Origin of the sequence: Pelomonas cellulosilytica (assembly GCF_021353265.1) — a bacterium.
In the GTDB taxonomy this organism is placed as follows: domain Bacteria; phylum Pseudomonadota; class Gammaproteobacteria; order Burkholderiales; family Burkholderiaceae_C; genus Pelomonas; species Pelomonas cellulosilytica.
Genome location: NZ_JAJTWU010000014.1, coordinates 1 through 57,671, shown reverse-complemented (window position 1 = coordinate 57,671; position 57,671 = coordinate 1). Strand labels below are relative to the sequence as shown.

Genomic DNA, 57,671 nt, shown 5'->3' with positions numbered 1-57,671 from the left:
GCTCCCACAGGTGCTCGGGTTGAGACGTTCCCGGAATGGGGATGATGTCCTCGCCCTGATGCAGCAACCAGGCCAGCGCCAGCGTGGCCGGCGCGCAGTTCAGTGTGTAGGCTTCGTCCTCGAAGGCGCTGAGCAGATTCAGGTTGGCCACGTAGTTCTCGCGCGAGAAGCGCGGCATCGCTCGGCTGATGTCCTTGGGCTCCAGCCGGCTGATGTCGCGCAGGTCGCCACCGAGGAAGCCGCGCGCCAACGGGCTGAAGGCGACAAAGGCCACGCCCAGCTCGCGGCAGGCTTGGAGCACGGCAATCTCCGGGTTGCGGGTCCAGAGCGAATACTCCGACTGCAGGGCCGCGATGGGATGAACGGCGTGCGCGGCGCAGCGTCGTCGCCGAGACCTCCGACAGGCCCAGCGCCCGGACCTTGCCCGCTGTCACCAGTTCAGCCATGGCGCCGACGCTGTCCTCGATCGGGACAGCGAAATCCAGGCGGTGCAGGTAGAGCACGTCGATGATCTCGGTACGCAGCCGTTTCAGGCTGGCTTCGACGCTGGGCGCGACTGCGCGAGTACTTCGACGATCAGTTGCTGGTGCAGGTTGGCCGCAAGATGGAGCTGACGCCGCGTGCGGAGGCGCTGCAGGAATCGGTGCGGGACGTGCTCGTGCGGGTCGACAGCTCCATCGCTGCGCAGCCGGCGTTCGACCCGGCTACATCGGACCGTGAGTTCCGCATCCTGGCTTCGGACTACACCCTGTCGACGCTGGCCCCGCATCTGATGGCGATTGCGTAGGCACAGTCCCGCACGCTGAGATTTCGCTTCATGCCGCAGGTCGAGAAGCCACAGCGTGCCATCGAGCGCAACGAGGCTGACATGCTCGTCTACCCCCGCGAGTACTGTTCGTTGGATCACCCGATCGAACGGCTGTGGGAAGAGGAGTTCGTCTGCATCGTCTCCGCCAGCAGCTCACACGCCCGGCAACCCCTGACTTTCGAGCGTTATGTCGAGGCCGGCCATGTGGTCATGCAGCCGCCTGACAGCGCGCCCAGCTTCGAGTCCTGGTTCCTGCAGCGCTACGGCGTATCGCGCAAGGTCGAGGTCACGACGTACAACTTCAACTCCGTGGCCATGCTGGTGGCCAATACGGAACGCATCGCCACCATGCACAGGCGCCATGCGCGGCTGGCGCAGCTGCAGCAGGAACTGATCTTGCTGCCGCCGCGCATCGACATGCCCAAGATGGAGCAGTCGTTGCAGTGGCACAAGTACCGCACACAGGACCAGGGTCTGGTCTGGCTGCGACGGCTCATGCACAGCGGGGTGCAGAGGATGGATGCGCAAAGTTGAGGGGGGCGGACACCTCACCGAGGCGACTCCTGACTTTGTCGGCACCGGATGCCCGGCTGCTGAAGGCCGACTGCGATGGCGCATGGCTGAGCGTCGGCCGTAGTTCAGGCGTGGCCTCTTTGACTCCTGGTGCAGTCCACCTGACCGCTGCGGCGCAACCCACCCGGGACGCGCTCAACCTGGAGCATGCCCGTGGAGCGGACAGCTCGAAGTCCTGTGGTTCCTCCCGGTGCGCATGCGAGCTGCCAAAAAGAGTCTGACAGTCGTGGGGCGAGTCCCAGGCCGCGAAGGTGACCCTTCCGACTCCCCGATGTTCACGGCCTGGGCCAACGCGGGGCAGTTCATCACGGGGGCGCGGCTGCAAGGCTCCAAGCAGGTCAGATGAGCACGCGGACTCCCTCGTCCTGCGCTTGATGTCAGCATGGCTGCATGGCCGCGGCTGTCGTCCCCGTGACCTCGAACGCATGTGCGCTGTTGGCCAACTGCCCGCCACCCGCAGGCCATGCACGGCACTTTGTCGCGCTACACGCACCTGCCGGCGATGTCGCACGTCCACCTCGTCGCCAGGGGTGTGAGCGGGGTGAATCGTGCGCCGGAAGAGCCACCCACTGGAGGCCCACGTGCCAGCCAGGGGCTTCGCTTCGACATCGCTCGCGTTCAGAGAATCCGTCGCTACGAGGCGCGCTCCCATATCGCCAATGCGCCGCGCTTCGTGATCGTCAAGGTGAACTGACGCTGCGTCAGCGTGTCGATCTTCGACCTGCGCCTGAAACCGCGCTGCAGCCGAGTGAGTACAACGGGCTCACCCTTCAATTGGGTCTCACATACGACGCATCGATAATTCCGACTGCAGCGGCAGCGCTTCATACTGCCGCCCTTCGCAACCACCACGAGCCCAGATGACGTCGACTGAAGCCCGCGAGGAACGTACCTCGAGCGTGGCACTGAAGATCCTGGCCGGCACTTGTGTGCTGGGCCTGCTGTACGTGGGGCGGGGGGTGTTGGTGCCGATCACGCTGGCGGCCATGCTGGGCTTCATGATGGCACCGCTCGTAAAGAAGCTCCGCGGGCTGGGGCTGGCCCAGGCGCCAGCGGCAATACTGACGCTCGCCGTCGCCGCCCTGGCGACGGCGAGCGTGGCAACGGCCATCCTGTTGCAGCTGGGCACCATAGCCGACAGCATGCCGCGCTACGAGGCTCATGTACGGGCAAAGATCGCCACCATGCGTGAGGCCACGCTGGGCAGGCTGGCCGAGGCGCAAGGGCACGCCGACCGCCTGATCGGCGACCTGGCCCCGCCGAGCGAGCCAGCCCACAGCAGTGAAGCGGGGAACGCCGGCGCGCCCTTGGCCCTGCTTATGCGTTTCGTCTCGTCGCTCTGGGCGCCTCTGGGCACCGCCGGCGTGGTGCTGCTGGTCCTGATCTTCGTGCTGCTGGAGCAGGACTCTCTGCGCGATCGGCTGATCCGCCTGACGGGCGGCCAGGACGTCCGGGCAGCCACGAATGCGTTCAACGACGCCGGGCAGCGGCTGTCACGCTTTTTCGCCTCGCAGTTCTCCGTGAACCTGGGCGTGGCCGTCGTGATCGGGCTGCTGCTGGCTGCGGTGGGCGTGCCTCAGGCGGCCGTCTGGGCCACGCTGGCCGGGCTGCTGCGCTTCATTCCCTATGTCGGCTTTCCGGTAGCGGCGGTGTGCGCCAGCACCTTCGCCGCGGCGGTCGTGCCCGGTTGGGAGTTGATGGGCGCCACGCTGGTGGTGTTCCTGGTGGTCGAACTGGTCGTGGCGCATGTCGTTGAACCCAAGCTTTACGGCCACGCGACCGGACTCTCGCCGTTCTCGGTGGTGGTGGCGGCCATCTTCTGGGGGGCGCTCTGGGGCCCCGTGGGGCTGCTGCTGTCGACCCCGCTGATGCTGTGCCTGGTGGTCGCCGGCCGCCATGTACCGGCGCTGGCCTTCCTGGACATCCTGTTCGGTGACACGCCCGCGCTGACGATGTCGCAGCGCTTCTACCAGCGCTGCATCAGCGGCGATTCGGTGGAGATCGTGGCCGATGCCCGCGCCTTCCTGAAGCGCAAATCGCTGGCTGCCTACTGCGACAAGATCGTCATTCCCGCATTCGAGATGGCAACGGCAGACCAGGCGCAGGGGCTGATCAGCGACGAGCAGCGTCGCCGGTGCGAGCAGGTCGTGGCGCGCATCTTCAGCGAGTTGGCGCACGAGCCGCGCCGCACACGCGCCGCGCGCGGAGCCTTGCTCGACGCGACGAGCCTCGGCATCGCGTTGCGCCAGGGCCGGGTGCAGCGGGAGGGACGCTGGCAGGGGCGGCTGGACGTGCCGGCGGGCTCGGTGTCACTGTGCATCAGCATGGCTGACGAACAGTCCCAGTTGATCGCCGAACTGCTGGTGCGGGTCCTGCGCGCCGAGGGCTTGGACGCTCGACACGTCACGATCGCCGAACTGGCCGACCCACCCGCGGAAGCCAGAGCCGACATCGTGGGCACCGCCTTTGTCGTCGGCACTGCCGCGCACCACCTGGTCAGCCAGGACAGCCAACTGCTCAACGAGACGCTCGTGGCGCTTTCGCAGTCCAACATCGTTCTGGTGATGCCGGCTCTGCAGCGCCAGGAACAGATCGACCCGATCACCACAAGCTTGGTGCATAGCACCGCCTACTCCTTCGAAGAGGCTCTCGCGCTGCTAGAGCCCCGACGTACAGCATCTGATCGAGCTCGCGCACTCGGGCCATCAGGATCCTGACCTGGACGGCTGTGAACTTGCCGATCCTGGCAGCACCGTTCACAACTTCTGCCGGCAGCCACATAGGTTGCAGAAGGAAGGCGGCACCGGCTAACAAGGCGCTCGGGACAATGCAGGCAAGGAAGAACATCGCCTGCGGCCTCCACCCAGGTGAGCTTCCGAAGGATGGGGTCGCGACGGCGCCTGTGGAACCGGGCTCTGCAGGTGCGCTGATGCCGCGCTCTGAGGCCACGCTGATTGAGGTCCTCCTTCCGGGTTGATCTGGCATGAGGCCTGCGGCGCGCATGTTGCCGGTGCCCGTTCAGCCAAAACGACGACAGGCCAGTTTCCGGCAATCAATCTCTCCTAAGGTGCGCTCCTTTTAGGAACTCTGGGATTGACCTTGCCTGTACTGCACGTGTGTCGGCCGATCGAGGCACTGAGCGTCTTGTCGATGCATCGTCGGCCCGTGATACGCGCTGCGGCGCGCTGCCGCCGATGAACGCGCCGACCGTGCATGGCCGTGCCGACGCGGCGGTCAACGGCCGCGTGCCGCGCCGTGACTTCAGGCTGGACTGGCTGCTGCTGCGGCGCATCTACCACATTGCGCGGCCTTATTGGGTCCGCCATGGCGCGTGGCGATCCTGGCTGGTGCTGATCTTCAGCTGTGGGCTGATCGTGGCCGGTGTCGCGCTGGGCGGCTGGGTCACCTACCTGTCCCGCGACATGACGAACGCGCTGGTGGGCAAGCAGGAGAACCCGTTCTGGACGGTGTTCGCACTGCTGGCCGCCGTGACTTTCGGGCGCGACCTGCTGAACATTCCGACCAACTACCTGGCCTCGCGGCTGAACGTGCACTGGCGCAACTGGCTGACGGACTACATCACCGAACGCTACCTGCAGTTCCGCGCCTACTACGTGATCGGGGGAGACCCCGCGCTGGACAACCCGGACCAGCGCATCCAGGAAGAGGTGCCTGCCTTCGTCATGACGTTGATCGGCATTCCCGGGAACATCATCGGCTCCATCGGCGCGTTGAGCGTCCAGTCTGGCGTGCTGATGAGCCTGTCCATGCCGCTGTTTTGGGCCACCATCGGCTTCTCGGTGGTGCAGTTCCTCGTGACGATTTGGCTGCAGCGCCCCATCGTCAAGCAGAGCTACGACATCACGCTGGCCGAGGCGGACCTGCGCTACGGCCTGCTGCACGTTCGCAACAACGCCGAGGTGGTGGCCTTCTATCGTGGCGAGGGCGCCGAGCTCGGCAACCTGCGCCAACGCATGCGCATCGTCGTCGAGAAGCTGCTGATCAACGTGCGCTACAACAACGTGGTCGCCGGGGGGCAGGCGGTGCTCAGTGCCGTGTGGATGGTGCTGCCGCTGCTGCTGCTGGTGCCGATGTACTTCGCCGGCCAGCTGGACTACGGCGCGATCACGCAGGCGCAGATGGCGGCGGTGCAGATACAGGGCGCGTTCTCGGCGATCACGGTGTTCATTCCGGTGCTGGCGTCGCTGGCGCCGCATGCGGTGCGTCTGGCTCAGCTTGACGAACGCTGCGAGCAGCTGGGCCACCAGCAGGAGGACGGTATCCGCCGCCAGGCAGGCGACCGCATCGAGCTCGACGACGTGTCGGTGCACACGCCCGGTGGCGAGCTGTCGCTGGTGAAGGGCTTGTCGCTGACTCTGGAGCCCGGTGCCCGCCTGCTCATCATGGGCCAGACGGGCGTGGGCAAGAGTTCGCTGCTGCGCACGATGGCCGGCCTGTGGAGTGCCGGTAGCGGCCGCATCACGATGCCATCGCCGGAGCGGGCGTTGTTCCTGCCGCAGGCACCCTACATGACGTTGTCCGACCTGCGCTCGCAGATCATGTACCCGGCAGGCCGGGCGACGCTGGACGACGCCGAGTTGCAAGCGCTGCTCGAACGCGTGCAGCTGGGCGACCTCGCCGAGCGCCACGGCGGCTTCGACACGGTGCAGGACTGGGGAAGGCTGCTGTCGCTGGGCGAGCAGCAGCGCATCGCCTTCGCGCGGGTGCTGTACTGCAAGCCGGAGTTCGTGTTCCTGGACGAGGCGACCAGCGCCGTGGACGCTGCCACCGAAGACCTGCTCTACGCGCTACTGCGCCGCTCTGGCGCGACGGTCGTCAGCGTCGGACACCGCGCGCGGCTCATCGACTCGCACCAGCAGGTGCTGAGGCTGCTCAGCGGCGGCGCTTGGCGGCTGGAGACGGCTCAGCAGGCGCTGGCCGTCGAAACCCAGACCGCGTCGCCGGCCGTGGCGCCGCCGCCCGCCGTACTGGCGTCGGCCTGACCGTCATCCCCAGGTTCTTCATGTCGACCTTTCAGTTCATCGAGCAGCTCGCGCTGCCGCACATCGACGCCAGCGTCAGTCTCTTCCGCCACGCCGCGTCGGGGGCGGAGCACGTCCACCTGGCCACGCAGGAACCGGAACTGGCCTTCCTGGTGGGATTTCCCACGGTGCCCATGGCCAGCGACGGGCGTGCCCACATCCTGGAGCACCTGGTGCTGTGCGGTTCGCAGCGCTTCCCGGTACGGGACCCGTTCTTCATGATGATGCGGCGCTCGGTCGCGACGTTCATGAACGCGATGACCTACCCGGATCGCACGGTCTACCCGTTCTCGACCACCGACCCGGCCGACTTCCGCAACCTGCTCGAGGTCTACCTCGACGCCACCTTCTTCCCGACGCTGGACCGGCTCAGCTTCCTGCAGGAAGGCTGGCGTATCGAGCTGGAGCGTCCGGACGGCGGCGCAGCGTCCTACCAGGGCGTGGTGCTGAACGAGATGAAGGGGGTGTCGTCGAACCCGGCCGATGTCGCGCGCAGCGGGATCATGGCGGCACTGCTTGACGGCACGACCTACGCCTACAACTCCGGCGGCGACCCGCTGCAGATCCCGTCGCTGGACCACGACGCGCTGCGCGAGTTCCACCGCAGGCACTACCACCCGTCGCAGGCACTCTTCATGACGGCGGGGCCTCTGGACCCGAACGACGTGCAGCGGACGCTGGAGCAGCGCGTGCTGTCCCGACTGCCCGCCGCGCCAAGGCCGCGCCTGCAGCCGCAGTTGGCGGACGCCTGGACGGCGCCGCGCCACATCGTCGTGCCCGTGCCGGCGCAGGGGGAGGGTGCTGCCGCGCATGGCCTGCAGCTGGCCTGGCGGCTGCATGACAGCGCCGACGTGGACCGTACGCTGCAGCTGCGGCTGCTGGTCAGCCTGCTGATCGGCCATGCCGGCGCGCCGGTGCGCCAGGCCGTGGAGACGGCGGGCTTCGGCCATGCAGGCAGCCTGCTGGGGCTGGACGATTCGCCGCGTCAGATCGTGCTCCACCTGGGCATGGGCGGCCTGCGCGAGGCCCAGGTGCCCGCGGCGCGCGAAGTGTTCATGAACGTGCTGTCGCAGCTGGCCGAGACGGGTCTCCCGCAGGCCGCGGTGGAAGCCGGCCTGCGCGAACTGCAGTTCGGCGTGCGGCAGGACGTCAACGGCCTGAACCGACTGATCGACGCATCGCAGGCGCTGTTGCGCCAGCAGTCGCTGGCGGGCGTGTTCGGCATGACCGAAGCACTGGCGCGCCTGGAGGCGGTGGCGTTGCAGCCGGGTTTCGTGCAGCGGGCCATGCGCGAGTTGCTGGCGTGCCCGGCACACCTGAGCGCGCACCTGTCGCCCAGCACGTCCTATTTCAGCGAGCGCGAACGGGCCGAGCAGCTGGCGCTGTCGCGGCGCGTGGACGGCCTGGACGTGGCGGCGCGCGAGCAGATCCTGCGCGACAACGCAGCGCTGGCGGCGCAACAGGGCCGACCCGACGATGCCGATTGCCTGCCGCGCCTGCGCGTGGCCGACCTGGCGAGTGAGCCGCGTGCGCTGCCATCGTGGACGCCGGGCCCAGCCATCGCGCACGGCATGGCGGCCCAGGGCCTCAGCCATCTGCAGCTGTGCGTGGACCTCAGCGCGGTGCCGGCGGCGGACTGGCCATGGATGCATCTGTATGCGCATTTGCTGGCCGGCCTCGGCGCCGGCGGGCGCCGCTGGGAGGATGCGCTCCGGTGGCGCCACGAGCAGGTGCCGACCTTCGAGGTGTCGCTGGTCGCGCCGGCGCCGTTGCGCGGGCCGCAGCGGCTCACGCTGGCGCTGTCCTGCAGCATGCTGCGGGAGCGCCAGCAGGCGGCCGTGGACGTGCTGGAGGCCTGGTTGATCCGGCCCGCGCTGGACGATGACGCGCGCGTGGCCCAGCTGCTGCGCAGCGGCATCCAGGCGCGCATCACCTCGCTGCCGTTTGGCGCCGGTGCATTCGCGCAGCTGGAGCTCACCGAGGCCTTGTCGCCCACGGGGGCGTTCCGGCACGCAGTGGAGGGCCTGCCTTCCCTGGACTTCCTGGAAGAGCTGCGACAGCTGCTGTCGCACGACGACGGGGCCGGCCAGGTCTGCGCGCAACTGCGCCGGATGCATCAGCGGGTGCTGGAGGGCGCCCGCCAGGCCATCAGCGGGGCGGATGCGGCCGACAGCGCCGCGCTGCTGCAGGAGGCGGCGCAGCGGCTCGGGCCGTTCCGCGACGGCGATGCGGCCCTGGCCCCGCGGCGCCATCAGCCCCAGCAACTGCACAGAGCCTTCCATTCCGGCACGGGCATCAATGCCTGCACGATGGGCTGGGCCGTGCCGACGCTGGATCATGCCGATGCGCCAGCGCTGGCGGTGGCCGCCGAATTGCTGGTGCAGCAACAGCTGCACACCCGGGTGCGCGAACGTGGTGGCGCCTATGGTGCCGGCGCCGGCTACACGCCGGTGCCAGGCCTGTTCTTCATGAAGTCCGACAGCGACCCCCGGCTGGCCGAGACCTTCCGCGACTTCGAGGAAAGCCTCCACGAGGTATCGCACAGCGCCGCCAGTGGCGACGCGCTGGAGCAGGCCGTCATCAGTGCCATCAAGCGGCTGGACCCGCCCGCCTCGCCGGTGGCCGACATGTTCCACCGCTGGTACCTGCTCCGTGGTGGCATTCGCGATGAGGACCGGGCCGCCTACCGGCGCGGCATCCTGGCCTGCACGCCGCAGCAGGTGCAGCGGGCGGTGGCGACGTGGCTGCCGGTCGACGGCGCCAGCCGTGTGGCGGTCGCCGGACACCTTGGGCAGGACCTTGCCGGGCTGGACGTGACCGACCTGACCGAGATCGCCCGCGAGCTGGCGGCACGAGCCGGCTGAGATTGCGCAGCCCGCCGGTGCGCATGCCCGGCGGCGGTGCGGCGCGCGCCAGATTCGGGCAACCCAGGTCCTTTAACCTGCCGACGTCATCCCGAGGTATCGTCGTGCGCCCTGTCTTCCATCTCGTGCTTCCGCTGCTGTGCGCCCTGGGGGGCGCTATCGTCCAGGCCGCAGAGCCTTCAACGCCCGACGCATCGCGTCCCGCGGTCGAGGCCGCCCCACGTTCCACGCCCATGCGCCTTGACCGCGCTGGCCGCCCGGTGATCGGCGTGCAGTTCAACGGTCAGGGGCCGTTCGACATGGTGCTGGACACCGCCGCGCAATCCAGCGTCATCACGGCCGCCCTCGCCCAGGAGCTGCGGCTGCAGCCGCTGCCGGGCGAGTCGATCAGCGTGCAGGGCGTGTCCGGCAGCGCTCAGGTCGCGCTCTATCCCGTCGACGAACTCAAGACGGATCTCTTCCAGGCGCAGTTCGTCGCCTTGCCCGGCCTTCCCAATGCCGGCTCGACGTCCGCGCGCGGCATCCTCGGCGTGGAGCATTTCGCTCAGGGCAAGCTGGGCTTCGACCATCGCGAGGGCCGGCTGACCTTCTCGGCTTCCTCGCCCGTGACTGCGGGCAGTGCGGCTATCCAGGGCAGGCTCGACGAGCTGGGCCTGCTGCACGTGCCGCTGTCCATCGACGGCGTCGCGGTTGATGCGCTGGTGGACACCGGCGCCAGCACCTCGGTGGCCAACTGGGCCGTCGTCGCTGCGCTGGGCTGGCGGCGCGACGACCCGCGGCTGAAGGCTGCCGGCGGCATCCGCGGTGCCACGCAAGCCGTGAGCAGCGTGATGTCGACCCATGTCGACAGGTTCAAGATCGGGCCGGCGACCCTGTCCAATGTCCCGATCCTCGTCACGGCCCCCGCTGGCGCGCGCGAGGAGAAGCCGCACCTCATCCTGGGCATCGACCTGCTGGCCGTGCTGGGCACCTATGCGGTCGATTTCCCGCGTGCCGAACTGCAGATCGGCGTGCCTCGCTAGCCGATGCGCCTGCGGCAGTACTGCCGCCTGGGGAATGCCTGCGTGTTCCAGCGCCTACAAGTCGTAACGCAGGCAAGCTTGAGGCAACCTACTCGACATACCTTTGACATGCAGCACGAGGTGTGCTGCCGTGAAGGCTGCGGGACGCAGCCGCGCGAAACCTAGTCAGGGACAGTCTGTCGTCGGGGAATGGGCGCGGGCTGATGCCGGGAGAGCGAAGTTGCGGAACCGATCCTTCAGTTTGTCTACGCTTGCCGTCTTGGTGTGCAGCGCGTGGGCGTCCAACGTGGTGGCCCAGGCCGAGGCTGGCAAGCCGGCGACGCCGGCGCCGGTGAAGAAGCCGGACGAAACCGGCAAGGATGAGCCGGTCAAGCTGAACACCATCGAGGTGACGGGCAGCCGGCTGCGCAATGGCGACGTGACGTCCAACGTGACGGTGATCACCGCCGAGGAGATCCAGGCGCGGGGCGTTTCCAGTGTGGAGGAGTTGCTGCGCACGCTGCCGCAGAACCTCGCCACCATCGGCGACATCACCAACGAGCGCGGGCGCAGCCCCCTGTCGCAACGCAATGCGCCGGTCGGCGCGCTCGGCCAGCTGGGCGTCTCCGCGGCGAACCTCGGTGGCATGGGCGCAGGCAACACGCTGATCCTTGTCAACGGTCGCCGCATGGCCGGCGCCGCCGGCATCGAGGACGGCTTCGTCAACCTCAACGGCATCCCGCTGAGCGCCATCGAGCGCGTGGAGATCACGCAGGGCGGCTCCTCGGCCGTGTATGGCTCGGATGCGATGGCCGGCGTCATCAACTTCATCTTGAAGAAGGATTTCCGCGGCACCACGGTGACCGCCAAGTACGTGAACTCCAACAACGGTGCCGATGAGCGCCGTGCCAGCGTGGCGTCGGGCTATGCCTGGGGATCAGGCAGCGTTTCCGGCACGCTAGACTTCAGCAAGCGCATGCCTGTCATCAATGCCAAGACGGGTTATGTCACGCAGAACTATTCCGGCTACTACAACGGCGACACCAACTACGACCGCCGCTCGCTGAGCTACGGCCTGCAGCCCGGCGTCATCAGCACGCCCGAGTACAACTTCGACCCCGACACGGGCATCTCGACCACGATCGTCAAGGGCCTGACGGTGCCCAAGGGCTTCAAGGGTCGGCCGACGGTGTCGGACTTCATCACCGTGGGCGCCGATGCAATGCGCGACTACGTGCCCCGCACCGACGGTGCCGAGGTCAAGTCGGCCAGCATGTCCTTGAACCTCGAACAGGAGCTCGGACACGGCCTGCGCCTGTTCGCGAACGGTCTGCTGACCCGCGCGACGAACACGCTCGAGCGCAACTATGAAGCCGGGCTCACCGTGACGTTGGCCCCCGGGCAGTACTACAACCCGTTCGCCGCCAACGCATTCAACGACTTCAGCCCCGGCACACCGGTGTCCTACAACCCGGCTGCCGAGGTGGCCGCCGGCCAGCTGCCGGTCGGCACGCTGAGCAACGTCAACCGCTCCTGGGTGGCCACTGCAGGCCTGGCCTGGGACGTCAACTCGGAGACGCATGCCGAGCTGATCTACACGACGTCGCGCACGACGTCGTCCGGTCGCTCCGCCAACCTGGGCTCGCTGGTGGATCTGATCGATGACCCGACGTCGCCCAATGGCGTGTCCTGCTTCAACCTCCAGCTGTCCAACCCGCTGGCGAACCTGAACGGCGTCGACCCCGCGGCGTATCGCGCCGCGTTCGACCGGCAGTGCCGGGCGCTCACGAGCAGCGATCCCAACGTTGCGTTCAATCCCTTCAAGTCCACGGCGGACGGCGGCGGCTCCAGCGTCGCGGCGTTCCTCTATGACAACGACGTGGAGGATCGCGGTTCGCGCCTGGAGAACGTCGAGCTGCGCGTCACGGGGCGCCTGGCCACGCTGCCCGGCGGCAAGGTCTACTACGCCGCCGGCACCGAATACAACGACGATGGCGTGAACAGTCGCGAGGTGAAGGCCTTCACCGGTACCTCGCCGAACCGGCGCCGTCATGCCTACTTCGGCGAAGTCACGGTGCCGGTGTTCGGCAGTGGGTTCCGGCGGCCCTTCATGCATGCGCTGGCGCTCAATGTCGCCGCGCGGCGCGACATATACACCACCAGCGGCGCCATCGGCACCGTCAACAACGTGCCGCCCGACCAGGGAGGAGAGCTGATCTTCGGCAAGGGCACGTTTGCGCGCACGACGCCGGCGCTCGGCGTGATGTGGCAGCCCACCGACACGCTGACGGTGCGCGCCAAGCAGACCCAGGGCTTCAAGGCGCCACCCTACACGCAGCTGTTCCGCCAGCAGGGGACGGTGGTCGGTGAGACCATCATCTTCAATGACCCGGGCTACAAGTGCACGACGGACTGCTGGCTCGGACGCGACGCCTACAAGGTGCCGTCGAAGATCGCCCCCAACCCCGACCTGCGCCCGGAGACGTCCAAGCAGCAATCGCTGGGCATCAACTGGTCGCCCGAGGATGCGCTGCAGGGTCTCAACCTCTCCGCCACCTGGTCGCGCACCAAGATCAAGAACCAGTTCGCCCGGCCCGGCGACCTCAACCGGCTGCTGCCCCAGAAGCAGGTGCTGCTGCTGTCGCAGTTCTACCCGCGCGACGCCAACGGCAAGATCACCGAGGCGCGCAACATGACGTTCAACATCGTGGGCTCGGTCTACGAGTCGATCACCTACGAGGCCAGCTACCTGCTGCAGCTGGGGAATGGGACGCTTGAGCCGCACATCACGGTAGTGGACAACCTTAAGTCCGAGACGCAGGGCCTGCTCAACGGGGGGGCGGTGTCCAATCTCGGCAAGCTGCAGGGGCCGGACCGCTACAAGGTCGTCTCCTCGCTGGGCTGGTACCACCACGACTACAGCCTGATGCTGTGGGCCTACTACACGCCGAGCTATCTGAACGACTACGAGAGCCTGACTGCGGCGGGCGTCGTGACCAACCCGGAGTACGCCAAGCACGTCGACCACTACCTGACGCTGGACCTGAGCGGCGTCTGGAACGTCGACAAGCATGCGCGCGTGGCCGTCGCGGTGCGCAACCTGCTGGACGCCAAGCCGCCCTTCGTCGTGGTGGGTGCGCTGCCCTATGACACCGCGCGCTACAACGTCGCCGGGCGGACCGTGTCGGTGGAGCTGAGCTATTCTTTCTGAGCTCGACAGCGCCATTTGCGGCACCGCTCCGCACCGAGCCCCGTCGGGCTTGCACCGACTGGGACCTGACTGATGCGACTCCTGCTGGTCGAAGACAACGTCGACGTCGCCGAAACGCTGGTGGGCTACCTCCAGCGCCAGGGCTTCGTCGTGGACGTGGCCGCCACGCTGGCCATCGCGCGTCATGCCATGCGCGATGGCAGCTTCGATCTCATCTTGCTCGACCGCATGCTGCCCGACGGCGACGGCGTGTCGCTGATGGGCTTCGCGGAACAGATCGGCAGGCCGCAGCGCTTCATCGTGCTGACCGCGATGGCCGGCATCGACGACCGCATCGCGGGCCTGGAGGGCGGGGCGACCGACTACGTCGTCAAGCCCTTCGAGCCGCGCGAGCTGCTGGCCCGGATCCGCACGGCGCTGAGGCATCCGCTGGATGCGCCGGCGCAGGTCCGCGTGTTCGGTCCGCTGCGGCACGATGTCGACCATGGCCAGTTTTTCATCGACGACCAGCCGCTGGTGCTGCGCCGCGGCGAGGCTCTGGTGCTGGAGGCGCTGATGGCGCGGCCCGGCATGCTGGTGCAGCGCGAGGCGCTGGAGCTGCGGGTCTACGGCTACGACAAGTCGGTCAACACCAACTCGCTGGAGTCGCAGATCTCGCGGCTGCGGGGCCACCTGGCGCGGTTGACCGACCAGGTGCGCATCCAGTCCATCCGCGGCCTGGGCTACCGCCTGTCGGATCGCTGACGCCACGCGCCATCCCCGGCGCCGGCGTCTTTCCGTGGTGGGAGGCCAGCTTGCGGCAATCCAGGCATGCCATCCTGCGAAGCCTGCCTTCCCGCCCGTAACCGTTTGAGTGTTTCTTCTATGAATGTCAACGAGGTGGACGCCGTGCGTCACAGTGCCGTCGAGTTCCGCCAAGGCTATGCGCGCATCCGCGACGAGATCGCGCGCATGGTGGTGGGCCAGGCCGACGTCATCGACGGCGTGCTCACCGCCCTGATGGCCGGTGGCCATGTGCTGCTCGAGGGGGTGCCCGGCCTGGGCAAGACGATGCTGGTGAGCTCAATCAGCAAGGTGCTGAGCCTGAGCTTTGCGCGCATCCAGTTCACGCCCGACATGATGCCGGCCGACATCGTTGGCACCACCGTGCTGACCGAAACCGAAGGTGGCCGGCACGAGCTGGTGTTCCGGCAGGGGCCGGTGGTGGCCAACCTCGTGCTGGCCGACGAGATCAACCGTGCCACGCCCAAGACCCAATCGGCGCTGCTGGAGGTCATGCAGGAGCGCCAGGTCACCGTGGGCGGCCGCACGCTGGTCATGCCCCGGCCGTTCTGCGTGATGGCCACGCAGAACCCGGTGGACCAGGAGGGTACCTACCCGCTGCCCGAGGCGCAGCTGGACCGCTTCCTGTTCAAGCTGGTGGTGGGCTACCCCCGCGAGCAGGACTATCACGACATCATCGACCGCACCACCAGCGGCCATGAGATCCGGCTGCAGTCCGTCTCGGATGCGAAGGCGCTGTGCGATATGCAGGCGCTGGTGCGACTGGTGCCCGTCACGGACGCGGCCAAGACCTACGCCATCCGCCTTGTCATGGCGACGCAGCCCGGTAGCCCTTACGCACCGGATCTGGTGCAGCGCCACGTGATGCTGGGCGCCTCGCCGCGCGGTGTGCAGGGGCTCATGATGGCCGGCAAGGTCAAGGCGCTGCTGGACGGCCGCTACATGGTCAGCAGCGACGACGTGGCCGCGGTGGCCGCCGATGTGCTGCGCCACCGTGTGGTGCCCAATTTCGGCGCTCGTGCCAGCGGTGTGGACGCCGAGCAGCTCGTCGCCGCGGCGATGGCCGCCGTCAAGCTGCCGCACGCATCGGCTTGAGCGCCTGGCTGCACGCGAACAAGGCCCTGTGCCGCGCATGACGACCCCGCACGACCCGACCCTGCTGGAGCCGCTGGCCCAACTGGAGCAGCGCGGCCGGCGCCATCTGCGCGCCCTGGGACGGTGTCAGGCGGCCGACCGGGCGCTGGCCTGGGCGCTGCCGGGCGCAGTGGTCGTGCCGGTCGCCGCGCTGCTGGCCCGGGTCGGGTTCGCGCTGCCGTGGCCCGCCGTGGCGCTGGCGACCGCGCTGACGCCTGCCGCCGTGGCGGCGCTGGCCTACGCGTTCACGCGCGCCCGGCAGAAGGTGACGCGCCGGGACGCGCTTGCCGTCGTCGAGCAGCAGTTGGGGCTCAAGGACCGCCTGACCGCCAGCGCCGCACTGCTCGCCGCCCCCCGCCGCGACGGTTTCGGCGAGGCGGCCTTGCTGGAGGCTCGACCGTGGATCGAGCAGGCCCTGACGCGGCCGCTTGCCGAGGCGCCGCGGCCCCGGCTGCAGGCCTGGTCGCGACGCTGGCCGCTGCTGCCGGCCGCGGTCGCGTTGACCGTGCTGGCCTGCTGGCTGCACCAGCGCGCCGATGGCGGCCGGTCGGAGGTGGAGCTCACCCCCGTGCAGGGGCCTGGCGCCTCCGCCGGGCTGCCCGCGTTGGGTGCCCAGGCTGGTACGGGCCGTGGCGACGCAGCGCCGCCGCCCGGCGGCCGCGGCGGCGACAGCACGGGCGCCCGGCCCGGCACGCCTCGCGCGGCCGGCGAGCCGGGGGCCGAGGCGGCCTCGCCACTCGTGTCGGGCAGCGGCGCCGGCACGGGCGCAGCGCCTCAGGCCGAGGGGGCTGCACCTCGCAACGCCGCACGGCCCAGCCCGTCGGCCGCCGTCACCGCGGCGGCAGCTACGGGGGCGGATGGCGCGACACCGCCCACCGGTGCTGGCCACCCCGGCGCCCGCGATGCCGGCCGTGTTCCGCCGGCGGCGGGCGCTCGGCCCAACGCCACGCCCCCGGCGGCGGGCGGCAACGATCCGGGCGACAGCGAGTCCGCTGCTGACGCCCGCTCCCAGGCAGCGCAGGAGGCGCCGTCGCAACGTGGCGCGCAGCCGCCGGCGAGCGACCGCCCGGCGCCGCCGTCGCGACAGAAGCCGTCCCAGGACGGCAGCCGCAGCCAGGGCGGCAACGACGGCCAGGGCAACGGCAAGGACGGTGGCGAGGGGCAGAACAACGGCCGGCGCCAGGGCCAGGAAGAAGGACCCAAGTCGGGGCGCGGGTTCGCGACGCTGCTGCTGGCCCGACCCATGCGTGACCAGGTGCAGGGGCAAACCAATCCGGGGCGCGTCACCAGCGTGCTCCAGCAGGGCCGGCCGCTCGGCGGCCCGGCGGCAGCGTCGCCGGCCCAGGGCCGGGGCGAGCTGTCGGACGGCGCCGCCGTGCTGCCCACGCGCGCGTCGACGGCCCAGGACCGCGCGTTGCTGCGTGACTATTTCGCCCGCCGCGGCGAGGAGCCTGGCAGCGCGCCCCGCGCCGCCGACAACGCTGTGAAGACATCCCGATGATGCGCTGGAAGACCGCCGCAGGCGCCGCTCCCGGTGCCGCGCAGGCCGCCCCCATGGACGGCGATGCGCTGTTCGACGCCGCGTTTGTCGCGGCGCTGGAGCCCTTTGTGCTGCGCATCGCCCAGGCCCAGCGCGGCGGGCGTCTGGCGGAGCAGCGCAGCACCGCGCGAGGGCAGGGCGTGGACTTCGCCGACTACAAGCCCTACGTGGAGGGCGACGACCTTCGCAGCGTCGACTGGAACACCTACCGCCGCCTGGGCAAGGCCTTCGTGCGCGTGTACGAGGAGCGCCAGGACCTGCCGGTCTACCTGCTGGTCGACCTGTCGCGCAGCATGTTCGCCGAGACGCCGCCGCGCATCCAGGCCGCGCTGCAGACGGCGCTGGGACTGGCGGCGATCGCGCTGCACCAGCAGGACAACGTCAGCCTGCTGCCGTTCTCCGACGGCCTGCAGGCGCCGGTGCGCGCGCTGTCCGGCGGGCAGGCGCTGAGCCGCGTCATGCAGACGCTGGCGGGTTATCGCGCCGCGGGGGGCTCGGGTCTGGCGCAGGCGCTGGCGCAGGCTGCGGCGATGCCGCTGCGGCGCGGGCTGATGGTCGTCATCTCCGACTTCTTCGACCCCGCCGGGGCGGATGCCGTCACCACAGCGCTGGCACAGGTGCCGCATGCGCTGCTGCTGGTGCAGATGGTGCGCGACCATGACACCGACCCGCGCCTGCACCCCGACCTGCAGGGCGACGTGCAGATCTCGGACGGCGAGTCCAGCGACCTGCTGCCGCTGACGCTGACGCCCGAGTTGGTCGAGCGCTACCAGTCCGTACGGCGTGCCTTCCAGCAGCAGCTGGCCACGGCCGCCGCGGCCGTGCGGGGGCAGCACGTGACGCTGGATGCCGCGCAGCCCGTGCTGGCGCAGCTGACGGCGCTGTTCAGCGATGGAGGACTGTGGCTGTGATGTTCTCCCTGCTTCCCGCCTGGCTGGCCTATGCCGGCGCCGTGGCCCTGGCCGCCGGCCTGTTCCTGCTGCAGCGGCTGCGCGTGCGGCCCCGCGTCGTCGTGCTGCCGTCGGCCATGCTGTGGCGCCTGGCCGCCATCGAGGCGCCGCCGCGCACGCTGTACCAGCGCTTTCGCGGCTGGCCGGCGTACCTGCTGAGTCTGCTGCTGGTGCTGCTGCTGTGGTCCGTGGTCGTGGGCCTGCAGCGCGCGCCCGAGGCGGCGCTGGGGCGGCATGTCTTCTACCTCGACAACTCCGTGCTGTTGACGCCGGACGGCCGGCTGGACCGTGCGCGGCAGGCGCTGCTGGACGATGTTGCCCGCGTGCCAGCGGCGCAGCGCGAGGTGGTGCTGGGCGATGCGCTGGGCACCCGGCTGCTGGCACCCGGTGAGCCGCTGGGACTGCTGCAGACGCGATTGCAGGCCGTCGCCGCGGAGATCCGTCCATCGACGTTCGCTGGCTGGGCACGGCAACGGCCGTCGCCGGGCGGCGAGCCGCTGACGTTGCACTATTACGGCGCCTGGCCCGCGGCCGAGGCGGCCCGGCCGCCCGCCGGTGCGCGCCTTGCCTGGGGCTATGTTGCGCCGGCCGTGCCGAACAACCGTGGCATCGTGTCGCTGGGCGCGTGGCCGGCCCGATCGGGCACCTGGGGGCGCGTCGACGTGCTGGTGGGCACCATGGCCCAGCAGGGCGCGGCGCCGGACCTCGGCCAGTTGAGTTTCTCGCTGGATGGCCGGCCCTTCAGCGCCGATGGTGCCCGTGCCGCCGGCCCGGCCGCCTGGGTGCTGCGCGACGTGGTGGCAGACGGCCGCACGCTGCGCGTGGCCTTGCGACAGGGCGATGCCTTCGCCGCCGACGACGCTGCGGCGCTGGTGCTGCCGCGGCTGCAGCGCGTCGCGGTGGCCGTGGGCCCCGGCGTGCCGACCGCGGTCGCCGACGTGATCCGCCATGATCCGTCGCTGCAACGCGTCGACGAGCCACAGGCCCAGGTCGTCGTGCGCGCAGGTGGCGAGGGCGCCAGCGCGGCGCCGGCGCTGCGCCTGGTGCCAGCGGCCAGCCAAGCCAGCGCCTTCGCCGTGAAGGTTCCCGGCCCGACCCAGCCCGACGCCGGCGCGACGCTGGTGGCGCTGGGGTTGTCCGGTCTGGAGGCCGGCCCGCTGGCCGACCGTCTGAACCGCAGCATCGGCATCGATCTGGAGACCGGCCCGCGCCGGGAAATCGCCGCCTGGCGCGAGTTGTTCGAGGAGGGCGCGGGATTCACTCGCGACGCGGCCATGCCGTTGTTTGTGTCGCGCAGCCTTCACTGGCTGGCCACACCGGCGCCATGGGCCAGTCATGTGCGCGCCGGTCATGCAATGCGCTGGAGTTCGCCCGACGAGACGTCCACGGCGTCGAACGAGCCGGCGGCGGTCGGCGCCTTCGTGCCCGGCGCGGGGGCGGCGGTGATCGACGGCCACACGGTGACGGCGTCGTTGCTGGACGAGGGCCAGAGCCGGGCGGCCGGGCTGGCCCCGCCCGCGCCCGTGCGGGCCGAGGCCGATGAAGCCCGCCCCAACGGCACTTGGGCCTGGGACGCCGCCGAGGTGGCGCTGGTGCTCGCGCTGTTGCTACTGCTCGTTGAATGGCAGGCCTACCGCCGCGGGCGCATGCCCTAAGGGCGCTGAGTTATCACAACTGTGAGCATGTCGTTTCTGCATCCCCACGCCGGCTGGCTGCTGCTGGCGTTGCCCTTGTTCTGGTGGTGGTCGCGTGGTGCGCCGCGCGTCGGCCGCTGGTTGCGCCTGGCGGCACTGGCGTGCGTGCTGCTCGGCCTGACCGGGCCCAGCCTGCTCGTGCCCGAGGGCTCGCCGCCGCAGGTCATCGTCGTCGATCAGCAGGCCGAGCTTGCCGCGACGCAGCGCGAGCGGGCAGCCACGCTGGTTCGCCAACTGCTGGCGCAGCGACCCTCTGCCGTGCTGTTGCAGCGGGGCGGTGCGCCGCTGGCCCTGGGCCTGCCGGATGGCCGGCATGTGGTCCTCGGCGGCGCACAGGCGGCGTCGCTGTCGCAGTCGGTCGAGCACGCACTCGCGCTGCTGCCGGCGCAGGGCGGCGCCATCACCGTGGTCGGCGAGCGGCGGGCTGCTGACGCCCATTGGGAGCGCGTGGCGGAGGCGCTGCGCCGGCGCCAGGTCGTGCTGAACCTGCTGGAGCTGCCGCCGGCCGCCCGGCCACCGGTCATCGTCGCGGCGCAGGCCGCCCCGGCCCGGGCGGGCGAGGCTGTGCAGATGCACGTCGAGGTGGAGGGCGCCGGCCAGGATCTGGTGCTGAGCGCTTCCTCGGCCGGGCGCGAGCTGGCGCGTTCGGCCCCTTTTGCGCTGCAGGGGCGCCAGGGGGTGGCGTTGCGCCTGCCGGGACAGTCGCCGGGCTTCGTGCCGGTGACATTGGCCCTGCGCGCCGCGGGGGGGACAGCCGACGGGTTCGATACCGAGATCGCCGTGCAGCCCCCGCGCCGGTTGCTCTACGTGCAGGGCGTGCCGCGCCCGGATGCCGCACCGCTGCAGGCGCTGCTGGGGCGCAGCTTCGACGTGCAGGCAATGTCGGCCGCGCGGCTCGGCGCGTTTCGCGAGCTGGCCGCGCAGGACGTGGTGGTGCTGGATGACGTGCCCGCCGAGCAGATGACCGACGGCTTGCAGACGCGCCTGCTGCAGGCGGTGCGCGAGCAGGGGCTGGGCCTGTTCTTCTCCGGTGGCGAGCAGGCGTTCGCCGATGGCCGCTACGGCGACCGCCCGCTGGCCGAGGCGCTGCCGGTGCGGCTCCAGCCGCAGCAGCGCCATGAAGAGCCCACCGTTGCGGTCGCCATCGTCGTGGACACCTCGGGCTCGATGCTGGGCCGGCCGTTGCAGCTGGCCAAGCAGGTGGCGCGGCTGGCGGTGCGCCGGCTGCAGCCCACCGACAGCGTCGGTGTCGTGGAGTTTTATGGCGGTCGGCAATGGGTGGCGCCCATGCAGCCCGCACGCCACCTGCCGGATGTCGAGCGTGCCATCTCGCGCCTGCAGGCGCAGGGCGCCACGGAGATGCTGTACGCCGCGATGGAGGAGGCCTACTACGGCCTGAAGAACACGCCCGCGCGCTACAAGCACCTCGTCGTGCTGTCGGACGGCGGCGTGGAGGCTGACCGGTACCAGCAGCTCATCCGCCACATCGCGCAGGAGCGGGTGAGCGTGTCGGCGGTGCTGGTGGGCAGCGACCCGGTTGGCGAGGCCACGATGTCGCTTTGGGCGCGGCTTGGCCGCGGGCGGTTCTACGCCGTGCGCGACGAATTCAGCACCGTGGAGCTGGACTTCCGCCAGCCGCAGCAAAAGCCCGAGCCCGGCTACCACCGCGGCGCCGTGGCGCTGGACCCGCAGGCCGCGCCACCGTGGTGGCGGGACGTGAGCCACATGCCGCCCGAACTGGCCGGCTATGCGTCGACCCTGGCGCGGCCCGAGGCGGACACCTGGCTGCGCACGGCCCAGGGCGAGCCGCTGATGTCGAGCTGGCAGTACGGCGCCGGCCGCGTGACGGCCTGGATGACCGAACCGCTGGGGGCGGGCACGCAGCCCTGGCGCGCCTGGCCCGATTACGGCCAATGGCTGGCACGGGCACTGGGCGTGACCGCCGCCGCGTCGCCCCGCGTTTGCGTCACGCTGCATCGCCGTTTCGACCGCCTGGCCGTGGAGGTCCGCACGCAGGGCGAGGTGCCGCAGGCACGCCTGCTGGGCGCCGAGGCCCCGGGCACCGGCGCGCTGGCGCTGCAGGCGATGGCGCCGGGGCTGTTTGTTGCAGAGCTGCCGTTCGACGCGGCGCGCACGGCGCGCGTCGAAGGCACTGTCGGGGCGGACGTGGCCCGGGCGGTGGACCCGGCGGGCTCCGACATGCTGCCCGCAGCGCGATGGTCCGAAGCCCGCGCGCAGCCGCTGCTGCAACTGGTGCAGGACAGCGCAGGCCGCCATGTGCCCGGCGGCGCCACAGCCTCGTCGCTGGCTGACCTGCCGGCGGGCCGTGCGGGGGCTGACTGGACCGCCCGCGCGCTGTGGCCGATGCTCGCGGGCGCGGCCTTGCTGCTCTACCTGATTGATCTCCTTCACAGGCGCTGGCCCCGGCGCCGCCTTCCCGCATGACTTCAACGCGCCCCTGGCGGCCGACTCCCTTGTGCCATGCGCTGTGCCTCGCCCTGGGCGTGTCACTGGCGCCCAGCGCTGTCCACGGCGCGTCGCCTTCGGCGCGCCCGGGTCTGACAGCCGCCACAGCTGATGCGCAGGCGCGCTACGCCCAGGCCGTGCTGGACGACCGCGTGGACGACACCTACCGGGCACTGGAGGCGCAGGCCGCGCGCGCGCCGGCGCCGCAACGGGCGGCGTTGCTGTTGCTCGTCGCGCAGATGAAGTGGCGCCAAGGTCTGCTCGCCGAGGCCGACGCAGCCGTGGACCGCGCACTGGCCGCGGGGCCGGCGCCGGCCGCGTGGCGTCTCAAGGCCGAGCTGCTCGACGCTCAGGGCCAGCCGCGCCAGGCGCTGGCGTGGTTCCAGAAGGCGATGGACGCGACCTCTGACCGGCCTCAGCGTGACGCGCTCGCCCTGCGCATGGCGGTGATGCGTGCATCCGCTGGCGAGCCCGAGGCGCTGGAGCGTTTCGCGGCCCAGGCGCCTGAGGCATTGCGCTGGCGTGCTGCACTCGTGCTGGGGCTGCTCGGCCAGGCCGACCGCGCGTTGGCGCTGGGAGAGTCGGCTGGTCAGCCAGCGCGGTCCTTCGACGCCGAACTCCGCCTTGCGGACTGGGCGCTGCGCGCCGGTGACACCGCCCGGGCCCGGCACCATGCCTGGCAGGCGGTGGAGCGCGCCAGCGCCACGGTCGATCGCCGTTACGCGCTGGCCGTGTGGGTGGAAGCCTGCCGGGCGGCCGACGACCTGGCGGGCGCGGCCCAGGCGCTGGCCGCGCGGGCGCCGACGCCGGATTTCACGCAGGTGCGGGTGGACCTGTTGCTGGAGTTGGGGCGGCCGCACGAAGCGCAGGCGCTGATCGAACGCTCGCCGGACCCGGCACTGCGCCAGCGCCTGCTGGCGGTGCTGCAGGCCACCGGCCGCACGGCCGACGTGGAGGGCGAGTACCGCCGCCTTATCGCCGCGCAGCCCGGCCAGCTGCGCTGGACGGAAGGCCTGGCCGAGTTCTACCTGGCGCAGGGGCGCGAGCAGGACGCACTGCGGGCGTATGAGCAACTGCTGGAGCGTCATCGCGGTCAGCCCGACCTGGTGGTGGCCGGCGCGCGCAGCATGATCGCGCGCGGCCTGGCCGACGCGGCCGAGCAGGTGCTCGCCCGCATGCCGCAGTCGCCGGAGCTGGCCGAGGCCACGCGCGGGCTGCTGCTGGAGCGCTTCCTGGACCAGGGCGACGAGGAGCGAGCGCTGGCGCTGCTGGACGGCTGGCTGGCCGGGCTGCCGCCGGCCAGTGCCGACCGCTTGTCGGTGGCCGAAGGCTACGAACGCCTGGGTCGGACGGCGCAGGCGCTGGCGGTGCTGCAGGCGTTGGGCGCCGCCGGTGGACGGCTGGACGACGACCAGCAGGCCCATGTGGCGGAGCTGCTGTCTGCCACCGGTGACGAGGCGCAGGCGCTGGCGCGCTGGCGCGCGCTCTGGGCCCGTGCCCGCCTGCCCGCGCGCAAGGACTTCCTGGAGCGCAAGATCGTCAGCTCGGCCCAGCGCCTGGGCCTGTTGCGCACGCTGGCCGACGAGCTGCAGGCGCGTCAGGTCCAGGGCCTGGCGTCCACGGACGAGATCAACCTGCTGCTGAGCCTGCGCATCGCCAGCTTCGATGGCGATGGCGTGCAGGCCGCCGTGCAGGCCTATGCTCAGCGCAGCAACCTCGGCGAGCAGGCGCGGCTGGAGCAGCTCGCCCGCGTGCAGGCGCGCATGCGCAACGGACCGGGCTTGGTCGTCACCTTGCGCAGCCTGGCCCGGCTGGACCGGCGTGGCGCGCCGGACTATCTGCGTCAGGCACTGCAGACGGTGCTGCAGCAGGGGGGGGCGCACCAGCCCGGGCAGTTGCCTGCGCAGGCCCGCGAGATCGTGGACGAGCTGCAGGCCACCTCGGGCCTGGGCAGTGCCGAGAACAGCCGCTACCTCGCCGGCATCTATGCGGCCTCTGGCATGCCGGCGCAGGCGCTGGCGCTGTACCGGCGCGCGCTGGCGCAGGCGCCGCAGGACTCCGACAACCTGCTGCAACTGGCCGACGCTCTCAAGACCAGCGGCCACGCATCGGAGGCCGCCAGTCTGCTGCAGCAAGCAGCGCTGTCTGCGGGCCGCAGCGGCGAGTTCACGAACGCCATCAGCGGCCTGCTGGATCTGTTCACGGCCGCGCCGGACGCGCGCGACGATGGCGATTCGTCGCTGGGGCTGCGGGCCTCGCGGCTGTCCTGGGCGCTGCGGCAGGTGCTGCTGCGCATCGCGCAGGACGGCGACGATGTTCGGCTGAATTCGCTGGTAGCCGACATCGCGCAAAGCCAGGAGAGCGCACCGCTTCAGCTACGGGCCTACGAGGCGACTCTGCCCATCGCCCAGGACCAGCGCCCGGCGGTGCTGCGCCAGCTGATCGCGCTGACCTCGGGCCAGAAGGCCGGTGAGCCGGGCGCGCTGCCTCGGGCGGCAGATCTGCCGCGCAAGATCGCTTTCGGGCGCCGGTTGATCGCGCTGCGGCAGGATTTCGCGGCCGGTGTGTACGTCGACCTGGCGCGGGCCCTGTTGGCCGCGGGCGACCTGCCGGGCGCCGAACGCGCGTTCGCGATGGTGGACGAAGGGGGCGGCCTCACCAACCTGGCCGCGCTACGCGCTGGTGCCTATGCGGAGGCGGGCCGCACCGACGAGGCGCTGGCAAGCTATCGCCTGGCGTTGCTGCGCGACCCGGATGACCAGCCCACCATCGTCGCGGCCTCCCTGCTGCGCGAACGCGAAGGTCAGGCCATGCTGGCCTGGCACGCCTACTGGCGCGGCCTGCTGTCGCTGTTGGGCCGGCAGCCGCTGCTGCGGGACGGTCTGTCCGAGAGCGCCGCGCTGGACGCGACGCAATACCTGCCAACGCTGCTGGAAGGCGCGCTGCTGAACTGGCCGCGCAGCGCGCCGGCGGGCGAGGCGGCACTGGCGTCGTGGCGGCGGCTCTTCGAGCAGACGCTGGCCAAGGTCGACCCCCGCCGTCCGCTGCGGGACCAGTTGCGGCTGCAGACGCTGGTGCAGGTGAATCGCCGGCTGGCCGAGCATGTGGCGCCGGACGCCGGCCTGCCGGCACTGGAGGACGCCGTGGCCGCCCGGCTGCCCCAGGACAAGGCCTTCAGCGAGGAGCGCCTGGCCTACGGACACCTGGTGGGAGCGACGCCTGCGACCGCTGGCGATGTGTCGGCCGATGCCGACGCCGGAGATGAAGCGCTGCAGGCGCTTGCCCAGCAGGCACGCCACGAGGGCCCGCCCGGCCTCAGGCTGGTGCTGGCGCTGATGCGCAAGGACGACGCCGCGCTGCGCGACATTGCCGAGCGTGCGCTGGCCGCCGAGCTGCGGGGCCGCGAGGCCCGGCGGGCCAATGTGGCTGAGCCGCCCGGAACGCTGGGCGCCTGGCTGGCGGCAGCGCGCAGCGCGGTGGGGCGTCTGCCCGGCGAGCAGCTGGACGCGCTTCTGGTGCGGCCGCTTGAGCGTACGCCGTACCGCGACGACGTGCTGTTCGACCTGTACCGCGGCGACCTGCGGAGCTTCAATGCGCTCGAGCGGTCGCTGGGCCGGCGATTGGTCGACAACGACACGCTGCTGTCACTGCTGGCCACGCGCTTCGGCGAGCCGCTGCCGGAGGCGGCCATCCGCCGGGTCGCCACACTCGAGCCGGGCGCAGCCCAGGCGGTGCTCGAGCGCTTCAGCACCGACGAACGGTTGCGGCTGATGGACCGTCTCGTGGAGAGGATGGAGCAGGGCGGCCCCACGTCCGGCCTGCTGGACACGCTTCTTGCGGACTTGTTGCAGCAGACGCTGCCTGACGCGCAACAGGCCCGTCTGCTGGCGATCACCGCGCGCATGACCGGCGTGAGCACGCCGGGTGATGAACTGGGGCAGCCCTCCGCAGCGGCAGGCAACATTCGCCGGCTGGTGCTGCTGGACGTGCCGCCGGCCCGGCGCGCGCCGCTGCTGGAGATGGCGCGCCGCTTTGCCGCGCAGGCGCCGGAGGCGGAGGCGCTACCTGGTTTCCTGCAGGCCTGGTATGCGGGCGACGACGCTGCGGCCTACGCGGCGCTGCAGCGCCTGCAGGACGTGCTGCGAGAGCCTCGCAACGGCGGCGTGCTGCAGCTGCCGCTGCCGGTGATCACGCGGCTGGCCGCGCAGCGGGAGCAGGACATCGAGGCCTTCCTCGCCTTGCCCCAGCCCAGCGCCGCCGCGGCGGCGGCGTTCTATCGCCGCCATGTGCATGCCGAGGGTGGCTGGCCGGGCCCCGACCCGGCGGAGCTGGTGCGGTGGTACCGCGCTTTGCTGCGCGCTGCGCCGGACAGCCCCGTCTATCTGCAAGGCCTGCTCGCCCAGCACGCCCAGGCGCAGGACTTCGTCGCGTTTGCGCAAGACCTGCAGCCCTATGTGCAGAGCCAGCCGGGCGACCGCGACGCGGCGACCTTGCTGGGCTTGACCTACCGGCTGCTCGGCAAGCCGGAGCGCGCCGCCGCAGTGGCGGATGCCGCCGGCGTCGACCTGGACGACGCGGACGGACTGACGGCGTTGTGGGATATGAGCCGGGACGGTCGGCCGGGCAGGGGGGCGGCAGCGCTGCGCCCGTTGTTCGGCGCCGTGTTCGAGGCGTACCGCAGCAGCCCCGCGATGCCGGCGAGCGTGCTGGCGGCGCTGCCGGAGCGGCTGCGCCCTGTGTCGGATGCGGACGTCGTGCAGCCGATGGGCGCCCGAGATGAGCCCTGGGGTGAGTTGCTGGCATTGCCGGCCGATTCGCCGGGCATTGCCGGCCGGTTGCGGCAGCGCTGGCGGGAGAGCCTGGGCGTCGGCGAAGCGATGCGCGGTGCGCGCAGCCAACTGGTGGCGTCCTTGCCCGGTACTCATGCCATGCCTGGGGACGGCCCCGACGCAGCGCGATTACGCTCGCTGTTGCTGCGACGGGCCGACCTGAACGGCGAACTGGAAGCCTATCTGCAGGCCATGGAGCCGGCTGCGCGGCAGTCCCAGCCCAAGCTGTACCAGCTGGTGGCCCAGGGCCTCGTCGCTCAGGGGCGGGCCGACGCGCGGCGACAACAGCTGCTCGGGGACCTGGCCGGCGGTCGGCTCGGTGCCCACGGCCTGCAGCTGCTGGGCGCCCTCGTCGACGTGCAACGCCGCGGCCTGGAGGCGCCAGACCTGCAGCGACTGGCGGTGCAGCTGCGGCAGCTGCCGGTCATGGCGCCGGCCGAGCGGCTGCTGTTCGCCCGTGTGTTCGCGCGGTCAGGGCAGGATGCGAGGGCCGAATCTCTGTTGCGGGCGACGGTGTTGCAGCTGCTGTACGTCGGAAGTTCGGAGGAAGCCGGCGCTGCCGCCTCGGCCGTGTCGCTCGCCGAGGTCAACGCGGCGCTGTCGCTGTTTGCCGATCGTCGGCGTGCGGTGGCGGTGCACCAGGCGTTGCGTGACCTCGTGGCTGACTCCCGCGCCCGCGACGCGACCGGTGGGCGCCACCCCGAGCCGTTCCCACCGCACCCGCCGACTGCCGATTGACCACGCAGAATCGCGCCCAAGTCAGGAGACCGTCGATGTTCTTGCGCACCATGCACCGCTCGCTGTTCGGCCAGACGGTCATCATTGCCCTCGTCGTGGCCGGGTTGGGGATCTACTACTTCGGCGTCTACCCGTTCATCGCGACGCTGCAGGACGTGCAGTCGTCGCCGTTGGCCACCACGGTGGGGGGGGTGGAGTCCGCGCTGGCTGGTTTCGCCATCAACGAGCGCCAGAAGCCGGGCTCGGGCCAGCCGCTATCGGCCAACGAGGTGCTCAAGGGCGTGGCCGCCAAGAACCCGCAGTTCCGCTACTTTGTCCGGGTGCGGGGCCAGAACTACGGCGACTCGCGGCCGCCGTTGTTCTATGAGCAGGCTCAGATCCCCAAGATTGAGGCGTTCCAGGCCAGCCTGTCCAATCCCGACTACTGCGGCAACCTGTTTCGCAAGGTGACACGGGACGACGGCGCGGCGGGCTACCAGTACGGCGGCTGCGGCGGGGAAGCCTACTACTTCGAGTTCTCCGGGTTGTCGACATCGCTCAGCAACCAGGCGGACAGCCTGCTGGTAGTCTTGCAGAAGATGACCTGGCCCTACAGCCGCGTGTTCCTCATCGGCACCGCGGTCGCCTTCCTGTTGTTCATGCTCGTGCTGGCGGCCAACTTCGCCCAGATCCGCCGCGTCACGCGGCTGGCCGAGTCGCTGGACCTGGAGCGGCTGGACCGCAAGCTGCCCGAGCGCGGGTTGCCGGTAGAGGTGTTGTCGCTGGTGCGGGCCCTGAACCACATGATCTCGCGGGCCGACGAAGTGCAGGCTCGGCGCAGGTTCTTCCTGTCCGCGGCGGCCCACGAGATGCGCACGCCGCTGACCGTGCTGCGCACGCGACTGGAAATGCTGGATGACGGGGCGCTGAAGGACAAGCTGGTGGCCGATGTGCAGCGGCTGACCGAGCTGGTCAACCAGCTGCTGACGTTGATGAGTATCGGTAGCCGCGGCGAGCCGACCGGCCGTGTTGATCTGATTGGCTGCGTGCACCGGGTCGCGATCAGCCGCGAGCCGGTGGCCACTGCGCGCGGGGTGACGCTGGAGTTCGACGTGCAGCCGGCACGTTTCGACATCGGCGGGGACGGCAACCTCGTCGAAGTGGCGCTGGCAAATCTCGTCGATAACGCTGTCTCGGTCTGCAGCCCGGGCGGAGTGGTGACGTTGCGCGTCGGTTCCGACGGCACCATCACGGTCAGCGATACCGGGACGGGACTGGATGATGAGACGCGCGCGTCTCTCTTCGAGCCCTTCGTGCGGCGCTCGTCAGAGCGTGGCGGCTATGGGCTCGGCCTGGCCATCGTCAAGGCGGTAGTGGATCTGCACGGCGGCAGCGTCCGCGGAGAGAACGGACCAACGGGTGGGGCGCTGTTCACCATCGCCTGGCCGGCCGACAAGCGCAGCGAACGAGCGCTGTCGGCGTGATTCTTGGGTACGGCGCCGATCAAAGGTCTCCTCAGTGCCGGATTGGCTTTTGGGCTACGTTGACTAAGACTCAACTTGCCGGCTGATCTGGCGGCGAGGCAAGCGCCGCTGGTGGATCAGCTCGGCATGTGGCCAAGCCACACTCGCGGCAGCAGCCGATCGGGGCGTGGAGTTCGAGCGATGTGCAGGCGGACCCGGCGCGACGTGTTTCTGCAGACGATGGACGCCATCGTGCCGTGGGCCGAGTTGTGCGCAGTCATCGCTGGCATGCGGCACAGCTCAAAGACGCAGCGCAACAAGGTCGCTTGGAACTACGGGGAACAGGGGCAAGGTCACTGGTCCGCTACTGTCGCGGCCTTCTTCTTGCGTGGACTTCAAGCTCCTTGTCCACGCGATGCCCCGCATACAGAAATCCGGACAGGCTCCCGCCTTGGCAGTTGGGCGTTTACCGGGCCAGGGAGGCAACCTCCACCACCGCCATCCCATCGAGTGGCTGGTCAGCCTGCGTGACCGACGCAGCCCGGCTCGAACGCTCGATCGATAGCCAGCGTGAGGCCGCATCCCGCACCTGGGCCAGTGTGCAGCAGAGCACTTGCTGCCTGTGCTCGCGGCGAAGGGGCGTGTGGATCCCGAGCTGGTCGAGGCGGTCCGCGATCAAAGCGGAGTCCCGCGGCGGCAGCGGCTTGTCCAGGCGCTTGATGACGCTGATGATGGCCTCGTCCATGGCCGATACGTCGTATTCGGTGTTGACCAGGTCCTCCAACGAGAGCGCGAAATCGGCATAGGTGCCGGCGACACGGGGGTCGCGGTATGAGTTCATAGTGAACAGGCCGTCCTCGCCCGAATAGGCCGCTGAGCCGCCGTAGGCGCCTCCCTCCTCGCGCAGCCTGCGATGGAGGGACCTGTGGGTCAACAGCTCGGCGGCAACCGCCAGGGCCGCCGCGTCGGGTTGGCCGAGCCTGGGCGCCGGCCATGCGATGTGGCAGTGATTCACCTGACTGGCGACCCGCAACGCCGCGTTGGCAGCCGGACCGCCCTGGAGCGCCTGGGTCGGCGCCATGTTCGGCGGCGGGCCTGCGTCCAGGGCCAGCGACGGAGAAGCGGCCGACGCCAAGTCTCCGACGCCCGTCCAGATGAGCCGGGTCGGGCAGGCGCTGATCAGCGCGTGAAGGCGTTCCAGTTGCCGCGCAATCTCCTCGCGGCCCTCAGGGCTGCCGGACATCTTGCGAAGGGAGGCCGTGAACGGAAGCGACGGCAAACCGCGGGTTAGATGACTGAAGGCGCGTCGCGGCGAACAGGGCGCGGCGGCGGACAACTGCGCATAGAAACCGCCGGAATCCGCAAGATCGTTGAGCGTGCGCTCGGCCTGCGACTTCACCAGGAAGCCGATGCGATCGAGCTCGTCGAAGCGCGGCGACATCCATGCCTGCAGCACCGCCACGGCGTGGGCCTGCTCCTCCTCGAGGATTGCCACGTGCATTTTCAACTGCGGCATTACCGAGGACTTCCCGGTGGGCTGCAGCGCGTCCAGCGCTACGGAGAAGGTCGGCACCTGCTGTTTGCGCCAGCGACTCGCCTCTTCATACGACCGAGTCCCTACACCGAGGTCCTCGACCACGTCGGCGTACACGGCGAGCCACTGCCAGTCGTCCGGCGCGATCGAGCCGAGGTCACGCACGAGGGTGGCGTAGCAGATACCGTTCGTCGCCGCTTCGAAAAGGCGGACTTGCGGAGCCAATTCCCTGATCGCGGGCAATGGACTCGGCTCGATGCCCACATCGCCGGGCCGAATGCAGGGAAGAGCAGAGTAGTCGCTTCCCTCGAGTCGGTACATCGAAAGGGCATCTTCCTCGGCGAGGATTCGCTGCCGGTCTTGCTCGGTGAGCGTGACCTCTTGCATGGCGAGCCGATCCAGTTCCACGCGCTCTCGCTTGGCGGCGTAGTCAGCGTCCGGAATCACACGAGCCAAGAGGCGCGTCGGATGTTCCAGCAGGGCGTTCACCATGTTGCTGAAGAATGCCGGCTCGGCAATCTCCTGCTCCAGGCGGCCCAGTATCTGCTCGTTGTCGAAGGCGCTGGCGACGTCGCCGCCGTTCATCAGCGCGGGGACGGCGCGGATGAGCCGCGCCAGGCCATCAGGCGTGCTGCCGCCGACGATCTGCCGCTGGGAGAAGCGCATGTCGCGCAGCGCGGCATGGAGGACTTCCTCCGGCACCCCGACCGCCGCTGCCTGCAGCGCTTCCAGGACCACGGTTTGCGCCGCCTTCATCTGCTGCGCCGTCAAGCCTTCCATGCCCAGGTGGAGGATCAAATGGCGAGTGCCGTCGTCCAACCCGTTCAACGATGAGGGGCGGCCGAATCCCGCGCATTGCATCGCCTTCAGAACCGGCGCGGAGGCATCACCGAGAAGGCCTCGCTCCAGCAGTTGCAGGCGAGCCGCGGCCATGGCGTCGCTGCTCTCGCCAAACCGCCAGGCCAATTGCATGCCGAACTCGTTGTCGCTCGCCTCCTGGGACGGAATGCGGATCTCCGCCTCCCGCGGCTGGGTCCATGGAGTGGCCAGTTCGGGCATGCGTGGAGCCAGGCGCTCCTGCCGCCGCGACAGCACGCGGTCCACGATGCGCGACTGAATCGCGGCCGCATCTACGCGACCCGCCGTCATGAACATCGCCTGCGACGGGCTGTAGTGCGTGGCGTGGAATTCCACGAGCATCTCGTGCGTCAGGTCGGGGATGATCAGCGGATCACCCCCGGAGTCGTACTGGTAGGTGGTTGCGGGCAGTAGGTTGGCGGTGATGCCTCGATAGAGCGCGCGCATCGGATTGTCGAAGGCGCCCTTCATCTCGTTGAACACCACCCCCTGGTACCGCAGGCGTCCTTCCTTCAGCACATGGCGCCAGCCTTCCTGCCGGAAGCTCAGGTAGTCAAGCTTTGGAAAGAACGTCGCGTCGAGATAGACGTCGAGCAGGTTGAAGAAGTCCGTGACGTCAGTGCTGGCGAACGGATAGATTGTGCGGTCGGCATAGGTCATCGCGTTCATGAACGTCGCCGTGGACCGGCGCATCATCGCGAAAAAGGGATCTGCGACCGGGTACTTCTCCGATCCGCACAGGGTCAGGTGCTCGAGGATGTGTGCGCGTCCATCACTGGCCTGGGGAACGGTGGGAAAGCCCACCAGGAAGGCCATTTCCTGCTGATCGCTGGCGAGATGGATGTGCCGGGCGCCGGTCATCGGTTCCACATACTGTTCCAGGCGTGCGTGAAGGGCCGGGATGGCATGGACGTTGACCAGTTGAAAACTTTGCATCGGAGGCCTTGTGTGTTTGTTGGCGCCCTCGCGGGCGCGTCGGATGCGGGCGCCGAAGCCGTCGCTGCTGCGCATTTTTCCGGGGTGGCCTTGGAAGGCACTTGCGACTTTTGCGCCTGGCGCGCCTTTGCGGCAAAGGGGATTTCGCAAAAGGCCGGTTTTGGGCGATCAGTTTCCAAGTGCCTGTCCGGCGAGGCGGTCGCGCCCGCAGTGGCGAGAAGAGGCGGCGTCGCGTCCAATCGCCAATGCCTTGGGGTATGGAAGAGCGCTCAGCGCCTGGGCTTGATCGTGCGCCCCAGAGCTTTTCCCAGGGTAGGCAGCATCGAGCTTTCGAAGGCCTGGGCGACATTGATGCGAACGTAGGGGCTGGCCGGCGCAGCGCCGGAGATGAAGGGTTGGGCGGGTGCCAACAGGTGGCCGAGTTCCAGCATGCGCTCTGCGACCTGCACCGAGTTCACGCCATCTCCCAGGGATGCCCACAGGAACATGCCGGCTTCGGGGACGTGATCGACAATGAAGCCCCAGCGTTGGAGTTCCTCGACCACGACGGGGCGAGCCTCCGCCAGCCGATTGCGCAACTGCTCACAATGCCGCCGGTACTCGCCGCCAGATAGCGCCTTGTAAAGCATGCGCTCGGAAAGGACGGAACCGCTGACTCCCTGCACGACGCGATAGGTAGTGAGATAGTCAATGCGTTCGGGGCTTGCAGCCAGGAACCCCATGCGCAAACCAGGCCCCAGGGTCTTCGAGAAGCTTCCGACGTAGATCACCCGCTTGAGTTGGTCCAACGTTGCCAGGCGAGAGACGGGCGTCACGGTGGCGCGAGGGATGAGGTCGCCATAGGTGTCATCCTCGACGATGAACATGTCGAACTCTTCGGCGAGCCGCAGGATCTGGAACGCCTTGTGAGGCGCAATGTTCATGCTGGTCGGGTTATGCAGTACCGCGCTGCAGAAGAACGCTCGCGGAGCGTGCTTCTCGCAGAGCGCGCGCATCTGGTCGATGTCCGGCCCATCGGCGTGCCGGGTGACACGGTAGATCTCCAGCCCCGTCGAAAGAAGCCGTTCGGTAAGCAGTGGCGGGCAGGGGTCCTCGATCAGCACGGGCGTCCCAGCGATCGCCACGAACGTCTGGCACGCCAGGTGGATGGCCTCCATCGCACCTGCCGTGACGAGGATGTTGTCCGCATCGGTCAGCACGCCGATTTCCTGCAATTTCACGTGAAGCTGCTGGCGCAGCGGGACATAGCCCTTGAAGTCCGAATAGTCGGCCGTGCAGCGCATGCCTTGTCGAAGCGTGGTGCGCAGGGCACTCGCGAGAAGCTCCGCGTCGTACCAGCTTTCAGGAAAGGACCCCGAGCCCGTACGGCTCTTCAAGTTCTGGTCATGCTTCACCAACATCGTCCTCCATCGAGAACTGCCTGCGGTGAGCTGTCCGGATAGTGCGGGGCGACTCGCGAGGCGCGGCAGGGCCATGTGACCAGGCGCTCGCGCGAAGTAGCCTGATCCGCGTCGAGCTTCTACCAGCCCATGGGCCACCAGCTTCTCGTACGCACGTGCGACGGTGTCTGAACTGACCTCGCAGTCGCGGGCGAGGGTACGCACGGACGGAAGCTTGGTGCCCACGCTCAAGCTGGACGTCTGAATGGAACCGGCCAGCAGCTGAAAGATCTGCTCGACCAACGAAGCCGAAGGATTGGCGCGGCTGATCTCTTCAAGCATCGAGCGTTCGAATCGAGGCAGAGCTGTTGAGAAGCGGGGCGCCGCCATGGCATGTTCCTCGGGAAAACCAGAATGAGTGTGAGGTCTTGCAAGTCAGTACAGACCGATCACGCGATTCTCAACTGTACTGAAGTGACGAAATCATGAAACGTATTCTTCTCGAACCACTTCACCACAGCGACTCATCGACATGCACGCTATCGACCGTTTTCGTGCTCCCCTCCTTCGCAAGCACTGCTTCGCCATGCTTGCCGCGCTCGCGCTTCAAGGGGGGGCCTGTGCAGCTGCTGAGGTGCAGGAGGGAAAGGGCATTCATTCGCCCCTCGCCGCCTACGATCTGCCGGCGGGCCCGCTTCCCGCGACGCTGGATGCGATCGGAAGAATCAGCGGCCGCACGATCAGCTTCGACCGCGCGCGCCTGGCTGACCAGTCGGCTTCGGCGCTGAAAGGCAGCTACACGCCTAAGCAGGCGCTCGAAGCGGCCGTGGCTGGCAAGAAGGTCCAAGTGTCAGAAGACGAGGCGACGGGCGTTCTGAATCTGTACGTCGTCGGCGAACTGGACCTGGTCATGGTGTATGCCAAACGAGACCAGGCGGAGAAGGGCTTCAAGGCCGACCGTTCCGATACGGCAACCCGCAGCGGCACGGACTTGATGGACCTGGCGGGCGCCATGACCATCATCACGAGCAAGGTGCTCGAGACCCAGCAGGCTACCAACTTACGCGACACCTTGCGTAACGTGAGCGGCGTGACCTTCACAGATTCGCCGCAAGGGCTGCCGACCTTCTCCGTCCGTGGCTTCAATCGGCCCTCAAGCACAACCAACGGCATTCCAGACCAAGGTGCCGGGCAGACCAGCGTGTTTGGGGTGGAACGTGTCGAGGTGCTCAAGGGGCCCCAGGCCATCCTGGCCGGCGGCGGCTCCCTCGGAGGCGGGGTGAATGTGGTGCTCAAGAAGCCTTCGGCCGAGCCGGTGCGCGACCTGATGGTCCAGTACGGCACGAACAGCGACCGGACGATCGCCGGCGACCTGTCTGGGGCAATCTTTGACGACAAGCGCCTGACCTATCGCCTGATCGCGTCCTCAGCGCGTGCCGGAACTACGGATGCAGGCTATGACGGGCGCAGCAGCGACTCTGCCATGCCCCAGCTTCGGTGGAAGGACAAGACGACGGATCTGATTGCCGGGCTGTCCTACGAGCAGACCCATGCACCGTTGCCCCAGTACACCGTTGCTCGACGTGACGGCGTCATCATGCCCACCCCGGGCATTCCGCTGACCAATCGGAAGGATGGATTCGATTTTCGGCAGAAGCGAGTTTTCTACCAACTGGAGCAGAAGCTGTCTTCGTCCATGACGTTGATCAGCCGCCTCCAGCGATCCGATGACGTGCAAAAGCTCCATCAGTACGCTACGAATGTCGGCCTCGAGTACGACGCGGGCGCGGCGCCCGACAATCCAAACGGCATGGTGAGCTTTGCGCCGGTTCATGTGCGCACGACGCCGACGCAGACTTCCGGTGACCATTACCTGCGGATGCTCTTCAACACTGGAGACATCGACCACAAGTTCGTCGTTGGCTTCAATCATGACAGCTACCGCGCCCAGCAGACCCAGTGGGACGGCGCCGAGCCGACGATGCTGACCGTGTACCCGGTGGGGATGTTCGTGGACCTGCCCCGTGCCGATCTAGCAAACCCGACGCTCTCCTACATTTCGGAAGATGCCCAGCGCCAGAAGGCCCTTTACCTGCAGGACCAGATTTCCTGGAAAGACTGGATCCTGCAGCTCAATTGGCGCCGGACTCTGGTCAAGCAGGAGAGCAGCATCGACTTCAGAGAGTTCAATTTCACGAGCACCACGCCGGCCGTGACGACGGGGCGCAACATCCCTGGTGTCGGGCTGGTCTATCGCATGACCCCGACAGTCTCCGTCTATGGCAATGTGGCCAATGGCTTCGACGCACAGAACGCCAATGCCTGCAGTGGCGGGCTGGTGCCGCCCGTGTCCAGCAAGAACAAGGAGGTCGGCGCGAAGTTCTCAATGCTCGATGACAAGCTTTCGCTGACGACGGCGGCCTTCCAGATCGACCAGTCCGGCACGCTCGTCTACGACCGGACTAAGGACTGCTACAACGTGCGCGCTGCGCAGCGCTCGAAGGGCCTCGAGCTGGATCTCCAGGGGCAGTTCGCGCCGGGCTGGGAGGCTATTGCGAACTACACATACTCGACCTCCAAGGATGTGGGCGACCAGACCGCGGTCTTCCCGGGCAAGCCTCGCCATAAGTTCAGTCTCTGGACCACCTACAACGTTCCGCAGGTCCATGGGCTCGGTGTCGGGCTGGGTGTTTCCGCACAGAGCAGCATGCTCGGTACCTATGACTCAACACGCCAGTTCCACATCCCCAAGAGAGTCCAGGTGGACGCCAGCCTCTTCTACGAGATCCCTGGCTGGTCCCTCACCCTCGGCGTGAAGAACCTGGCGGACCGGCTGCAGTACGACGGGACGACCGCCGAAACCTACATCCCTGTCATCCAGGGGCGGAACTTCATGTTCACCGCGAAGCACAGCTTCAACTGACCTCACCAGGACCGCTGGAACGGGCTCGGGCGGGGGATGCCCCGGCCCGCCTTCGGTTTACACGAGTCGCTCATGAGCCTCACACCTTCTTCCATCGCGGGGCCTGCCGGTGAGCACGCCGACCTTACGCCCCCAGACGCGCCTGGAGACGAGACGGCCCTGGACTCCAGCCATCGCCCCCGCCTCACGCCTTTCGTGCTGGAGTACTGGAAGTCGGATGACAAGTGGAAGGCCTTGGCGTTGCTGGCCATCACGCTGGGCATCACCTTCTTCACCACATTCCTGACGGTCAAGGCAAATCAACTGCTCGGCGCTGTGACGGATGCGTTGGTGGACCGTCAGTGGCGGGCATTGCTGTTGGCCTTCACGGCGAGTGTCGGGGTCGGCGTGGTATCGGGCCTCGTGACGATCTCGAACGTAGCGATCGGACAGGTGCTCGACTTGCGGTGGCGGTCCTGGCTGACAGACCGGCTGCTGGCCCGGTGGACGCGAGCCAGCGAGTTCTATGACATCGAACGCGATGGATTGTTGAAGAACGCCGACCAGCGTATCGCTGAGGACGTTCGGCTTTTCACCGACTCGTTCCTCAACATGTTCACGAGCTTGATTGCGGTGATTGCCGACACGGTGACGTTTGCTGTCCTGCTCTGGAGTCTGTCCAAGACGCTTGAGATCCGACTCTTCGGTAGCACCTGGGTGATCTACGGCTACATGGTGTACATCGCCTTCGCCTGGGCTATCGGTGGGCTCCTCGTGACGCACTGGTTCGGAAAGAGGCTGATTGCTCTCAACATGCAACGTCAGGGCGTCGAGGCCGACTACCGCTACCTCGCGATGCAGCTGCGCGAGAACGCCGAGCAGGTCGCGCTGTACGGAGGGGGTGCCCGCGAGCATCGGCGCCTGACCGAGCGCTTCGAACTGGTGAAGCGAAACTTCCTGCAGATCGTCGGCCGGAACTGGAAGGTGTCGATGGCGCAAACCGCCTACGGTCGTTTGTTTGACCCGCTGAACACCGTGGCGGCACTTCCCCTTTATTTCACCGGCCAGGTGACCTTTGGAGGTATGACGCAGTCAGCTTCTGCATTTGGCAGTCTCAAGTCCGCCTTGAGCTTCTTTTCTCAGGCCTATATCGGCTTCGTCCAGTGGCTGGCCGTGGCCAATCGACTTCGTGACCTTGATTCAGCGCTTTCGATGGTCGAGGCACGAGGTCGCGGCGGTTTCACGGTGCAGCACACCGAGCAGACCGAAATCGTCACCAGTGAACTCCGCTTGCTGGCGCCTGGGGGCGAGCTTCTGACGGTCACGGATCCGCTGCGGTTTCGCGCCGGTGAACGGTGGCTCATCCGAGGTCCCTCGGGTGCGGGCAAGAGTACGTTGATGCGGGCAATTGCAGGCGTCTGGCCCCACGGCTCGGGGACGGTCTCGCTGCCGCGGCGGGCGTCCATTCTGTTCTTGCCGCAGCGCAGCTATATCCCGAGCGGAAGCCTGGCAGCCGCCTTGTGCTACCCGAGCGAGCCGACGCGATTCGAAGAACCGCAGCTCAAGGAGGCACTTGCTCTTTGCGGTCTGGCCCGCTTGTCTGAATCCCTGGACGTTGTCGACCAGTGGCAGCAAAAGCTCTCGGGCGGCGAGCAGCAAAGGCTTGCCTTTGCGCGCGTACTGCTGCACCAGCCGGACTATGTCTTCCTCGACGAGGCGACAAGCGCCGTCGACCCGGCTACTGAGCAGGCGCTGTACGAGACGCTGATCAGGCGACTGCCGCGCACAGGCGTTATCAGCATCGCGCACCGCGAATCGCTCGCGGCGTTTCACGATCACACGCTTCAGGTCATTCCAGCCCTGGGCCGGGCTCACTCGATTGCCTGAGTCAACTGTACTGACCTGGAACCCAATACAGACCGTACGGATAACCGTCTCTGTGTACTGACTTCGAGGGAGACCTCGCTGTACCTTCCCGCTATCGCTTGTCAAGGATTTTCATGTCTACCAACCTCCTCGCAACTACCGACCAGACGTTCGCTGCAGACGTCGACCAGCGGCCGGGCCTCGTGCTCGTGGACTTCTGGGCTGAATGGTGCGGCCCCTGCAAATCTCTCCTGCCCGTGCTTGGCGAAGTGGCCGAGTTGTACGCCGGGGAGGTTGCCGTTACCAAGATCAACGCGGACGACAACAAGGCTACAAGTGACCGGTTCAACGTTCGCGGGCTGCCGACGTTGATTCTGTTCAAGGACGGTGTCGAGCAGGAACGCCTGCTGGGCATGACTTCCAAGACCCGTATCGCCGCTTTGCTTGACCGGCATCTGGAGGCTTGATGATGCTGGAAGCTTTCAACGGTCAAGCGGACACCCGTACTACCGCACTGGCGCGGCTGGAAGAGCGTGCCGCCGCAGGCCAGCTTACAGCCGGTGCGATGTTCGTCGCCGATGGTTCGATGACACCGGCGGCCGCGCTGGCCGGCAGCAGCGATCTGCCTACGTGGGAGGGGACGCTCGGCCTGCCAGGATGGCTGGCCTACGCTATCGACTACTGCTACAGCCGTCAGCCGACTGAGCGTATTCTCGCGATGACGCGGCAGCTGCTGGAGGGCATCGCGCCTGGAGCCGATCTCAGCGGCAAGGCTAGCGGAGTCGTCAGTGAAATTCTTGCCTCGATCGTCGAGGAGTTCGGTGATCGCAGCGACGAAGTGTTGCCTTTGTTCGCCGCCTGCGCGGACATCCGTCAGCTCCATATTCAGGCAATGTCGGGAAGCCAGCCCTCGCCGGCTGCTTGGCGCGCCGCGCGCAAAGCGGCGACCGAGACGACGAACCTTCTGCAGGACCCAGTAGTGAAAGCCCTGGCTGGTTGCATCGAAGCGGCCGCATGGGATCCCGTCAAGGCGCCCACGACGGTCGGTGATGTGCTGCGTCTGCGCGGTCAGGTGTCGGAAGAGCACATCGATCGGCTGTTCGGCTGGACCGCCGAGGACGACAAGCGCACCCGCACGCTGCTCGCGGAGATGTACGAGACCTACATACAGGACAACCCCGCGGAGGAGCGCGACGTCTTCATGCTGCTGCGCGAACACCATCCTGACGCCGAAGCCCGGCTGTTGGCCTACACCAGGTTTCAGAATGCGGAGCGTGCTCGTGCAGCCGAGAAGGCGAATGATGTGTTCTTGCGGGCTATGAAGACGCTGGGGTGATCCTGCAGCCCTGCCTACCCAACGTGGTTCGTCTTCAATTGGTGATGGTCGCCCTCTTCTCGCAACACGCGGGTGCCAGGCTGGGTTCATCCAAGACGGTCACGCTCTCACGCAACTCGCCGCGCGTCGAGTGCTGCGGCCAGAGTTTCTCAACGGTCTGAGTCATGGCAAAGGCACGCCTGGACGCCATCGACGTCAAGATCCTGGACCTCCTGCAGCAGGATGCCGGCCTCCAGATGAACGAGATCGCTGCGAGCGTCGGACTTTCGCCGACGCCTTGCTGGCGGCGTGTGCAGCGGTTGCGGGAGTCGGGGGTCATCCGCGGCAACGTCATGCTGCTGGACCGAGAGCGGGTCAACGTGGGTGTGACCGTCTTCGTGACGGTCCGCACCAGCACGCACACTCAGGCGTGGTTCGACCGGTTCAAGGCCACGGTGGAGTCGATCTCGGAGGTTGTCGAGTTCTATCGCATGAGCGGTGACGTCGACTACCTGCTGCGAGTGGTGGTGCCCGACATACCCGCCTATGACCGCGTGTACAAACGGCTCACGAGCGGAACGCTACTCGCCGATGTCAGCTCCAGCTTCGCGATGGAAGAGCTGAAGTACACGACGGCCTTGCCGCTGTCGTACGTGGCTTGATCGGCCGCGTGCCGTGGCCCATCCTGCCGCGGGCCCCGCGGCAACCGGACGACTTGAGCGCGTTCCAGCAGGGCGACCTCTACAGGAGATGAGGACCTTTCTCCTGCCCCTTGGATAGGACGCGTCATGGCAGCCTAAGGCAAGGGCGTGGTCGAGCGGTCCCGGCGGCGCAAGTGGTTTGCGCGAGCGGGCTCCAAGACCTCGAAAAACGGCACCGAAATGCGCTCCCTGGTTCCTACAGTGAGCCACATTCAAGCTCATTCGACCAGCGATGCCAGCCACTGAGATCTATCTCGATGCGAATGCGACCACGCCGGTCATCCCGGAGGCTCGCGCCGCCGCGATTGCCGCGATGGCCGGTGACTTCGGCAACCCGAGCAGCATCCACGGTTCGGGGTTGAAGGCCCGCGCGATGATGGACAACGTACGGGCGCGCGCAAGGCGAGTGCTGGATGCGCCTACCGGCGAGCTGCTCTTCCTCAGCGGCGCGACGGAAGGCATTCAGACGGCTGTGTTCTCGGCGCTGACCTCGCTGCGATCTCGACAGGACCGTGGCGAAGCGATGCCGGAACTGCTGCTCTATGGCGCCACCGAGCATAAGGCGGTCCCGGAGGCGATCCATCACTGGCGCAGGCTGCTGAACCTGGACTTCGAAGTGCTGGCTATTCCGGTGGGGCGAGATGGCCGGCACGACCTTGAGTGGCTGCGCCGTCAGGCGCCTCGGGCGGCGCTCGTCTGCACCATGGCGGCCAACAATGAGACTGGCATCATCAGCGACCTTGACGGTATTCAGCGTGCCTTGGCCGGCAGTCCCGCGCTGTGGATGGTGGACGGCGTGCAGGCGCTGGGCAAGCTGCGTTTGAGCCTCGGAGATCGGCCCATCGACTACGCGCCGTTCTCTGGCCACAAGTTGTACGCGCCGAAAGGCATTGGCATGCTTTACGTGCGTGCCGGTGCTCCGTTCACGGCGCTGATTGTCGGCGGCGGCCAGGAGGGCGCGATGCGCTCGGGCACGGAGAACATGCCCGGCATCGCGGCGATGGGAGCGGTGCTGCGTCTGCTGGAAGCGGGCGAACAGTTCCAGCGGGCAGACAAGCTCGAGCTCTATCGGGCCCGCCTTGCCGCCGCGATACGCGAGGCCTTTGAGGGGGTCGTCTTCAATGCGGATCCGGAAATCACCCTGCCGACGACGCTGAACTTCTCGGTGCCCGGCGTGAGCTCGAAGGTCTTGCTCGAGCTGTTCGATGCCGCGTCGATCCGCGTCAGCACCGGGTCGGCCTGCGGCGCGCACAAGGCCGCGCCGAGCTACGTGCTCAGCGCCATGGGCCTTGAATCCTGGCGGTCCGCCTCGGCCGTGCGCCTGTCCTTTGGTCCGTTGACGCCGCCCGAGACGGTCGACGAAGCGTGCCTGCGCATCCGGCAGTGCGGCGCGTCCCTGCGCGACAGCTGCATGACGCCATCCGTCCAGCAGCACCTCCTGCCAATGGAGCCGATCACGCGCCACGTGGTCGATGGGGCCGTCTGCTACGTCGTGGCCGACCCGGCATCTCGCCGCTGCCTGATCATCGATCCGCTCCCTGAGCTAACCGACCCGTTGGTGCAGTGGATCCGCTGCTGCAGCTACACGCTCGTTGCGGTGCTCGACACCCACAGCCACGGGGACCATGCCTCATCAGCGGCGGCCCTGTGGGATAGCCTTCCGCCCGTCCTGGGCCGCCAGGGCGAGACCGAGCCGCTCGGATGGCCGAGCGGTTCGGATCACATCCAGCTCGGAGCGCAGCGCCTGACCCGCTTGCCCATTCCCGGCCATACCCGCGACTCGGCGGCCTACCTGCTGGCCGGCCCGTACGGGCTGCGCGCCGCCTTCGTCGGCGATACGGTGATGCCTGGTGCGCTGGGACGCAGCGACTTCGAGGTCAGCGAGCCGTTGCAATTCGCCGGCTCATTGCGGCTGCTTGAGAGGACCGTCGGCCGAGACGCATTCCTTCTGCCAGGGCACGACTATGAGGGCTGGCATGCCTGCACGCTGAACACCGAAATCGCCCATCAGCCGCTGCTGTCGGCGCTGCTCGACCACAGCATGGAGGCAGCTGCCTTCGCGCAGGCCAAGGCGGAGCTCGAGCGCGATCTGGCGCCGACCGAGTACCAGACGATGGCGTGCGGAGCAAGGGTCGACCGCTGTTCGAAGGCGGAGTCTGTCGAGCTCACCGCCGCGGAGTTGGCGTCCCGCACGTGGGCGGCGCGCAAGATCCTGCTGGTCGACGTGCGCGAGCCTTATGAGCAGCGCCTGGGCCAGATGCCCGACATCGGTACCCATGTGCGTCGCCAGGCTGTCCCGCTCTCCACGCTGCTGAGCGTGCTGCCGGACTGGCTGGACCTGGACGCGGGGACTGACCTCGTACTGTTATGCCGCAGCGGCAATCGGAGCGCGCAGGTGGCCCGTGCGCTACGGCGGCTGGGTCAGCCTCGGGCGTGGAGCCTCGCCGGTGGCTTGGCACTTTGGCCCACGGAACGCCCGCAAAGCGTGCCAGGCTGACGCAGTCCCGCTAGGCCGCCTTCTCGCCGCCCGCGTCCTGTCGCACCACTTGCGGCGGCTCACTGGGCGAACCCGCCGATCCCGGTGGTCGGCCCTTTCCAACCACTTGCCGCGTTTCCTTTCGCGCCACTTCCATGCATCAACATCACCGCCTCGTCATCCTCGGGTCTGGGCCGGCCGGTTACACCGCGGCGGTCTACGCGGCCCGCGCCAACCTCACGCCTACCCTCATCACCGGCGCGGCGCAGGGTGGGCAGCTCATGACGACCACGGAGGTCGACAACTGGCCGGCCGACGTGGACGGCGTCCAGGGCCCCGACCTGATGGAGCGCTTTCGCCGCCATGCCGAACGATTCGATGCCCGGATAGTGTTCGACCACATCAGCGAGGTCGATTTCAGCCGTCGGCCATTCCAGCTCGTAGGGGAGGGCGCTCGTTACTCCTGCGACGCCTTGATCGTCGCCACGGGGGCCTCGGCCCAATACCTGGGCCTGGCCTCGGAGTCGGCCTTCATGGGTCGCGGCGTCAGCGCTTGTGCCACCTGCGACGGCTTCTTCTACCGGGGCAAGGACGTCTGTGTGGTCGGTGGCGGGAACACCGCCGTGGAAGAAGCGCTGTACCTGAGCAACATCGCCGCCACGGTGCACGTGATCCACCGCCGCGACAGGTTCCGTGCCGAGCCCATCCTCGTCGACAAGCTCATGGAAAAGGTGGCTGCCGGCAAGGTTGAGCTGCACTTGTTTCAAGTGCTGGACGAGGTCCTCGGCGACGCTGCGGGCGTCACGGGCGTGCGGGTGAAACACGTGGCGAACGGCGAAGCAAGGGTGATCGGGCTGCATGGCTGCTTCATCGCCATCGGCCATCGACCCAATACTGAGATCTTCCGCGGCCAGTTGGAACTGCGGGATGGCTACGTGCTGACGCGCTCCGGCAGCGAGGGGTTCGCGACCATGACCTCCGTCCCGGGCATCTTCGCCGCAGGTGACGTGCAGGACCACGTCTACCGCCAAGCCATCACGAGCGCAGCCAGCGGCTGCATGGCCGCGCTGGATGCTCAGAGATTCCTCGAACAGCGGCCGGCTGGGGCGTCGTGACGAGTCCCCTTCTCGCAGACAGCGAACTTGCAGAATTCGTCGCCTTCATGGCGAGCGAAGTCGACGCTGAGGCGACGGCTTTGCTCGAACACTACGAGGCCGCCTTGGACGACGTGCGGGCTGAGTTTGCCCGTGTGGTCCGCCTGGAGTTCAACGGGTTCCTGGCGGATACGCTGCAGACCGCTGCAGGTACCCATCGCGGAAGTGCCGGCCAGTGACGGCTGGGAGGTGCTGGACCCAGCCCGAGTGATGGATTTCGTCACGGGCCATCGTTGTCTCGATGCCATTGTGGCGTGGGGAGGGCGTCGGCCGATTCTGAAGAGTTCCGATGCGTTCCGGTGTCGACTGCCGACCGTATACGCCCTGTCCGCCGAAACGGAGGGACCGATGCTCATAGGGGCAAGGCGTTGATGCGGCACGACCTCTTGACGCTTGAGCTTCTGGTGGCCATCGCTCGGACGCAGTCGATCACTCGTGGTGCTGAGCGGGTCAATCTGGCGATTGCCGCAGCCAGCAAGCGCGTCACCGACTTGGAGTCACGGCTCGGGTTGCAGCTTTTCGTTCGCCGACAACGGGGCGTGGAAGCCACGGAGGCCTGCCGATTGCTTCTCAAGCATGTGCACGATGTGAGAGTCGCATTGCATGCATTTGATGAGGCGGTTTATGGAATCTCGCAGGGCGTTGTTGGGTGCGTACGAATCGCTGTCTGCCGCGAGACCGCGGTCAGCGGACTGACCGAGGGCTTGGCCAAGTTCATGCAAAGGCATCCTGGCGTCCGGATCGAGGTCACCCAAGTTGCGAGCAAGAAGGTGGAAGATGCCGTGAGTCGAGGTGACGCGGATCTGGGCGTCTTTCTAGCGCCACTCGCCAGCGCGAAGATGCAGACGTGGCCGCTGGCCCGAGGAAGATGGGAGTTGCTGCTACCTCGCGGCCATCCGCTGGGCGGACATCCGTGCATCACTGCGGAGCATTTGCTGGAGTTCAACCTCCTTGGCGTCGGGCGTTGCGACCTTGGTGGTCACCTCCATAGGGAGGCCGCTCGATTGGGAATGGTGCTTCGTTCGAGGCTCGATGTCGCATCGGACGATGCGATCGCCGCACTCGTTGGTGCAAAGGCCGGGATCGGCTTGGTCACCGATGCTTCGGCGACCCGCCTGGCGATCGGTCATGAGATCGAGCGCGCACCGCTGCACGAACCTTGGGCACGTTATGAGGTCGTCCTCGGCGTGGCCCGAGGAGAACCGATATGCATGGCCGCGCGTGAGCTGCTCCATGCCTTGACGCCGGTGAAGCAAGCCGGGCACATGCCTGCCTAGTATTGGTGTTTCTCGGCCACGGCCACCGCTTGGTCAATTCATCGGCCGAGGGCTCTTGCCAGCGCCGGCAGAGCACCCCCCTCTTGCATCGTTGCGATATTGAAGCGCATGTAGGACCGGTGAGCGAGGGAGAACAGCACGCCGGGCGCCGTGAGGTGGCCCTCGGTCAACAACTGCTGCGCCAGCTTGAGCGCATCGACGTCCTCGCCGAGATCGGCCCAAAGATAGAAGCCGGCGTCCGGCTCATGTGCCGTTCGAATGCCAAGTTTCTGCAGTTGTTCGATGGCGCGTGGACGCAGGTCCGTGAGCCGCGCTCGCAGCTGCTCGCAATGGTGGCGGTAGTTGCCTTGAGACAGCAACTGATAAACCGTGCGTTCCGCCAGGCTGTTGGAGGCCAGACAGTTGAGTGCCCGGTAGGTTGCCATCCATTCAATACGTTCCGGACTTGCTGCCAGGTAGCCCACGCGCAGGCCTGGTGCGATGGTCTTGGAGAAACTGCCGATGTGGATTACCCGCTGCAACTGGTCGAGCGGGGCGAGGCGCGTCACCGCGCCATTGCCCACGGAAGCCAGGTCCCCATAGGTGTCGTCCTCGATCAGAATGAGGTCGAATTCCTCGGCGAGCTTCAGGAGCTGGAACGCCTTGTGGGGCGCCAGGTTCATGCCGGTCGGGTTGTGCAGCGTCGAGTTGACGAAGAAGCACCGTGGCTTGTAGTTGATGCAATGGGCGCGCAGGGCCTCCAGGTCTGGGCCGTCGGCTTCGCGGGAGACGTACAAGAGTTCGAGGCCGACCGACATCAGACGTTCGATCAGCATGGGTTGACAAGGCTGCTCTACGAGAACCGCTTCGCCAGGCCGGCGCAGGAAGCTCAGGGCCACCAAGTTGATGGCGTCAGTTGCCCCGGAGGTGAGGATCAGATGCGCCGGGTCGACATGGAGCCCCATGTCCTGCAACTTGAGCTGCAGCCTTTGGCGCAGCGGCAGATAGCCCTGCGGATCGCCTGCCGTCGCAAGCGCCCGCTGGTTGCCGCGGGCCACGGTGCGCAGCGCCGCAGCGATGTCCTGCTCATCCATCCAGTCTTCGGGCAGTATCCCGATGCCGCTTCGGCTCTGCGGTGGCTGCTCGTGGCGCTGAATCTGCAGTCGCAGGCGCAGCGCCGTCGTGCGATCAAGCCCATCCGGACGGAACAGGCTGGGGCGCTGTGGCGGCGCCCGGTCGGGTACGCGCCTGAGGGCTGCAGCCTTCACGAAGTAGCCGGCGCCGCGGCGCGACTCCACCAGGCCATGGGCGACGAGCTTGTCGTAGGCGCGAGCCGCAGTGTCGCGACTGATACCGCAGTCGTCGGCCAGCTGGCGTACTGAGGGAAGGCGAACACCTGTCACGATCCTGCGTGACTGAATCGCACTGGATACCAAGGTGAAAATTCGGTCGACGAGAGAGCCGCTGGCGCCTGATTCAGCCAATGCCGCCAAATCAGCTTCAACTAGTGAAAACCCGGCGATGTCGCGCGACGGGTGCAGTTTCTGCGTGCTCATTAGTTCGTCTTTGCAATCAGGTTTGCGTGTGCCATCATGGCTCAACTGTCATGATGACACAAGCATGACAGCTGGGCGCGGCAACTGCTTTACTGTCCCGATATGGCGGCCTGATCGGCGATAACTTTCGCTCCATCGCAACCCCCAGCAGGGCCAGGACATGACGAGTAGATCGACCCCCCCTTTCGTAAGCCGTTCGTCTGGCGCCGTCATGGTCGCCGTGCTCGCCCTGTGCGCGATGCCGGCCTCGGCGCAGACTCCCGTGGCAGCCGCCGCAACTGCGAAGACGTACCGCTTCGACCTGCCGGCGGCATCCTTGGTCGAGACTTTGCGTGCGATCAGCCGTGTCAGCGGCGTGACGATCAGCATCGATTCCGAGTCCGTAACCGGTAAGCGCGCCCAGGCGGTGTCTGGCACGCTCACGTTGGCGGATGCGCTTGCGACGGCAATCGGCGACAACGACGTTGAGGCTAGGGCGACTGCGACGGGCTACTGGGTGGCCGTGGCCAACAAGCTCGACATCGTCTTTGTCGTCGCCCGCCGCGACCAGGCCGAGACCAGCTTCAAGGCCGACCGCTCCGATACCGCCACGCGAAGCGGCTCAGACCTGATGGAGATCCCCGGCGGCGTCACGATCATCACCAGCAAGGTGCTCGAGACGCAGCAGATGACTTCGATCCAGAACGCGCTGGCTAACGTCAGCGGCATGAGCTTCAAGCAGTCGCCCCAAGGGGCGCCCACCTTCGGTATCCGGGGCTTCGGCGAAACCGCGCTGATGGTCAACGGCGTCGCAGACAACTCGGCGGCCATGACCAACGTCTTTGGCGTCGAGCGGATCGAGGTGCTCAAGGGGCCGCAGGCGATCCTGACCGGTGCCGGCTCCCTCGGCGGCGGCGTGAATGTCGTGATCAAGAAGCCGCAGGCCGCACCCATTCGCAGCGTGATGTTGCAGTACGGGTCACATGGCGACCTCACGCTAGCGGGCGACGTGGCCGGCGCCGTCACGGAGGACCGCCGGCTGAGCATGCGCGTGATCGCAGCCCACAGCCAGGCTAGGGACAACACCGCTGGCTTTGATGGCCGTAAGGACGACTCCTTCCTGCCCCAACTGCGCTGGAAGGACGAGACCACTGACCTGATCGCTGGCCTCTCCTATGGCAAGCAGCACGCCCCCGTGCCTCGGTACACCTTCGGCCGCCGTGATGGCGTCATCCTGCCGGTGCCCCAGCTGATGCTGGGCCGACCGGAAGACGGCTTCGAGACCCGGCAGCGCCGCGCGTTCTACCAACTCGAACAGGTCCTGAGCACTTCGGTCACGCTGATCAGTCGGCTCAACCGCTCGCTGCAGGAGACCGAGGTCCACGTGCGCTCGCCTGCCGGCCTGAGTTACGCCACGGGCGCTGCCAACGACGCCCCGACCGGCGAGGTCCCATTCTTCGCTGGGCGCACCGATCAGAAGCAGAATTCCACGAGCGGCGACCACTACCTGCGCATCCTGGGCAGCACCGGGCCGGTGACGCACAAGCTGTCGCTGGGCTTCAATCACAACGAGACAAGCTCTCACCAGTCGCAGTGGTCAGGACCGATGACGACGGTGAAGGTCTACCCGCCCGCCAGCACGACGCCGTTCGGCGATCTGCGCGCCGACGCGTCCACCGTGTCCAGCATCGGGGACCAGAAGACCAAGCAATACGACACCTTCCTGCAGGACCTGATGAACTGGGGCGACTGGAGCCTGCTGGTAAACCTGCGCGGCACGCGCTATTCCAGCGAGGGCAGCACGATCATCCCGCCAAAAACCTATGTCACGCCCAAGACGACCCTCCACAAGTCAACGCCCGGCGTGGGGGTGGTCTACGCGCTCTCACCAGAAGTCTCGCTCTACACCAACTACGCCGAAGGGTTCGTGCCTTCGACGCTGCCAAGTTGCGTCGGCGGTCTGATCCCACCGAAGTCAACGCGCAACCGCGAAGTCGGCGCCAAGTTCGACCTGTTCGATAGCAAGCTCTCGGTGACGACGGCCGCCTATGAGCTGGCGCAGAGCAACATGTCGGTCTACAACCGGCCAGGCAACTGCTACAACGTGCGAGACGCCCAGGTCACCCGTGGCGTCGAGCTGGACGCCCAGGGGCAGGTCATGCGCGGCCTGAATGCACTGTTGAACTACACCTTCACAACGGCGAAGGACGTGGGCAATCCGGCCACCAACTACACCGGCGTGCCCAAGCACAAGATGAGCCTATGGGCCACCTATGACCTGCAAGGCGATGCCTGGCGTGGCCTGGGCCTAGGCCTGGGCGTGAGCGCGACCTCCCGCTCCAAGGGCTCCACCAACGCACGCTACATGCTGTACACACCCGGGCAGGCCCAGCTTGACGCCAGCGTCTTCTACAAGAGCGGTCCCTGGAGCACCACGTTCGGTGTCAAGAACATAGGCGATCGACTGCTCTATGCCACCACGGTGGACAGCTCCTTCATCCCCGTCATGGAGCGCCGTAATTACATGCTCACCGTCAAGCGAGATTTCAAGTGACGCATGTCGAGTTTGCCGACCACGGGAGACCTTCGAGATGGGAGCTGATCCTGCCGTTCTGGCGTGACGGAGGAGAACGCGTCGGTGCTTTCCTCAAAATCGGCGTGATGCTTGCGATCATGTTCGGCGGCGTCTATCTGGCCGTCTGGGCCAACAAGTTGACGGGAGATGTGACCGATGCACTCGTCAACCGCCAATGGCAGGCCCTGATCACCGCATTGGCCGTTGCCACCGCCGTGGGCCTCGCCAGCGGCAGCCTGAGCAAGGTGGATCAGGCCCTGCACAGCCTGCTCGCGCTGCAATGGCGCACCTGGCTGACATGCCGGCTGATGGACCGCTGGACCGAGGCGCATGCCTTCTACGACATCGAGCGCGACGGAAGACTCAGCAATGCCGACCAACGCATCGCCGAGGACGTGCGGCTGTTCACAGAGAAGAGCATCCACCTAGGTCTGAGCTTCGTCTCCGTTGCGGTTCACGCCGTCACCTACGGCTACCTGCTGTGGACCCTGTCCGGCACGCTGTCCTTCGAGGTGGCGGGCTGGCAAGTGTCGATCCCGGGCTACATGGTGTTCCTGGCCTTCATCTACACAGGGCTGGAACTGGGGTTGACCCACTGGATCGGGCGCAAGATGGTCAGCCTGACCGTGCAGCAGCAGACAGTCGAAGCCGACCTGCGGCACACTGCGATGCAACTGCGCGAGAACGCTGAGCAGGTAGCCTTTTATGCGGGTGGCCCCCGCGAGCGCGGGCGGCTGGCGGCTCGCTTCGAGCAGGTGCGCCAGAACACCATCGCCGTCGTGGCCCGCACGCTCAAGGTCGGCTTCGTGCAGTCGGCCTATGGGCAGGTATTCCATCCGGTGCCGACGCTAGGCGCACTGCCGCGCTACTTGGCGGGCGAGATCACGCTGGGCGGCATGACGCGCATCACCAGCGCGTTCGGCATGTTCAACAACACGCTGGCCTTCGTGAACCAGGCCTACCTCAGCATCGCCTCGTGGGTGGCCATCTGCACCCGGCTGCAAGACCTCATGCAGGCTCTGGAGCAGGCGAAGTCCAGGCCGCGCGGCATCCAGGTCGCAGTGGCGCCCCAGGGCGAGGTGAGCAGCGCCACCATCCGCCTGTTCACACCGGAGCAGCAGCCGCTGGCCGAACTGCCACCACAACGTTTCGCCCGCGGTGAACGCTGGCTCGTGCGCGGCCCTTCCGGTGTCGGCAAGAGCACCTTCCTTCGCGCCGTGGCGGGGCTGTGGCCTTACGGCAGTGGTGCCATTCGGCTGCCGGCAGGCGCTTCGATGATGTTCCTGCCGCAGCGCAGCTACATCCCCGACGGCACGCTAAAGGGCGCTCTTGCCTACCCCGCCGATGCAGGCGACTTCGACGACGAGGCCTGCCTCGAGGTGCTGCGGGTCGTCGGCCTGGATTCGCGGGGGCATACGCTGGCCGATGTGGAGCGCTGGCAGCAGTGCCTGTCCGGTGGCGAGCAACAGCGTCTGGCCATCGCGCGGGCGCTGCTGCACCGGCCGGACTTCCTGTTCCTCGACGAAGCGACCAGCGCCCTGGACGAGAAGAGCGAAGCGCATGTCTACCTGGCGCTGATCGCTGCGCTGCCCGACAGTGCGCTCGTCAGCATCGCGCACCGAAGCGCGCTGATCCAGTACCACGACCACGTGTTGGACATGGCTCCGGCGCTGGGCGGCGCCTCCGAACGCGCTCCCTGAAGGGCGTCAACCTGTGGCGATGGGCGGTGCCTGGCGCACCCTGCGAATGTCGCGCCAGGCCATGCAGCCACGCCCAGCCGGGGCTCCGCTGCGGCTCCTGCAGATTCAATGCCCTAGAGAAGGCGATGAAAAGTTGTGGACCTTGAAGCAGAGCTGGTCGCCATGTTGGCGAGCCTGCTGGCTTCGCCGGTGCGCTGATCGCCGTTGCGCTCATCAACACCCATCGCCTGATCGACACGGTCAACTGGAACACCCTACCTGCGAAGTGCTGACGGCGTCTGAAGACCTGCTGAGGAGCATTGTCAACATCGAGACGGCTCTGCGCGGCTCCGTGGTCAGCGGGAAGGAGAAGTTACTCGAGCTCGTCAACCAGGGAGCCAAGGATTTCTGCGTGCATCTCGACAGGGCCAGATCGCTCACCGCGGACAACCCGGCCCCGAGAAGCCCCTGCGCATTGACCAGCAAGGCGGACCAGCTCACGTTCAGGCATTCGTCCCGCGGCGAGGCGTTGAATGTCTCGACGAGGTTGTTGTCCGTGGGCTTAGGCGGGCTGCTGAAGTCCCACGTCCACATATCCATCAATCGCCCTGTGAACTCGCTGCCGTGGATGTCCGCATGTGCCTTCTCAAAGAGGCGTGGTGCAAGCCTTTTGCCTGCATGGCTAGAAGAGACGTCGAAAAGCGCTGTCGGTCTATACAGCATTCGATTCCCTGGCTCCCTCCGACTGCTCTCGCTGCGTGGCTGCATCAGGGTTCACTCGGGAAAAATGCCGAAACGATCAATTTGAAATTATCAAATCAATCGTTTGCAAGCTACAGTTTCCTCGTTACTCGCTCCATGCCCGCGGAGCGGCAGTCTCTGGCAGCTTGCCAAACGCGGGTCAGACCACAGGCCAAGCACACCCTATCCGTGCCTTGCGTCTGCTAACTCAGCATCACGTCATGAACCACTGGACCCTGAAGAAGAAGCTCTTCGCGACCTTCGTCTCCCTGCTGGCTGTTGCAGGCCTGCTCATCACCATCGCCCTCGTCAACACGCACCGGCTGCTGGACACCGTGAAGTGGAACACCCACACCTACGAGGTCCTGACGGAGTCCGAGAAGCTGCTGCTGAGCATGGTGAACATCGAGACCGGCCTGCGTGGCTTTGTGGCCAGCGGCAACGATAAGTTCCTTGAGCCCTTCAACATGGGCAAGAAGGAGTTCTCTCAGCACTTTGAGCAAGCCAAGTCGCTGACCTCCGACAACGCCGCCCAGCAGGACCGGCTGAGCAAGCTGATGAGTCACCACAAGTCTTTCCTTGAGGTGGCCGACGGGCTCGCGGCCAAGCGGCGCGAGGTCACGCAGGGCAAGCTGCCCGCCGAAGCGCTGTTCACGGAATTCGAGCAAGGTAAGGACAAGGCCGCCATGGACGCGTTCCGCGCCGGTATTGCCGAGTTCGCCCAGGCTGAATCGACCCTGCTGGTGCAGCGCTCGCAGCAACTGGCGGATTCAGGCGCCAGCACCACTGCCACACTGGTGTTCGGCGGTCTAGCCCTGTGCGGCTTGGCTGTCGCGCTGGGCGTACTGCTGACGCGTAGCCTGTTCGCGCAGCTCGGTGCCGAGCCGGGTCTGGCCGTGGCTGTGGCTGAGCGTGTGGCGCGGGGCGACCTCAGTGTCAATGTCAGCATCAAGTCGGGCGACACGTCGAGCCTGATGGCCAACCTGGCGAAGATGCAGGTCAACCTCGCACAAGTGGTGGCCAATGTGCGCCAGAACTCGGAGAGCGTGGCCACCGCCAGCGCCCAGATCGCGCAAGGCAACCAGGACCTCTCCAGCCGTACGGAGCAACAGGCCAGCGCGCTGCAGCAGACCGCCGCCACGATGGAAGAACTGGGCACCACGGTGCGCCACAACGCCGACAGCGCGCAGCAGGCCAACCAACTGGCTCAGAGCGCGTCGGCCGTGGCCGCGGAGGGCGGGCAGGTGGTCGGCAAGGTCGTGACCACCATGCAGGGCATCACCGACAGCAGCCGCAAGATTGGCGACATCATCGGCGTTATCGACGGCATTGCCTTCCAGACCAACATCCTGGCGCTCAATGCTGCCGTGGAAGCCGCACGTGCCGGTGAGCAGGGCAGGGGCTTCGCGGTAGTCGCCTCCGAAGTGCGCAGCCTCGCGCAGCGCAGTGCCGAGGCGGCCAAGGAAATCAAGACCCTGATCGGGCGCAGCGTTGAGCAGGTGGAACAGGGGACGCTACTGGTCGACCAAGCCGGCAAGACGATGGGTGACATTGTTGGCTCCATCCAGCGTGTCAGCGACATCGTGGCCGAGATCACCTCGGCCAGCGCCGAGCAGAGCACGGGAGTGCAACAGGTCGGCGAAGCCGTCACAGCGATGGACCAGGCGACCCAGCAGAACGCGGCGCTCGTCGAGGAAAGTGCCGCCGCGGCGGAAAGCCTGCGCAGCCAAGCTCAGCAACTGGTGGAGGCGGTGGCCGTGTTCAAGCTGTCCTCCGGCGACGCGTCGGCCTGGACCAGCCGTCCGGCCACGGCTCCAGTGGCCACGCCTCCCCAGGCACCGAAGGCCAGCGCGCCCGTTCGCCAAGCGACTCTGAAGCCAGCAGCCGCCCCGTCGCCGCGCAATGCCCCTGTAAAGGCCGCAGCCGCTGCCGCAGCCGATAGCGAAGAGTGGGCCGCCTTCTGACAGCTCGCGCCGACTCGTCCCTTCCTCCTGCTACGCCCATCCATCATGAGTCTCGTCACCGAAACCCATCAAGCCAGCCCGCTGCCGGGCGTATTTGCCGGCGTGCCAGCCGCTTCAGGGGCGCATCCGCTGCGCACCGCCGGTGCTATGCCGCGCGAGTACCTCAGCTTCCGCTTGGGAGCGGAAGAGTACGGCATCGATATCCTGCGCGTGCAGGAAATCCGCAGCTACGAGGCCCCGACCCGCATCGCCAATGCTCCCCGCTTCGTGAAGGGCGTGGTGAACCTGCGCGGCGTCATCGTGCCCATCATCGACTTGCGCCTGAAGCTGGATTGCAGCACCGCGCAGTACAACGAGTTCACCGTCGTCATCGTGCTGACCGTGCTGGACCGCGTCATTGGCGTGGTCGTGGATTCGGTTTCCGATGTCTTGGAGATTGGTCCGGATGAGGTCAAGCCAGCACCGGCACTTGCTTCGTCCATCGACGCTGGCCACATCCTGGGCATGGGATGCCTGAAGCAGGGTGATACGGAACGCATGCTCATCCTGACTGACATTCAGGCCTTGCTGACCAGCCCCGAGATGGGCTTGTTTGACGCGCCGCCGCCCCTACTGGCTTGATTGCTTGACTGGCCGGAAAACGTTGGTCAACTCGAGATGACAAACATGCTCCGGGACGGTCTGGGATCCTTTGCAGTCCGTTTCGTGGATTGCTCCGGTGACAACGCACCGAACCAGGCGCTTGGATGCGGACGAGTCAACACGCGCTCGACGACGTCAGCGATGTTCACCAAGGCTCTGTGACGCTGAATGGAAACCTCCGTTCGTTGCTGCGCTTTCCTCTCAAAGGCCAGCAGTCGCATGGACCTCGCGGCGCTCAGTGGCGGGCGCCGCTGACCAGCGCCAGCGCCTCTTCGAAGGAATAGGCGGTGCGATGCATCAAGTTTGTTGTGATCGGGTCGCCCTGTTCTTGGCGCTGCAGGGCTGGTAGCAGCATGACGACGTTGGCCTGCGAAAGCGCCGCCAGCGTCTCGTCGAGGACCTGGTTGTCCCGACTCGCCGGGTGATGCGCGTCAGTCCCGACGACAAAGACAGTACCGACGATGTCGGCTCTGGCTTCAGCAGGTGGGTCGGCCAGTTCGGCAATCGTGACGTGTCTGGCGTCCAAGCCCTCGGCGCGCATGACCCGGACCAGCAGTTCGGCGATCAACTGGGACTGTTCGCCGGCCATGCTGATGCACAGTGAAACCGAGCCCGCCGGCACGTCCAGCCTTCCCTGCCAGCGCCCCTCTGTCTGCACCCGGCCCTGGCGCAGCGCAATGCCGAGGCTGGGCGCGTCAAGTAAGGCGCCGCGCGCGACGCGTGTGCGGCGCGGCTCGTGCGCCAGCTCGCTGAAGATGCGCACCACGACCTGCTCGCCCAGGCGACGCTGCTCGTTGCTGATCAGCCCTTGCGCCTGGTCTGCCGTTGCCATCTCGAATGCGGGAATGACGATCTTGTCGCAGTAGGCGGCCAGCGATTTGCGCTTCAGGAAGGCGCGGGCATCGGCCACGAGCTCCACCGAATCGCCGCTGATGCAGCGCTGGTAGAAGCGCTGCGACATCGTCAGCGCGGGCGTGTCGCCGAACAGGATGTCCAGGAAGGCCAGCGCCTGTACATGGCGGCCTGCGACCACCAGGCAGAGCGTCAGCGGTGTGGACAGCAGCAGGCCAACGGGGCCCCACAGCGCGCCCCAAAAAATGGCAGACACTACCACTGAGAACGGCGAAAGTCCGGTGGCATGGCCATAGAGCTTCGGCTCAACGACATGCGCTACCACCAGTTCCACCACCAGGAACACCACCAACGTGGCGCCCATCAACTCCCAACCTGGGACCACCGCTGCGGCGAAGGTGCCGGCGCACACCGCCGCTGCCGGAAAGCCGACATAGGGAATGAAGCGCAGCAACCCAGCCAGCGTGGCCCAGACCGCCGCCTGAGGCACGCCCACTGCAGCCAGCAGCAGCCCGATCACCACAGCCACGCCCAGGTTCACGGAGAACTGCGAGGCGAAATAGCGCGACAGCCGCTGCCCGGCGTCGTTGAACGCATTCGTGGCCGCGCGTACGTCCTGGCCGCCCGTCAGGCGGATCAGCCGGTCGCGCAGAGAATCCTGCTCCAGCAGAACGAAGATCAGGACCAGCAGCACCACGCCGGCTGTGCCAAGAGGCGCCCACAGCGACGAAACGAAACGCATGAGCAGGGCCAATGGCGAGTCGGCGCTCCCGGCTTCACTGCCGTGGGTCGGCTCGCGTGGTGGGGCCAGATCGCCGATCAGTCGGTCGGCGTGCCCTTGTGCCTCGGCCAGCCTGCCCAGCGTGACTTCACGCAAGGTGGCGATCTTTGCCCGTACATGAGCCTCGTAGCGAGGCATGCTGTCGGCCATGGTGCCCACCTGCAACAGGATGGCCGTTGCCACACTAGCCGTCGCCAGTCCGGCGACGATCAGCGTCAATACTGCTGCGGGTGCCTGGGCCAGCCCCAGCCCGCGGAGCTTCTTCACCAGCGGCGCCATCATGAAGCCCAGCATGGCTGCCAGCGTGATCGGCACCAATACGCCCCGGCCCACGTAAAGCAGGCATAGCACGGAAGTGCCGGCCAGGATCTTCAGTGCCACGCTCGAGATACCTGCCTCGCGGGCTTCAGTCGACGTCATCTGGGCTTCTTGTGAATGCGGAGGGCGGCAGTATGAATCGCCCCAGGTGCGGTCCGCACGTTCGGGCGTCTAACGTGAGGACCAATTGAAGGTGCCATACAGGTCAAGCGACCCAACCGACAAGCACTCACGGTCCGGCGCATCGATGGATCTTGCCAGGTCGCGCACGCCGAGCACGCTCCGCCCTGCGTATCAGGCGAGCAAGCGCAGCGGTGCGTCGCACAGTCCCATGTCGGAGATGTGGCCCGCTTCGATGGACGGCGCGAGTAACGGTGCAGACCTGACTCGATTGGGGGGCAATCTCGCGCACGCCGCTGACCGAATCCACCACGAGGCCGGGGCGCGGTCGCGCATGCTCAACACTGCGACGGTGAGCTCGCCGTACTCACGAAGCGCAGCGTATGGGCGATACAGGTGCGCGAGTCGTAGCGACAGACTCCCTGTACGCGCGCGCATGTCAATGCCGAATCGCTCGGGTCCCTGGCGCAAGCTGAGGAACTCGAGCGGCACTGCGACTGCGCCGGTGAGTGGATGGCCCCGATGGGGGATTGTCGCGGCAGCCAAGGCACCCTGCGACGCAGGCGCGTGATGGGTTTGCGGTAACGAGCCCCATAGCGGACAGGCTCGGCGGGTGGGGCGGGCAGGGCGCTGCGCTCAGAACGTCGCCCACTCTCCGCTTTCGGCATCGCCTGGGGCCGCTGCCTTGACCTGTGCAGGGCGGGGCGTGGGAGAGGCTGCGGCAAGCCTCGGGGCGAGAGCCTGCACGGACGCACGGGCTCTCGATGCGGGCGCCGGGGCTGATACCGGGGGTGTGGCGCTGCGGGTGGTCCATGAGCCGTCGCCTGACGATAGCTTGAACACGGCCACCGCTTGCACCAGTTGTTGGGCTTGGCTGCGCAGGCTTTCCGTAAGCGTGGCCTCACGGCCCTCTACCGTGGCGGTGGTGTCGTGAGCAAGATCGGCTGATCCTGCGCGCGCCGAGATGGTGTGCATCAGGCATCGCTAACGCACACCATGGCCGATCAAGACA

General features: G+C 67.5%; 34 protein-coding genes and 1 pseudogene (1 of these 35 running past the window's edge). 30 read left to right on the top strand and 5 right to left on the bottom strand.

What is annotated here, in order from left to right; all coding sequences use genetic code 11:
• Window positions 1-542 (bottom strand): annotated as a pseudogene (locus LXT13_RS26555) (aldo/keto reductase); its annotated part reaches 134 nt to the left of the window's first position; the annotation flags it as partial.
• Window positions 543-586: 44 nt separating this feature from the next.
• Between LXT13_RS26555 and LXT13_RS26550 the strand changes: the two are divergent.
• From LXT13_RS26550 to LXT13_RS26475, 16 genes are all read left to right on the top strand, one after another.
• Window positions 587-787: a hypothetical protein gene (locus LXT13_RS26550; protein WP_233375348.1), complete on the top strand. Its 201-nt coding sequence runs from the start codon at window positions 587-589 to the stop codon at window positions 785-787.
• 30 nt (window positions 788-817) lie between these two features.
• A complete protein-coding gene (locus LXT13_RS26545) occupies window positions 818-1,342 on the top strand; it encodes a LysR substrate-binding domain-containing protein (RefSeq protein WP_233375347.1) in 525 nt (174 codons plus the stop codon).
• Window positions 1,343-1,844: 502 nt separating this feature from the next.
• Complete coding sequence (locus tag LXT13_RS26540; RefSeq protein ID WP_233375346.1) at window positions 1,845-2,075, top strand: hypothetical protein; 231 nt, start codon at window positions 1,845-1,847, stop codon at window positions 2,073-2,075.
• A gap of 166 nt (window positions 2,076-2,241) precedes the next feature.
• On the top strand, window positions 2,242-4,098 hold the full coding sequence (locus tag LXT13_RS26535) for an AI-2E family transporter (RefSeq protein ID WP_233375344.1): 1,857 nt from the start codon (window positions 2,242-2,244) through the stop codon (window positions 4,096-4,098).
• 477 nt (window positions 4,099-4,575) lie between these two features.
• A complete protein-coding gene (locus LXT13_RS26530) occupies window positions 4,576-6,384 on the top strand; it encodes an ABC transporter ATP-binding protein/permease (RefSeq protein WP_233375343.1) in 1,809 nt (602 codons plus the stop codon).
• Between the two features lie 20 nt (window positions 6,385-6,404).
• Window positions 6,405-9,287 (top strand): insulinase family protein, encoded by a 2,883-nt coding sequence (locus LXT13_RS26525; protein ID WP_233375342.1) that lies wholly within the window; start codon window positions 6,405-6,407, stop codon window positions 9,285-9,287.
• A 233-nt stretch (window positions 9,288-9,520) separates the two neighbouring features.
• Entirely contained in the window at window positions 9,521-10,309 is a 789-nt protein-coding gene (locus LXT13_RS26520; protein ID WP_233375341.1) for a retroviral-like aspartic protease family protein, read from the top strand.
• Between the two features lie 241 nt (window positions 10,310-10,550).
• On the top strand, window positions 10,551-13,499 hold the full coding sequence (locus tag LXT13_RS26515) for a TonB-dependent receptor domain-containing protein (protein ID WP_233375340.1): 2,949 nt from the start codon (window positions 10,551-10,553) through the stop codon (window positions 13,497-13,499).
• Between the two features lie 72 nt (window positions 13,500-13,571).
• The gene (locus LXT13_RS26510) at window positions 13,572-14,243 is read left to right on the top strand and encodes a response regulator transcription factor (RefSeq protein ID WP_233375339.1); all 672 of its coding nucleotides are present in this window, start codon (window positions 13,572-13,574) and stop codon (window positions 14,241-14,243) included.
• Window positions 14,244-14,363: 120 nt separating this feature from the next.
• Window positions 14,364-15,377, top strand: coding sequence for an AAA family ATPase (locus LXT13_RS26505; protein ID WP_233375338.1), 1,014 nt, complete (start codon window positions 14,364-14,366; stop codon window positions 15,375-15,377).
• Between the two features lie 37 nt (window positions 15,378-15,414).
• Window positions 15,415-16,917, top strand: coding sequence for a hypothetical protein (locus tag LXT13_RS26500; RefSeq protein ID WP_233375337.1), 1,503 nt, complete (start codon window positions 15,415-15,417; stop codon window positions 16,915-16,917).
• Window positions 16,914-17,867, top strand: a complete 954-nt coding sequence (locus LXT13_RS26495; RefSeq protein ID WP_233375336.1) for a DUF58 domain-containing protein — start codon at window positions 16,914-16,916, stop codon at window positions 17,865-17,867. The genes LXT13_RS26500 and LXT13_RS26495 overlap by 4 nt, the downstream gene beginning before the upstream one ends.
• On the top strand, window positions 17,867-19,561 hold the full coding sequence (locus tag LXT13_RS26490) for a hypothetical protein (protein WP_233375334.1): 1,695 nt from the start codon (window positions 17,867-17,869) through the stop codon (window positions 19,559-19,561). The genes LXT13_RS26495 and LXT13_RS26490 overlap by 1 nt, the downstream gene beginning before the upstream one ends.
• Before the next feature lie 27 nt (window positions 19,562-19,588).
• Entirely contained in the window at window positions 19,589-22,045 is a 2,457-nt protein-coding gene (locus LXT13_RS26485; RefSeq protein ID WP_233375333.1) for a VWA domain-containing protein, read from the top strand.
• Complete coding sequence (locus tag LXT13_RS26480; RefSeq protein WP_233375331.1) at window positions 22,042-27,633, top strand: tetratricopeptide repeat protein; 5,592 nt, start codon at window positions 22,042-22,044, stop codon at window positions 27,631-27,633. The genes LXT13_RS26485 and LXT13_RS26480 overlap by 4 nt, the downstream gene beginning before the upstream one ends.
• A 35-nt stretch (window positions 27,634-27,668) precedes the next feature.
• Window positions 27,669-29,096 carry a sensor histidine kinase gene (locus LXT13_RS26475; RefSeq protein WP_233375330.1) on the top strand — a complete coding sequence of 476 codons (1,428 nt, stop codon included), beginning with the start codon at window positions 27,669-27,671 and terminating at the stop codon, window positions 29,094-29,096.
• Window positions 29,097-29,541: 445 nt separating this feature from the next.
• On the opposite strand, the gene LXT13_RS26470 is transcribed toward LXT13_RS26475, so the two are convergent.
• Complete coding sequence (locus tag LXT13_RS26470) at window positions 29,542-32,403, bottom strand: insulinase family protein (RefSeq protein WP_233375329.1); 2,862 nt, start codon at window positions 32,401-32,403, stop codon at window positions 29,542-29,544.
• Between the two features lie 269 nt (window positions 32,404-32,672).
• Window positions 32,673-34,172, bottom strand: a complete 1,500-nt coding sequence (locus LXT13_RS26465; protein ID WP_233375328.1) for an aminotransferase-like domain-containing protein — start codon at window positions 34,170-34,172, stop codon at window positions 32,673-32,675.
• A 142-nt stretch (window positions 34,173-34,314) separates the two neighbouring features.
• Between LXT13_RS26465 and LXT13_RS26460 the strand changes: the two genes are divergently transcribed.
• The 9 genes from LXT13_RS26460 to LXT13_RS26420 all read left to right on the top strand — a co-directional run bounded on the left by LXT13_RS26460 (window position 34,315) and on the right by LXT13_RS26420 (window position 45,473).
• A complete protein-coding gene (locus LXT13_RS26460) occupies window positions 34,315-36,705 on the top strand; it encodes a TonB-dependent siderophore receptor (protein ID WP_233375327.1) in 2,391 nt (796 codons plus the stop codon).
• A gap of 72 nt (window positions 36,706-36,777) precedes the next feature.
• The gene (locus LXT13_RS26455) at window positions 36,778-38,571 is read left to right on the top strand and encodes an ABC transporter ATP-binding protein/permease (protein WP_233375326.1); all 1,794 of its coding nucleotides are present in this window, start codon (window positions 36,778-36,780) and stop codon (window positions 38,569-38,571) included.
• Window positions 38,572-38,684: 113 nt separating this feature from the next.
• Window positions 38,685-39,017 carry a thioredoxin gene (trxA, locus tag LXT13_RS26450; protein ID WP_233375325.1) on the top strand — a complete coding sequence of 111 codons (333 nt, stop codon included), beginning with the start codon at window positions 38,685-38,687 and terminating at the stop codon, window positions 39,015-39,017.
• Window positions 39,017-39,886 carry a hypothetical protein gene (locus LXT13_RS26445; RefSeq protein WP_233375324.1) on the top strand — a complete coding sequence of 290 codons (870 nt, stop codon included), beginning with the start codon at window positions 39,017-39,019 and terminating at the stop codon, window positions 39,884-39,886. The genes trxA and LXT13_RS26445 overlap by 1 nt, the downstream gene beginning before the upstream one ends.
• 179 nt (window positions 39,887-40,065) lie before the next feature.
• A complete protein-coding gene (locus tag LXT13_RS26440; RefSeq protein WP_233375366.1) occupies window positions 40,066-40,527 on the top strand; it encodes an Lrp/AsnC family transcriptional regulator in 462 nt (153 codons plus the stop codon).
• A 271-nt stretch (window positions 40,528-40,798) separates the two neighbouring features.
• Window positions 40,799-43,063 (top strand): aminotransferase class V-fold PLP-dependent enzyme, encoded by a 2,265-nt coding sequence (locus LXT13_RS26435; protein ID WP_233375323.1) that lies wholly within the window; start codon window positions 40,799-40,801, stop codon window positions 43,061-43,063.
• Window positions 43,064-43,197: 134 nt separating this feature from the next.
• The gene (gene trxB, locus LXT13_RS26430) at window positions 43,198-44,157 is read left to right on the top strand and encodes a thioredoxin-disulfide reductase (RefSeq protein WP_233375321.1); all 960 of its coding nucleotides are present in this window, start codon (window positions 43,198-43,200) and stop codon (window positions 44,155-44,157) included.
• Window positions 44,154-44,375 (top strand): hypothetical protein, encoded by a 222-nt coding sequence (locus LXT13_RS26425; RefSeq protein WP_233375320.1) that lies wholly within the window; start codon window positions 44,154-44,156, stop codon window positions 44,373-44,375. The genes trxB and LXT13_RS26425 overlap by 4 nt, the downstream gene beginning before the upstream one ends.
• A 192-nt stretch (window positions 44,376-44,567) precedes the next feature.
• A complete protein-coding gene (locus LXT13_RS26420; RefSeq protein WP_233375319.1) occupies window positions 44,568-45,473 on the top strand; it encodes a LysR family transcriptional regulator in 906 nt (301 codons plus the stop codon).
• Between the two features lie 38 nt (window positions 45,474-45,511).
• Here LXT13_RS26420 and LXT13_RS26415 read toward each other — a convergent pair whose 3' ends face one another.
• On the bottom strand, window positions 45,512-47,008 hold the full coding sequence (locus tag LXT13_RS26415; protein WP_233375318.1) for an aminotransferase-like domain-containing protein: 1,497 nt from the start codon (window positions 47,006-47,008) through the stop codon (window positions 45,512-45,514).
• 211 nt (window positions 47,009-47,219) lie between these two features.
• Here LXT13_RS26415 and LXT13_RS26410 point away from each other — a divergent pair, with 211 nt between their 5' ends.
• From LXT13_RS26410 to LXT13_RS26385, 5 genes are all read left to right on the top strand, one after another.
• Window positions 47,220-49,541 carry a TonB-dependent siderophore receptor gene (locus LXT13_RS26410; protein WP_233375317.1) on the top strand — a complete coding sequence of 774 codons (2,322 nt, stop codon included), beginning with the start codon at window positions 47,220-47,222 and terminating at the stop codon, window positions 49,539-49,541.
• Window positions 49,538-51,262, top strand: a complete 1,725-nt coding sequence (locus LXT13_RS26405; protein ID WP_349254871.1) for an ABC transporter ATP-binding protein/permease — start codon at window positions 49,538-49,540, stop codon at window positions 51,260-51,262. Before LXT13_RS26410 ends, LXT13_RS26405 begins: the two co-directional genes overlap by 4 nt.
• Window positions 51,263-51,281: 19 nt before the next feature.
• Window positions 51,282-52,049, top strand: coding sequence for a CHASE3 domain-containing protein (locus tag LXT13_RS29060; RefSeq protein ID WP_419964718.1), 768 nt, complete (start codon window positions 51,282-51,284; stop codon window positions 52,047-52,049).
• On the top strand, window positions 52,000-53,946 hold the full coding sequence (locus LXT13_RS28725; RefSeq protein ID WP_349254870.1) for a methyl-accepting chemotaxis protein: 1,947 nt from the start codon (window positions 52,000-52,002) through the stop codon (window positions 53,944-53,946). Before LXT13_RS29060 ends, LXT13_RS28725 begins: the two co-directional genes overlap by 50 nt.
• 147 nt (window positions 53,947-54,093) lie before the next feature.
• Window positions 54,094-54,567, top strand: a complete 474-nt coding sequence (locus LXT13_RS26385; protein WP_233375365.1) for a chemotaxis protein CheW — start codon at window positions 54,094-54,096, stop codon at window positions 54,565-54,567.
• A 256-nt stretch (window positions 54,568-54,823) separates the two neighbouring features.
• Here LXT13_RS26385 and LXT13_RS26380 read toward each other — a convergent pair whose 3' ends face one another.
• Window positions 54,824-56,641: an AI-2E family transporter gene (locus tag LXT13_RS26380; protein WP_233375315.1), complete on the bottom strand. Its 1,818-nt coding sequence runs from the start codon at window positions 56,639-56,641 to the stop codon at window positions 54,824-54,826.
• Window positions 56,642-57,671: the final 1,030 nt, after the last annotated feature.

Coding starts and splice junctions, on each gene's coding strand:
- LXT13_RS26545 (WP_233375347.1), top strand. CDS start 818: ATGCCGCAGGTCGAGAAGCCACAGCGTGCCATCGAGCGCAACGAGGCT.
- LXT13_RS26540 (WP_233375346.1), top strand. CDS start 1,845: ATGCACGGCACTTTGTCGCGCTACACGCACCTGCCGGCGATGTCGCAC.
- LXT13_RS26535 (WP_233375344.1), top strand. CDS start 2,242: ATGACGTCGACTGAAGCCCGCGAGGAACGTACCTCGAGCGTGGCACTG.
- LXT13_RS26530 (WP_233375343.1), top strand. CDS start 4,576: ATGAACGCGCCGACCGTGCATGGCCGTGCCGACGCGGCGGTCAACGGC.
- LXT13_RS26525 (WP_233375342.1), top strand. CDS start 6,405: ATGTCGACCTTTCAGTTCATCGAGCAGCTCGCGCTGCCGCACATCGAC.
- LXT13_RS26520 (WP_233375341.1), top strand. CDS start 9,521: ATGCGCCTTGACCGCGCTGGCCGCCCGGTGATCGGCGTGCAGTTCAAC.
- LXT13_RS26510 (WP_233375339.1), top strand. CDS start 13,572: ATGCGACTCCTGCTGGTCGAAGACAACGTCGACGTCGCCGAAACGCTG.
- LXT13_RS26505 (WP_233375338.1), top strand. CDS start 14,364: ATGAATGTCAACGAGGTGGACGCCGTGCGTCACAGTGCCGTCGAGTTC.
- LXT13_RS26500 (WP_233375337.1), top strand. CDS start 15,415: ATGACGACCCCGCACGACCCGACCCTGCTGGAGCCGCTGGCCCAACTG.
- LXT13_RS26495 (WP_233375336.1), top strand. CDS start 16,914: ATGATGCGCTGGAAGACCGCCGCAGGCGCCGCTCCCGGTGCCGCGCAG.
- LXT13_RS26490 (WP_233375334.1), top strand. CDS start 17,867: ATGTTCTCCCTGCTTCCCGCCTGGCTGGCCTATGCCGGCGCCGTGGCC.
- LXT13_RS26485 (WP_233375333.1), top strand. CDS start 19,589: ATGTCGTTTCTGCATCCCCACGCCGGCTGGCTGCTGCTGGCGTTGCCC.
- LXT13_RS26480 (WP_233375331.1), top strand. CDS start 22,042: ATGACTTCAACGCGCCCCTGGCGGCCGACTCCCTTGTGCCATGCGCTG.
- LXT13_RS26475 (WP_233375330.1), top strand. CDS start 27,669: ATGTTCTTGCGCACCATGCACCGCTCGCTGTTCGGCCAGACGGTCATC.
- LXT13_RS26470 (WP_233375329.1), bottom strand. CDS start 32,403: ATGCAAAGTTTTCAACTGGTCAACGTCCATGCCATCCCGGCCCTTCAC.
- LXT13_RS26465 (WP_233375328.1), bottom strand. CDS start 34,172: ATGGCGGCGCCCCGCTTCTCAACAGCTCTGCCTCGATTCGAACGCTCG.
- LXT13_RS26460 (WP_233375327.1), top strand. CDS start 34,315: ATGCACGCTATCGACCGTTTTCGTGCTCCCCTCCTTCGCAAGCACTGC.
- LXT13_RS26455 (WP_233375326.1), top strand. CDS start 36,778: ATGAGCCTCACACCTTCTTCCATCGCGGGGCCTGCCGGTGAGCACGCC.
- trxA (WP_233375325.1), top strand. CDS start 38,685: ATGTCTACCAACCTCCTCGCAACTACCGACCAGACGTTCGCTGCAGAC.
- LXT13_RS26445 (WP_233375324.1), top strand. CDS start 39,017: ATGATGCTGGAAGCTTTCAACGGTCAAGCGGACACCCGTACTACCGCA.
- LXT13_RS26435 (WP_233375323.1), top strand. CDS start 40,799: ATGCCAGCCACTGAGATCTATCTCGATGCGAATGCGACCACGCCGGTC.
- trxB (WP_233375321.1), top strand. CDS start 43,198: ATGCATCAACATCACCGCCTCGTCATCCTCGGGTCTGGGCCGGCCGGT.
- LXT13_RS26420 (WP_233375319.1), top strand. CDS start 44,568: ATGCGGCACGACCTCTTGACGCTTGAGCTTCTGGTGGCCATCGCTCGG.
- LXT13_RS26415 (WP_233375318.1), bottom strand. CDS start 47,008: ATGAGCACGCAGAAACTGCACCCGTCGCGCGACATCGCCGGGTTTTCA.
- LXT13_RS26410 (WP_233375317.1), top strand. CDS start 47,220: ATGGTCGCCGTGCTCGCCCTGTGCGCGATGCCGGCCTCGGCGCAGACT.
- LXT13_RS29060 (WP_419964718.1), top strand. CDS start 51,282: ATGGGCGGTGCCTGGCGCACCCTGCGAATGTCGCGCCAGGCCATGCAG.
- LXT13_RS26385 (WP_233375365.1), top strand. CDS start 54,094: ATGCCGCGCGAGTACCTCAGCTTCCGCTTGGGAGCGGAAGAGTACGGC.
- LXT13_RS26380 (WP_233375315.1), bottom strand. CDS start 56,641: ATGACGTCGACTGAAGCCCGCGAGGCAGGTATCTCGAGCGTGGCACTG.